Origin of the sequence: Stomatohabitans albus (assembly GCF_036336025.1) — a bacterium.
Lineage (GTDB): Bacteria > Actinomycetota > Nitriliruptoria > Euzebyales > Euzebyaceae > Stomatohabitans > Stomatohabitans albus.
Map to the genome: position 1 here is coordinate 1 of NZ_JAYKKE010000004.1, position 57,671 is coordinate 57,671.

49 protein-coding genes and 2 tRNA genes (1 of these 51 running past the window's edge) are annotated in these 57,671 nt (G+C 52.9%); 18 read left to right on the forward strand and 33 right to left on the reverse strand.

Annotated features, from left to right (window positions below):
• The first annotated feature begins 310 nt into the window (after positions 1-310).
• Positions 311-2,692, forward strand: coding sequence for a penicillin-binding protein (locus tag VCU37_RS08760; RefSeq protein ID WP_336250272.1), 2,382 nt, complete (start codon positions 311-313; stop codon positions 2,690-2,692).
• 186 nt (positions 2,693-2,878) lie between these two features.
• Entirely contained in the window at positions 2,879-3,712 is an 834-nt protein-coding gene (locus tag VCU37_RS08765; protein ID WP_336250273.1) for a DUF4352 domain-containing protein, read from the forward strand.
• A gap of 97 nt (positions 3,713-3,809) precedes the next feature.
• Here VCU37_RS08765 and VCU37_RS08770 read toward each other — a convergent pair whose 3' ends face one another.
• The 8 genes from VCU37_RS08770 to argC all read right to left on the reverse strand — a co-directional run bounded on the left by VCU37_RS08770 (position 3,810) and on the right by argC (position 13,022).
• Entirely contained in the window at positions 3,810-5,489 is a 1,680-nt protein-coding gene (locus VCU37_RS08770; RefSeq protein WP_336250274.1) for a helix-hairpin-helix domain-containing protein, read from the reverse strand.
• 85 nt (positions 5,490-5,574) lie between these two features.
• Positions 5,575-6,996, reverse strand: a complete 1,422-nt coding sequence (gene argH / locus VCU37_RS08775; RefSeq protein ID WP_336250275.1) for an argininosuccinate lyase — start codon at positions 6,994-6,996, stop codon at positions 5,575-5,577.
• A complete protein-coding gene (locus tag VCU37_RS08780) occupies positions 6,993-8,195 on the reverse strand; it encodes an argininosuccinate synthase (protein WP_336250276.1) in 1,203 nt (400 codons plus the stop codon). Before VCU37_RS08780 ends, argH begins: the two co-directional genes overlap by 4 nt.
• Before the next feature lie 11 nt (positions 8,196-8,206).
• Positions 8,207-8,677 carry an arginine repressor gene (locus VCU37_RS08785; RefSeq protein WP_336250277.1) on the reverse strand — a complete coding sequence of 157 codons (471 nt, stop codon included), beginning with the start codon at positions 8,675-8,677 and terminating at the stop codon, positions 8,207-8,209.
• Entirely contained in the window at positions 8,674-9,831 is a 1,158-nt protein-coding gene (locus VCU37_RS08790) for an acetylornithine transaminase (protein ID WP_336250278.1), read from the reverse strand. Before VCU37_RS08790 ends, VCU37_RS08785 begins: the two co-directional genes overlap by 4 nt.
• A gap of 2 nt (positions 9,832-9,833) precedes the next feature.
• Complete coding sequence (argB, locus tag VCU37_RS08795; protein WP_336250279.1) at positions 9,834-10,736, reverse strand: acetylglutamate kinase; 903 nt, start codon at positions 10,734-10,736, stop codon at positions 9,834-9,836.
• Positions 10,737-10,742: 6 nt separating this feature from the next.
• Entirely contained in the window at positions 10,743-11,954 is a 1,212-nt protein-coding gene (gene argJ / locus VCU37_RS08800; RefSeq protein ID WP_336250280.1) for a bifunctional glutamate N-acetyltransferase/amino-acid acetyltransferase ArgJ, read from the reverse strand.
• Between the two features lie 15 nt (positions 11,955-11,969).
• On the reverse strand, positions 11,970-13,022 hold the full coding sequence (gene argC, locus VCU37_RS08805) for an N-acetyl-gamma-glutamyl-phosphate reductase (RefSeq protein WP_336250281.1): 1,053 nt from the start codon (positions 13,020-13,022) through the stop codon (positions 11,970-11,972).
• Positions 13,023-13,227: 205 nt separating this feature from the next.
• Here argC and VCU37_RS08810 point away from each other — a divergent pair, with 205 nt between their 5' ends.
• The gene (locus VCU37_RS08810; protein WP_336250282.1) at positions 13,228-14,328 is read left to right on the forward strand and encodes a YkvI family membrane protein; all 1,101 of its coding nucleotides are present in this window, start codon (positions 13,228-13,230) and stop codon (positions 14,326-14,328) included.
• Between the two features lie 75 nt (positions 14,329-14,403).
• Here VCU37_RS08810 and alr read toward each other — a convergent pair whose 3' ends face one another.
• The 4 genes from alr to pheS all read right to left on the reverse strand — a co-directional run bounded on the left by alr (position 14,404) and on the right by pheS (position 20,572).
• The gene (gene alr / locus VCU37_RS08815) at positions 14,404-15,558 is read right to left on the reverse strand and encodes an alanine racemase (protein WP_336250283.1); all 1,155 of its coding nucleotides are present in this window, start codon (positions 15,556-15,558) and stop codon (positions 14,404-14,406) included.
• A gap of 87 nt (positions 15,559-15,645) precedes the next feature.
• Complete coding sequence (gene ald, locus VCU37_RS08820) at positions 15,646-16,758, reverse strand: alanine dehydrogenase (RefSeq protein WP_336250284.1); 1,113 nt, start codon at positions 16,756-16,758, stop codon at positions 15,646-15,648.
• Positions 16,759-17,060: 302 nt separating this feature from the next.
• A complete protein-coding gene (gene pheT / locus VCU37_RS08825) occupies positions 17,061-19,508 on the reverse strand; it encodes a phenylalanine--tRNA ligase subunit beta (RefSeq protein WP_336250285.1) in 2,448 nt (815 codons plus the stop codon).
• Between the two features lie 8 nt (positions 19,509-19,516).
• The gene (pheS, locus tag VCU37_RS08830; RefSeq protein ID WP_336250286.1) at positions 19,517-20,572 is read right to left on the reverse strand and encodes a phenylalanine--tRNA ligase subunit alpha; all 1,056 of its coding nucleotides are present in this window, start codon (positions 20,570-20,572) and stop codon (positions 19,517-19,519) included.
• A gap of 285 nt (positions 20,573-20,857) precedes the next feature.
• Between pheS and VCU37_RS08835 the strand changes: the two genes are divergently transcribed.
• Positions 20,858-22,369, forward strand: a complete 1,512-nt coding sequence (locus tag VCU37_RS08835; RefSeq protein WP_336250287.1) for an amino acid permease — start codon at positions 20,858-20,860, stop codon at positions 22,367-22,369.
• Positions 22,370-22,466: 97 nt separating this feature from the next.
• Here the strand turns inward: VCU37_RS08835 and VCU37_RS08840 are convergent, their stop codons facing one another.
• From VCU37_RS08840 to VCU37_RS08865, 6 genes are all read right to left on the reverse strand, one after another.
• Positions 22,467-23,288 (reverse strand): TrmH family RNA methyltransferase, encoded by an 822-nt coding sequence (locus tag VCU37_RS08840; protein ID WP_336250288.1) that lies wholly within the window; start codon positions 23,286-23,288, stop codon positions 22,467-22,469.
• 2 nt (positions 23,289-23,290) lie between these two features.
• Positions 23,291-23,644: a 50S ribosomal protein L20 gene (gene rplT, locus VCU37_RS08845; protein ID WP_336250289.1), complete on the reverse strand. Its 354-nt coding sequence runs from the start codon at positions 23,642-23,644 to the stop codon at positions 23,291-23,293.
• Between the two features lie 26 nt (positions 23,645-23,670).
• Positions 23,671-23,868 carry a 50S ribosomal protein L35 gene (rpmI, locus tag VCU37_RS08850; RefSeq protein ID WP_336250290.1) on the reverse strand — a complete coding sequence of 66 codons (198 nt, stop codon included), beginning with the start codon at positions 23,866-23,868 and terminating at the stop codon, positions 23,671-23,673.
• Positions 23,869-24,094: 226 nt separating this feature from the next.
• The gene (locus VCU37_RS08855; RefSeq protein ID WP_336250291.1) at positions 24,095-24,487 is read right to left on the reverse strand and encodes a hypothetical protein; all 393 of its coding nucleotides are present in this window, start codon (positions 24,485-24,487) and stop codon (positions 24,095-24,097) included.
• On the reverse strand, positions 24,484-25,047 hold the full coding sequence (locus tag VCU37_RS08860; RefSeq protein ID WP_336250292.1) for a flavodoxin domain-containing protein: 564 nt from the start codon (positions 25,045-25,047) through the stop codon (positions 24,484-24,486). Before VCU37_RS08860 ends, VCU37_RS08855 begins: the two co-directional genes overlap by 4 nt.
• A gap of 103 nt (positions 25,048-25,150) precedes the next feature.
• Positions 25,151-25,945 carry a prepilin peptidase gene (locus VCU37_RS08865; RefSeq protein ID WP_336250293.1) on the reverse strand — a complete coding sequence of 265 codons (795 nt, stop codon included), beginning with the start codon at positions 25,943-25,945 and terminating at the stop codon, positions 25,151-25,153.
• Positions 25,946-26,008: 63 nt separating this feature from the next.
• Between VCU37_RS08865 and VCU37_RS08870 the strand changes: the two genes are divergently transcribed.
• Positions 26,009-27,493: an aldehyde dehydrogenase family protein gene (locus tag VCU37_RS08870; RefSeq protein ID WP_336250294.1), complete on the forward strand. Its 1,485-nt coding sequence runs from the start codon at positions 26,009-26,011 to the stop codon at positions 27,491-27,493.
• 29 nt (positions 27,494-27,522) lie between these two features.
• Here the strand turns inward: VCU37_RS08870 and VCU37_RS08875 are convergent, their stop codons facing one another.
• The 4 genes from VCU37_RS08875 to VCU37_RS08890 form a co-directional block, all read right to left on the reverse strand.
• Positions 27,523-29,472: a DNA gyrase/topoisomerase IV subunit B gene (locus tag VCU37_RS08875; protein ID WP_336250295.1), complete on the reverse strand. Its 1,950-nt coding sequence runs from the start codon at positions 29,470-29,472 to the stop codon at positions 27,523-27,525.
• Between the two features lie 75 nt (positions 29,473-29,547).
• Positions 29,548-30,684, reverse strand: a complete 1,137-nt coding sequence (gene dapE, locus VCU37_RS08880) for a succinyl-diaminopimelate desuccinylase (protein WP_336250296.1) — start codon at positions 30,682-30,684, stop codon at positions 29,548-29,550.
• On the reverse strand, positions 30,685-31,503 hold the full coding sequence (locus tag VCU37_RS08885) for a 2,3,4,5-tetrahydropyridine-2,6-dicarboxylate N-succinyltransferase (protein WP_336250297.1): 819 nt from the start codon (positions 31,501-31,503) through the stop codon (positions 30,685-30,687). It abuts the gene before it with no gap.
• 115 nt (positions 31,504-31,618) lie between these two features.
• Positions 31,619-32,806: an aminotransferase class I/II-fold pyridoxal phosphate-dependent enzyme gene (locus tag VCU37_RS08890; RefSeq protein WP_336250298.1), complete on the reverse strand. Its 1,188-nt coding sequence runs from the start codon at positions 32,804-32,806 to the stop codon at positions 31,619-31,621.
• Between the two features lie 226 nt (positions 32,807-33,032).
• Here VCU37_RS08890 and VCU37_RS08895 point away from each other — a divergent pair, with 226 nt between their 5' ends.
• The 8 genes from VCU37_RS08895 to VCU37_RS08930 all read left to right on the forward strand — a co-directional run bounded on the left by VCU37_RS08895 (position 33,033) and on the right by VCU37_RS08930 (position 41,519).
• Positions 33,033-33,959: a sigma-70 family RNA polymerase sigma factor gene (locus tag VCU37_RS08895; RefSeq protein WP_336250299.1), complete on the forward strand. Its 927-nt coding sequence runs from the start codon at positions 33,033-33,035 to the stop codon at positions 33,957-33,959.
• A 114-nt stretch (positions 33,960-34,073) separates the two neighbouring features.
• A complete protein-coding gene (locus VCU37_RS08900; protein WP_336250300.1) occupies positions 34,074-34,469 on the forward strand; it encodes a J domain-containing protein in 396 nt (131 codons plus the stop codon).
• Positions 34,470-34,479: 10 nt separating this feature from the next.
• Positions 34,480-35,094, forward strand: coding sequence for a 2,3-bisphosphoglycerate-dependent phosphoglycerate mutase (locus VCU37_RS08905; protein WP_336250301.1), 615 nt, complete (start codon positions 34,480-34,482; stop codon positions 35,092-35,094).
• 178 nt (positions 35,095-35,272) lie between these two features.
• Positions 35,273-36,580, forward strand: a complete 1,308-nt coding sequence (locus tag VCU37_RS08910) for a citrate synthase (protein WP_336250302.1) — start codon at positions 35,273-35,275, stop codon at positions 36,578-36,580.
• Between the two features lie 194 nt (positions 36,581-36,774).
• Positions 36,775-38,265 carry a septal ring lytic transglycosylase RlpA family protein gene (locus VCU37_RS08915; protein ID WP_336250303.1) on the forward strand — a complete coding sequence of 497 codons (1,491 nt, stop codon included), beginning with the start codon at positions 36,775-36,777 and terminating at the stop codon, positions 38,263-38,265.
• Positions 38,266-38,657: 392 nt separating this feature from the next.
• The gene (locus VCU37_RS08920) at positions 38,658-39,527 is read left to right on the forward strand and encodes a sigma-70 family RNA polymerase sigma factor (protein ID WP_336250304.1); all 870 of its coding nucleotides are present in this window, start codon (positions 38,658-38,660) and stop codon (positions 39,525-39,527) included.
• A gap of 20 nt (positions 39,528-39,547) precedes the next feature.
• The gene (locus VCU37_RS08925) at positions 39,548-40,894 is read left to right on the forward strand and encodes a hypothetical protein (RefSeq protein ID WP_336250305.1); all 1,347 of its coding nucleotides are present in this window, start codon (positions 39,548-39,550) and stop codon (positions 40,892-40,894) included.
• 7 nt (positions 40,895-40,901) lie between these two features.
• A complete protein-coding gene (locus VCU37_RS08930) occupies positions 40,902-41,519 on the forward strand; it encodes an exonuclease domain-containing protein (protein WP_336250306.1) in 618 nt (205 codons plus the stop codon).
• A 73-nt stretch (positions 41,520-41,592) separates the two neighbouring features.
• Here VCU37_RS08930 and VCU37_RS08935 read toward each other — a convergent pair.
• Both VCU37_RS08935 and VCU37_RS08940 read right to left on the reverse strand, forming a co-directional pair.
• Positions 41,593-41,667, reverse strand: a tRNA-Ile gene (locus VCU37_RS08935).
• Between the two features lie 39 nt (positions 41,668-41,706).
• A tRNA-Cys gene (locus tag VCU37_RS08940) sits at positions 41,707-41,777 on the reverse strand.
• 92 nt (positions 41,778-41,869) lie between these two features.
• On the opposite strand from VCU37_RS08940, the gene VCU37_RS08945 reads away from it, so the two are divergent.
• From VCU37_RS08945 to VCU37_RS08955, 3 genes are all read left to right on the forward strand, one after another.
• Positions 41,870-42,097 carry a hypothetical protein gene (locus VCU37_RS08945; protein ID WP_336250307.1) on the forward strand — a complete coding sequence of 76 codons (228 nt, stop codon included), beginning with the start codon at positions 41,870-41,872 and terminating at the stop codon, positions 42,095-42,097.
• 80 nt (positions 42,098-42,177) lie between these two features.
• Positions 42,178-42,909 carry a hypothetical protein gene (locus VCU37_RS08950; protein WP_336250308.1) on the forward strand — a complete coding sequence of 244 codons (732 nt, stop codon included), beginning with the start codon at positions 42,178-42,180 and terminating at the stop codon, positions 42,907-42,909.
• Between the two features lie 17 nt (positions 42,910-42,926).
• A complete protein-coding gene (locus VCU37_RS08955; protein ID WP_336250309.1) occupies positions 42,927-44,402 on the forward strand; it encodes a hypothetical protein in 1,476 nt (491 codons plus the stop codon).
• Between the two features lie 26 nt (positions 44,403-44,428).
• Here the strand turns inward: VCU37_RS08955 and dtd are convergent, their stop codons facing one another.
• The 6 genes from dtd to VCU37_RS08985 form a co-directional block, all read right to left on the reverse strand.
• The gene (gene dtd / locus VCU37_RS08960; RefSeq protein WP_336250310.1) at positions 44,429-44,863 is read right to left on the reverse strand and encodes a D-aminoacyl-tRNA deacylase; all 435 of its coding nucleotides are present in this window, start codon (positions 44,861-44,863) and stop codon (positions 44,429-44,431) included.
• A 59-nt stretch (positions 44,864-44,922) separates the two neighbouring features.
• On the reverse strand, positions 44,923-46,539 hold the full coding sequence (locus VCU37_RS08965; protein ID WP_336250311.1) for an amino acid ABC transporter ATP-binding/permease protein: 1,617 nt from the start codon (positions 46,537-46,539) through the stop codon (positions 44,923-44,925).
• Entirely contained in the window at positions 46,539-48,155 is a 1,617-nt protein-coding gene (gene cydD, locus VCU37_RS08970; RefSeq protein WP_336250312.1) for a thiol reductant ABC exporter subunit CydD, read from the reverse strand. Before cydD ends, VCU37_RS08965 begins: the two co-directional genes overlap by 1 nt.
• Entirely contained in the window at positions 48,155-49,231 is a 1,077-nt protein-coding gene (cydB, locus tag VCU37_RS08975) for a cytochrome d ubiquinol oxidase subunit II (RefSeq protein ID WP_336250313.1), read from the reverse strand. The genes cydD and cydB overlap by 1 nt, the downstream gene beginning before the upstream one ends.
• A gap of 9 nt (positions 49,232-49,240) precedes the next feature.
• A complete protein-coding gene (locus tag VCU37_RS08980) occupies positions 49,241-50,713 on the reverse strand; it encodes a cytochrome ubiquinol oxidase subunit I (protein WP_336250314.1) in 1,473 nt (490 codons plus the stop codon).
• A 282-nt stretch (positions 50,714-50,995) separates the two neighbouring features.
• The gene (locus VCU37_RS08985) at positions 50,996-53,749 is read right to left on the reverse strand and encodes a vitamin B12-dependent ribonucleotide reductase (protein ID WP_336250315.1); all 2,754 of its coding nucleotides are present in this window, start codon (positions 53,747-53,749) and stop codon (positions 50,996-50,998) included.
• A 392-nt stretch (positions 53,750-54,141) separates the two neighbouring features.
• Between VCU37_RS08985 and nrdR the strand changes: the two genes are divergently transcribed.
• Positions 54,142-54,624 carry a transcriptional regulator NrdR gene (nrdR, locus tag VCU37_RS08990; RefSeq protein ID WP_336250316.1) on the forward strand — a complete coding sequence of 161 codons (483 nt, stop codon included), beginning with the start codon at positions 54,142-54,144 and terminating at the stop codon, positions 54,622-54,624.
• Positions 54,625-54,644: 20 nt separating this feature from the next.
• Here nrdR and VCU37_RS08995 read toward each other — a convergent pair whose 3' ends face one another.
• A complete protein-coding gene (locus tag VCU37_RS08995) occupies positions 54,645-55,067 on the reverse strand; it encodes a LysM peptidoglycan-binding domain-containing protein (protein WP_336250317.1) in 423 nt (140 codons plus the stop codon).
• Between the two features lie 179 nt (positions 55,068-55,246).
• Between VCU37_RS08995 and lexA the strand changes: the two genes are divergently transcribed.
• Entirely contained in the window at positions 55,247-55,924 is a 678-nt protein-coding gene (lexA, locus tag VCU37_RS09000) for a transcriptional repressor LexA (protein ID WP_336250318.1), read from the forward strand.
• A gap of 22 nt (positions 55,925-55,946) precedes the next feature.
• Here lexA and hflX read toward each other — a convergent pair whose 3' ends face one another.
• Both hflX and VCU37_RS09010 read right to left on the reverse strand, forming a co-directional pair.
• Positions 55,947-57,392 carry a GTPase HflX gene (hflX, locus tag VCU37_RS09005; protein WP_336250319.1) on the reverse strand — a complete coding sequence of 482 codons (1,446 nt, stop codon included), beginning with the start codon at positions 57,390-57,392 and terminating at the stop codon, positions 55,947-55,949.
• 173 nt (positions 57,393-57,565) lie between these two features.
• On the reverse strand, positions 57,566-57,671 hold the 3' end of the coding sequence (locus VCU37_RS09010; protein ID WP_336250320.1) for an ABC transporter ATP-binding protein. It continues 629 nt past the right edge of the window; the window shows 106 of its 735 coding nt (coding positions 630-735); its start codon lies off the right edge, out of view; the stop codon is at positions 57,566-57,568.

Here is a 57,671-nt window from a genome sequence, read left to right on the forward strand (position 1 = left end):
AACCAAACACCACAAACAAAATGCGGTATCCAAGTACAAACATGCTCACAACAAAAAGTGCAAAACAAACACACTGTACAGTTAAGAAACACCGGAAGTCAGTAATAAACGTCGACCAGGCAATCAAAATGATTCGGTATCGGGTTTATGTTGGTTCAAGTCGGTCGATCAGATCGTCAACTTGTCCCGTCCCGCTACGCGGTCTCCCGTGCGGCGGAAGGAATATAGTACCTATGTACAGAGGGTCCGCAACCCCTTTCCAAAGATTATTTTGACTTCCATGATGAATGCGCAAAGGTAAGCTCACGTAATGCCTGAAATCATTGGGTTTTTACCTCATCGGGATAACCCAGACCTGCCCTTTCCGATCGTTGATCGTCGGTTCGTATCCTCTCGACGCGGATACCGTCGTGGACAGTTCATAGTGGTGGGGTTAGGCATGCTTGGGCTGGGGCTATTGGCATGGTCATTATTTCCTGACTCCCACCAGGAAGATGGCTTCAACATTGCCCTTGGCAAGTATGGGGTGGCGGTGGTGCGCTCAACGTCCAATCTGCAAACGATTGCCCCCCAGCCAAAAACCTCTTCATTAGTCGATGCATCGGGGGGCATCGTTACACGACTCCATGGCCCACAAGATCGTGTACCCGTCACCCTTTCACAGATACACCCCTATCTTGTACAAAGTGTGCTGGCGATAGAGGACCGTGGGTTTATGGACCATGATGGGCTTGAACCCAAAGCCATCATCCGTGCGTTTGGTGTGGACCTTGCGGCAGGAAAAATTGTGCAAGGTGGGTCCACTATCACCCAACAGCTCGTCAAAAATGCGATTATTGGCTCAGACCGTACCTGGCAGCGCAAGATTAAAGAAGCATCGTTAAGCCTCCAGCTCGAAAGCCAGTGGTCTAAAGAACAGATATTGGAGGAGTACCTCAATCTCATTTATTTAGGGGCTGGTAATTATGGTGTGGGAGCGGCCAGCAGTTATTGGTTTTCAACCACGCCTGATGCGTTAACGTTGCCCCAATCCGCGCTACTCGCCGGAATGATTGCTGCACCAACCTCGTTTGACCCTCGAGAGAATCCTGACGGGGCCAAAACACGACGCAACCGTGTGCTGGACGCCATGGTGGAGACGAAGGCGATTACTCGGGCAGAGGCCGATCAGGCTAAAGAGGCTGACTTAGGTTTGGCTATCAATGAGCGGGCCAGTGGAATGGATGCCGTGACCGCGTGGATCGTCCATCGCCTTCAACATGACCCAGCCTTTCATACCTTGGGTGATACCCCGGCCGATCGTGCATCAAGAATATTTGGCGGTGGGTTGACCATTCACACCACGATCGACCCTCGTTGGCAACAGTCAGCCGAAGCGGCAGTCAACGCGCAGATTGCCACAGGTTCTCAGGCCCAAGCGGCAGTGGTCGCCATCGACCCAGACACCGGCTACGTGAAGGCCATGGTGAGTGGCTCAAAGGATCCCAATCGGCCTGCAGCCTCCCTGAACTTAGCGGCACAGGCGATTCGTCAGCCTGGTTCAACCTTCAAACCCGTCGTATTAGCGGCTGCTTTGCGGAGTGGAATCAACCTTGACCAAAGCTATCCAGCCCCGGCATCCATTACCCTTCCAGACCGTTCCAATCCCAACGGACCAGCCTGGACAGTCAATAACGCTGGAGGTGCAGCCTATGGAGCGTTGGATTTACGCGCCGCAACGGCATTTAGCGTGAATACCGTCTACGCCCAGGTTATGAATGACATAGGTGTACCTGCCGTGAAACAGATGGCGACCGACCTCGGCATCACCCACCCGTTGCCCGATAGTCCAGCTATCGCACTAGGTGCAGGTGAATTAACTGTAATGGATATGGCTAGTGTCCAAGCGACGTTGGCAACTGGTGGCTTGTATCATGCACCGACCGTTGTGTCGAAGATCACCGATGAACATGGTCAGGTTGTATATGAGGGCGCCACAGGAAAGGGCACCCGCACAGTTGAGCCTGCGGTGGCATGGGCGACAACACGGGCCATGACCGCCGTTGTTGACGAAGGTACCGGCCATGCGGCAGATATCGGTCGCCCCTTTGCCGGAAAAACAGGGACGAGCCAAAACAATAGTGATGCCTGGTTCACAGGGTTTACTCGGGATGTGGCCGTAGCCGTCTGGGTTGGTGACCCCCAAGCCCAAACACCCCTACGGCCTCCAGTTACCCCAATTGAAGTGAGTGGGGCCAATTGGCCTGCCATGATTGCAGGCCAAACCGTGTCTGGCATTGAACGCCAAATCAATCTGCGCCCCTTTACCGTGCCCGAGGGGGAACGAGTTCGCGTACTGATCGATAAGACACGGGGTTGTCTACCGAACCCTAACACCCCACCAGCACTCTTAGCTGAGATTGATTTCCCTGCGGGCCAAGAGCCGACAAGCGTTTGTGTTGAACCCACAGCACCCGACAGGATCACCGTACCCAACGTAGTTGGGCTAAAGGCTGATACAGCGACACAGGCAATGGAGGATGTTGGCCTCCGCGTTACGGTCACAGAACAAGCCAATGACCAGGTACCTCCAGGTGTGGTGTGGGCGCAAACACCAAATCCGGGCACCCAAGGGGCACCTCCTTATAGCCAAGCAACGCTCCTAGTTTCGCCCGAAAAGAAGCCAACACCAGCCCGCACCCCAGGGAATTAGCTTCCTGCTATACAACCCCCCATTCATGACGAATGTGGGGGCACTCTGGTATAGCCATACTCGATTAGCCACTTTTTGACTATCCCAAAATCCATTACCCATTTTCTGATTATTTTTCTTGCATTTTATTACATATTGAAATAATCTTTTGGCAGGTAATCAGTTATATCTTCAAGCGAGGAAGCTATGTCAACAAACTCTCCTTTCTCATCCGATCCGGCAGACTCCACAGCTAACGGTGAAACAACTAACCAAGACGGCACCTCGGGTACCACACCACCTCCACCTACAGGCCGTTGGGGAGCACCACCAAAACCACCCGTTACACCGTCTGGTTCACCCGAACCTGCCGTCAAACGGCGATCAAAACCAGTCATCATCGCAAGTGCAATCGGTCTATTCCTCAGCGGATGTGTAAGTGGTTGTGTATCAGGTGCAGCAATAATCCAATCAAATCGTGATTCAACGCCGCCTACGCCCAGGGCGACTGTGACCGTTACTGCGAGCGCTTCAACAGCACCGTCAACAAGGCCACCCTCCACCCCACCGCTATCAGAACTATCAACCCCGCCCACACCACCAGCGCCAGTCTCACCACCTGAGCCCACACAAGAACCAGCGGCTCAGCCACCTGCACCAGACCCCGGTCCAGCGCCTGATGCAGACCCACTCACCCAGCAAACAGCACGAGGAACGATTACGATCACCGCATTTTCACCGAGCCAAGATGAGTTCACGGGAACAAAACCACTGCTGTGTACAACCGCAACCTTTGCCAGCAGTGGTGACCGGTCCTGGTCGATCAATAGTTATGCCTTCGAATTAGCCGCACCAGATCACAGCCGTACTTCCCCAGCCATCTTTTCATCGGGACGCAATATCCCGCTAACAACGCTAGAACCAGGCGACACGGTGGCCGGTGAAGTTTGTTTTGAGGACAGTGGACAACGTGGTGCGTACACCTTGATTTGGGATGAACCGTTTGTCGGTTCGGTTCGCTGGAATATCACCATTCCCTAGCGCGGTATAGCTGCCGATTACCGTGGTGAACCACTAAGTCGGTAGCCGTCTCGCTATCGGCTACCGACTCGTTTATACGAATTCCTTTGCCGACCTGCTAGCGACGTTTTGCATTCACAAATGCACGGACTGCCTCAATAGGTTGACAGTTCAAAATATGAGCTGGCAGAGCCAAGGCCCGCTGCGCTTGCCAAACCCCAAAACGGGCATAGCCCAGGCTCGCTAGATCGTGAGCATCACAGCTAATCGTGAGAGTGACTCTCGCCTTGATCGCCGCCTCAATGATGGGTGCATCAATATCGAGACGAACGGGGTGGGCATTAATCTCTAAAGCCGTACCCGTCTCACGACATGCCTCCAAAATGGCGGCTAATTCAACCTCAAACCCCGGACGCTGCCCCACCTTTCGCCCGCGAAGATGGCCGATGCAATTGACGAATGGATTTGTAATCGCAGTAAGAATCCGATCAGTCTGTATCCCTGGATCAGCCTCAAGATTGTTGTGCACACTTGCCACCGTCCAGTCAAATGCCGCCAAGATCTCCGGGTTGTAATCAACCTCACCAGACATTCCGATATTTAACTCTGACCCATCAAGAATCGTGATACCGAGGGAATCCCCAATACCAGCTAGCTCCTTTCGTCGCGCAAGGACTTGTTCAGGAGACAGTCCATTGATGGCAAGATCTTCAGCATGATCGGTGGCTGCCCAATACTCCAACCCATTGTCTTTGGCTCGTGTGGCCATCTCAATCAGGCTATTCAATCCATCACCGCTCCACGTTGAATGCCCATGAAGATCCCCAACTAAGTCGGCTACCGTCACAACATCGGGAATAGTCCCTTCAGCCGCGAGGTCAAGGATGTCACTCCGCTCTCGTAAGGTTGGTTTCACCGGTTGGAGCCCCGCTGCTTCGTACACGGCAGCTTCAGTGGGATAGGGGGCGTTAGGGTCAGATAAACGGTCCATCACGGTCGATACATGGGCATCTGGCCCAGTCGTCGTGAGTACGTCAATGCCATACCGCGCAGGTGTCGTCAGCGTGATCGCAACCGGAATGCCTGCGGGTGATTTAAAGAGTAAGAAGTCATCTTCTGCCGTGAGGAGATCGGCACAGGCTCGGTCGAGTACGATGCCTTTAATGAGCGTGGGGATAACGTCTGAGGCGACGGTGAATTCCAGAACCTTGAAATACAATTTCCCACGACGCCAGTCTCCTACTGTGGTGACTTGGGCATCAGGGTCAAGGGCATGGACCACTTGATGTATATGTGCTTCGAGCGTTAACCCATCGAAGGTAGGGAAACCGTTCGCTCGTAGGGCTAGATAGGCCCGCAACCCATCTGCAAGTTTATCTACGCTTTTCTTACCCATTCGGGGTAAGGATGCAATACGACCATCAGTAATGGCATCCGCGAGTGTTTGAAGACTGTCTATACCAAGTTCACGATGGAGGCGAGCCGCAGTTTTAACCCCCAACCCAGGGATATTCGTCAGGATAACCACACCATCGGGGATTTGAGCGCGATAGGTTTCGAGTTCGTCGATAATGCCAGTACGCAACCACTGGTCAATTTTTTCAGCCGTTGCAGCCCCAACTCCTGGAAGGGCAGCAATAGCTTCACGGTCCATAGCCGTGATATCTTCCGACAACAGCCGGATAGTTACTGCGGCTTTCTCATAGGCCCGGGTTCGGAACACTGATTCCCCAGCTATTTGTGCCCGTCGGGCCAAATCTTCAAACGTTCGAGAAAGCTCGTGGTTATACCAAAACATGGCACAAGGCTAGGCCATGAACCGAACATGGACCGCATGGCAATGAGAAAACTCACCCTGCAATCCATGAATCGGTTATGGCGTACTAGCTGATAGCAGCTCTCAACCGCACAACTTGTTCCCGTACTGCACCGGCACCATTTGGTGCATTACGCCGTGCGACACCAGCGTGAGGGTTGACTAAGGCGCTTAATGCCGCAGTGTCAAGCCCCTGTAATGCCGGTACCCGTTCAGCAAGCTGTGCAGGGGATAAGTCAATAATGTCGATACCTTCAGCTTCACAACTGGCGACCAAAGATCCCACGACCTCGTGGGCCTGTCGGAATGGCATTCCTGCACGTACGAGCGCCTCGGCAATATCAGTGGCCATCGCAAACCCACCACCAGCCCCTGCCGCCACATGTGTCGTATTAAAGGTCAGCCCCTCAATCATCCCAGCCACGGCGGGCAACACCACATCAAGCGTGTCGGCGGCATCAAAGAGCACAACTTTGTCTTCTTGTAAGTCTCGGTTATAGGTCAATGGCAGCCCTTTACACATCGTTAATAGCGCTTGGACTGCCCCAAACAACCGCCCGGCCTTGCCGCGAACAAGTTCAGCAATATCGGGATTACGTTTTTGAGGCATGATGCTCGAGCCAGTGGAAAAAGCGTCTGAACAGCGGGCCCAGCCAAACTCCACACTCGACCACAAGATAATGTCCTCACATAACCGACTGAGGTGCATACCGATAATGGCCACCGCAGCAAGGTATTCAACCATGAAGTCGCGGTCAGCAACCGCATCCATCGAATTGGGTGCGATACCCGTATAGCCCAAGGCTTGGGCATACTGCATCGGATCAAGCGGTAAGGTCAACCCTGCCAATGCCCCTGACCCGAGCGGTGACACCGCCATGATTCGGTCCTTGCAATCGTGAAGGCGGTCCAGGTCACGCGCCAGCATCCATCCGTATGCGGCAAGGTGATGCCCAATGGTCACCGGCTGCGCACGTTGGAGATGGGTAAACCCAGGGGCAATGGCCTCGGCATGTAGCGCCGCCTGATCAGCAAGGGTGGTAATGACATGTTTTAATCCAGCGCGTTGGTCATCAATCGCCTGGGCCAGCCATAGCCTCGCATCGTTGATGACTTGGTCATTCCGGCTACGCCCGGCACGTAACCTGCCCCCCGTTTCACCAAGTAATTCCACAAGCCGACGCTCAATTGCCCCATGAATATCTTCATCATCTGGGGTGTATTCAAACTCCCCAAGGGCAAAGGATTCACGAATCGTGTCTAAGGCACCCGTTATGGCCGCATGGTCAGCAGCAGTCAATACCCCAATGCGGAGCAATTCATCAGCATGAGCTGTGGAACTCGCAAGATCGTAGGGCCACATCCGATGGTCTGTCGCAATGGATACACCGAGTTCCCACGCTGCTTGAGCAGGGCCATCACTAAAACGGGCACCCCAAAGTCGCCCCGCACTCGTGGCCCCATATGGTTGGTTTTCTGTGGACATCATTGGTCTCCATTGGTTTCAGCCCAGACCTTGGTCGGTAAGCCCCATAATTTGACAAATCCAAGGGCCATGGAGTGATCGAACTCATCACTGGCGTCATAGGTAGCCAAGCCACGTTGATAGAGGCTTTTCTCTGAACGTCGGCCGGTTGGGGCGACGGTGCCTTTGTACATGCTGAGCCGAACATCACCTTCAATGGAGGTATTAGCTTGCATGAAGAACGCATCAAGAGCTTGTTTATACGGGCCATACCAGAGTCCGTTATACACAAGTTTGGCCCAGACGGCGCTCGCATCCTTCATACCAACGGCAAGTTCCGTTTCAACCGTCAAGTTTTCTAATTCTTCATGGGCCGCCATGATGACGGCCGCCGCTGGAAACTCATAGACCTCACGACTCTTGATCCCTACAAGACGGTCTTCAACCATATCGAGACGACCAATCCCGTGAGCACCAGCACGGGTATTTAATGTAGCGATGATTGAAAAGAGATCCATCACCTGCCCATCAAGTGCCACCGGGATGCCCCCAGCGAAGGTCAACTCAACCTCTTCAGGAGTATCAGGAGCATCAACCGGGTGGGTAGTCATGGCATAAATATCACTGGGTGGCGCCACCCAGGGATCTTCTAGTGCACCACACTCAGCAGCTCGACCCCACAGGTTTTCATCAATGGAGTAAGGGTTCTCCTTTTTGGCAACAACGGGAATCCCATGTTCGGCAGCAAAGTCAAGGGCTGCATCACGGGTGAGCCCCCATTCTCGAATGGGTGCTTCAACAGTTAGATGTGGAGCAAGGGCCATCGCGGCTACATCAAACCGCACTTGGTCGTTGCCTTTACCGGTGCAGCCATGGGCAATGGCATCAGCTCCATGGGCCTTTGCTACCTCTACCAGATGCTTCACGATGAGTGGACGGCTCAACGCACTGACGAGGGGATACTTCCCCATGTATTTCCCGTTTGCCCGAATACAAGCAGCAACAAATTGATCCGCAAACTCGGCGCGTGCGTCAAAAATGACGGCATCGCTGGCGCCACAATCCAGAGCACGCTGGCGGATTCGTTCCATTTCCCCTTCGGCAGCTTGACCAACATCCATCGCACATGCGATGACCTCGTAGCCTTTATGAATCTTGAGCCATTCAATGGCCACGCTGGTATCAAGCCCACCGGAGTACGCGAGCACGAGTTTCTTTGACATGGAGTCTCCTTTTATGCTGACGGGGAAATATGAATATGGGTATTAAGCGCGGCAGCGATGTCATGACCGCTTGCTGGCTCACGTGCAATGATGAGAACCGTATCGTCACCTTGAATAGTCGCGAGTACATCGGGCAGATCAGCACCATCGATGGCTGCGGCGACAGGTGGACCAGACCCAGGTGGGGTACGCACCACACAGAGCTGGCCGCTCCCTTCAATCATCAAGGCGTACATGCGCAGTACACCGGATAGATCTGGACGGCCCGGTGGCCGATAAATCTCATCTCCGTTAGCGAGTCGCACCTTAAACACTCCCAGGGCGTCAAGGTCACGGCTAATGGTGGCTTGACGGACATCTACGCCATCACTCCGCAGATACGTCACCAATTGGGTTTGGCTAGAGATGTCATAGCGAGAGAGATACGACAGAATCAGCCGGTGCCGATCCTCACGAGATACGGGTTGAGAGGCATTACTCACAGGCAAGCTCCTAATCGTTCTAGCAGTTGGGTCACTTCGTGCTCCGTGATCGTTAATGCCGGGGCAATACGAATCGCATTTGGCCGAACGTTATTGACTAACAGTCCGTGGTTGATCGCACGCATCACAACAGATTCAGCGACATCATCACTGAGCACAAGAGCATGCAATAGCCCTCGTCCACGATGACTCATGGCTAAGTCATGGTCGGCCACAATGGCATCAAGTCCTGCACACAAGACGCGCTCCATGTCCAGGACATGGGCGAGCAGCCCCTCTTGTTCAATCGTGGTGATGACCGCGAGCGCAGCGGCACATGCCACAAGATTGCCTCCAAAGGTTGACCCATGGTCACCGTGGTGAAAGGCAGTCGCTGCCTTGCCGTGTGCAACGACTGCACCAATAGGGATACCGCCACCCAATCCTTTGGCTAGCGTTATCACATCTGGTTCTACTGAGGTTGTTTGAAATCCAAACCACGCTCCGGTCCGTCCAATACCCGTTTGAACTTCATCAATGATCAATAACGCATCATAGTGATCGCATTGTTCGCGGGCTGTTTGTAACAAATGTTCGTCAACGGGAACAACCCCACCTTCACCTTGGATGACTTCGAGAATGACTGCGCACGTGCTATCGGTGACCGCTTCACGTAACTCAGCCGCATCACTTACTTGTGTATTCCAATCCCCGAGGGGTTCAAACGCATCTGTTTTTGGCGAATGACTCGTTATCCGCAACGAACCGCGAGTTCGTCCATGAAAGGCATTCTTCAATGAAACGACATGACGTTTTTTGGGGTCACGCATTGTTCCGTATCGGTGCGCAAGTTTCAGTGCTGCCTCATTTGCCTCAGTACCACTATTACAGAAGAATGTTCGCCCATCCTTCCACCCGCTGATGGCATTCAGTTTGGCAGCCAATGCCAGCGCCGGTTCGCTCCCAATCAAGTTTGATACATGGGCCAGGGTTCGGACTTGTTCAGATACGGCAGTGACCATGGCGGGATGGGCATGGCCCAGTGAACTCACTGCAATGCCGGCATACCCGTCAAGGAGTGTTTCACCCGTTTCGGTAGTCAACCAGCAGCCATTACCTGAAATAGCAGTGATTGGTGGTTGCCCATACGTCGGCATCAGTACATCAGAATCCATCATCATTCCTTGGATGCATCATCGGGAAGAACCATCGTGCCGATCCCATCATCGGTAAAAATCTCGAGCAATACGGCGTGGCTTTCTTGCCCATCCAACATATGCCCTTGTGGAACTCCAGCCACAACCGCGTCGTGAAGGGCATTGAGTTTGGGAATCATGCCTTGTTCAACCGTGCCAGATTGAATGAGCGTATGCAGTTCTGACGTTGAAATCGTGTTGACGAGTGAAGCCTTTGGCGTACCAAAATCGGTGTACAACCCCTCAATGTTGGTTAACACAATTACTTTGTCGGCGCGGATGGCTGCCGCAATTGCACCTGCAGCCGCATCAGCATTGACATTGACCAGTCCCCCATCATCACCCCGACTAATAGGTGCGATCACGGGCACTATATTGGCATCAAGTAATGTCGTAATGACGGTTGGGTCTACCGCTGTGATATCCCCAGCCCGTCCAAACCCCGGTCGAGGATGGGCCGTCAAACAGTTTGCGTCCGTTCCAGCTAGCCCTACCGCACGAACACCACGGTCAGCAACCAGGCGAACAATCATCGGATTCACTTGGCCGCACATCGCCGTTTGCACAATGGTCATCATTTCGTCATCAGTTACACGCATACCATCAGCAAACTGAGGTTTGTAATTGAATTGGTCAGCAAGCGCACTGATTTGGGGACCACCGCCATGTACAACAACGAGCCGGATACCTAAGGTGTGCAACATGGCAACATCCTCGGCCATATTGATGGCAACTTGGCTATTGGCATCAGCAATAGCGTTACCACCAATTTTCAACACAACCGTGCGTCCTGCCCAGGTTGTCATCCATGGCAATGCTTCGGCAAGAATATTGGCCTTAAATTGAGCGTGTTCGCGGCGGGTAAGCGATGAGGTCGTATCCATAGATTCCTACGTGGTGTACTCAGCGTTAATAGTGATATAGGCTTTGGTGAGATCATTTACGAGTACCCAACCACTGCCTTGGCCGACCCCAAGATCAACGCTCAGTTCTACGTAGGGTTGGTCCATCTGGGCACTCACCAGATCGCGGTCAATGGGCAACGGCAGGCTGTGTTCACACAGGGTTGTGCCCGCAATCATGACCCGCAGCTCATTAGGGTCCAGGTCAACACCACTTGCACCCGCTGCCGCAACGAGTCTCCCCCAATTTGGGTCACGACCGGCAAAAGCCGTTCGGACGAGAAGATCAGCACCGATATGACGTGCGGCCTGGTCGGCCTGCGCATCAGCAGCTGCCCCGGTCACCATCACTTTCACGACCTGGGTGGCTCCTTCACCGTCAGCAATCACTTGGTACGCAAGATCTGCGCATACATCCGTCAGTGCTTGGGTAAACGGGATGGGATCTACGGGTCCAGCTAGGCCACTTGCTAACAAGATGATTGTGTCATTCGTACTCATTGCCCCATCAACATTGATGCGGTTAAAGGACGCTTGCGTTGCCTGGGTTAAGGCATTGGAGAGGTCATCATGGGAAAGGTTGGCATCCGTTGTAATCACGGTGATCGTGGTCGCCATTCCTGGTGAGATCATGCCACTCCCTTTTGCCATTCCACCTATGACAACGGGATCAGCCCCGTGTTCTTGGAGCGTGACCGACGCCAATTTAGGTACCGTGTCCGTCGTCATAATGGCCTTGGCTACACGATGATCAACTGGCTCTCCTCTACCGAGTTGGTGTACAAGAGCAGGGAGTGCACGAACGATAGGTGCAGCCTCTAGCGGCTCACCGATGATGCCAGTACTCGCGACTAAGACGTGATAGGTCGGTTCATCAAGCAAGTCAGCCAATGCTGTCGCAGTCTGTCGCGCCGTATCCATTCCAGGCGCACCGGTACATGCATTCGCATTTGCGGTGTTAATAACCACGGCACGAGCCTGATGATTAGATTGGGCTAGGTGCTCAAGATTCAGTCGAATCGGAGCTGCTTTGACCTTATTCGATGTGGATACCACTGCACATTGGACGGCTGATTGGGCAACGATCACGGTGAGGTCATCACGTTGACTAGCACGCAGACCCGCATAGGTACTCGCGGCTTGGAAGCCTTGAGCACGGGTGATTCCATGCGCGCGATCTAGAGGAGAAGTGATGAACATGGTGATGCCTTCGCGTTATAAGTACGTGCCGACACGGGGCAATCCCAGTGTTTGATCCAACCCAAGCGCCGCATTGGCCGCTTGGATGCCTTGGCCTGACGCACCCTTAATGGTGTTATCAATCGCGCAACTCACGATCAGACTATTTGCGCGGGTATCCACTTGAGCGTGCACCATCGCACGGTTCGACCCAACAACGGCCCCCGTTTCTGGCCACGATGGTATGACCGTTATAAATGGCTGGTCAGCGTAATAGTCACGTAGTTGTTGGAGCGGATCCACCGGTGCGATGAGGTCTGCCGTGCTCGTGGCAACGAGGCCAGCTGTTTGTGGCACAACATGGGGGGTGAACCGGATTGGGGGTTGTGTTCGTTGGCTGAGCTCACCCAAGATGCGTTCAATCTCTGGGGTATGCCGATGACCAGGCGAACCATACACCCTTGTATTTTCATTCGCGGCGACAAACGAGAATGGCTCAGTGGCCAATCGACCAGCACCACTCAGTCCACTTAAGCCCACCGTTGAAATGGAGGTGAGGTCAATCACATCAAGGAATGGGGCCAACCCCAATACCGTGGCCGTCGGGTAACACCCCGGACCAGCAATTAAACGGGCTTCACGAAGGTCCACTAATTCTGGAAGGCCATATATCGCCGGGAGGAGTTCCGAGTGAGGATGAGTAAGGCCATACCATTCGATCATGCCTGCCCCACTTAATCGATGTCCACCTGAAAGATCAACTACCAAGGCTCCTTGGTTCACGAGCGGACCTGCTAATTGGGCGGCCACATCGTGCGGTGTGGCTAAAAACACCACATCATGCCCTTCCAATACATCACCAGTCGAAGGCTTGACCACCACATTGGTGAGGTCTGCTATGCCAGCCAAATGCGGCCATATGGCGTGGAGCGCTTGACCTGCTTGGCTACCTGCACAAACCGTGGTTACTGAAAAAACTGGGTGATTTTCAAGCAATCGCAGCGCGGTTAACCCTGCAAAACCAGACACACCGACGATTGCGGTACGCAGATACGGGGACCGAACAGGCTGATGGAAGGAAAAAACCATAGCAAAAAATATACCATATTTTGTATACTCATACATCTAGATTTAGGTTCTTGCCTATCAATGGTCATAACATTTGGTGGCAAAATGCCCGAGGACTCAAAAAACCTTGCCAGGCATTTGCCCTGCCTAGTGACGCCGTGTTCATCTTTATTCCAGCAAACCCTTTACCGGGCGTTGCGATCTAACAGGATTAAGGAGGAGAAAGATGAGCGATACCGATACGAGGGTCACCGCCTTTGGTATAGCGGCGACGTTCATTGGAACAATCATCGGCGCGGGTTTTGCATCAGGAAACGAGGTTCTACAGTATTTCGTTGCGATTGGTCCTATGGGGGCCATGTCGATCATTGTGGCAACGGCACTGTTCTTCTTGTTTGGCCTGGTCAGCCTGCAACTAGGTAACGTGCTGAAGACAGATGAGTACGGGGTGGCAATTAATCCAACCACGAACCCTTTTCCCCGTATTTACTGTGACGTGATGATTACGGTCACACTCTTTGGGACCTTCATCATTATGGTGGCTGGCGCTGGTGGGCTAGTCAATAAGCTCTTTGGAGTACCATCAATCGTTGGGTCTATCGGGGTTGGTGTACTCGTTGTCCTCAACTTGCTATGGGGTATTGATGGGCTTGTAAAAGCCCAAGAGTTCATGGTTCCTATCCTCATTGTGGGAGCCATTCTTGTCGGTATTTGGTTTGTGATTAACCCCTTGCCTGGCGGGAGTACGGGCAATGATGAAGTCATTAGCTCAGGCCTCTTACAACACTGGTTTATCAATGGCATCTTGTACGTGGCCTTTAATTTCCAGCTCGCCATCGCCGTGCTAGTTCCCCTGGGGAACCATGCTAGAACCCCCAAGTCAATCATGACAGGGATTCTCGTAGGTGCCATTGGCCTTGGTGCAGGTGCCCTTGTTGTCTATGGTGCGATGAGCCTCAATGCAGCCGTCGTGGGCCAAGAGGCATACCCCATGGTTGAGTTGGCTGGAAATATTCATCCAGCTATGCGGTATGTCTATTCGGTATTGCTGTTCTTTGGACTATATTCCACGGCCATCAGCTGTTTCTTTGGCACGGTTTCCCGTTTGCGTGCCATTCCCCAAATTAATAATCAAAATCACGTCGTCGTGATGATTATTGTCAGTGTGATTGGCGTGCTGTTAAGCCAATTTGGATTCTCCGATCTTGTCGGCCAGGTCTATCCGGTTTTGGGATATGGCGGTCTTCTCGTCATGGTCTTTATGCTCTGGGTTGCCTGGACCAATCTCTGGGGTCCAAACAAGAAACAAGTCAGTACGGTTTCTTAATTCCACCTATACAGGACACCCGCCATATCAAGGCGGGTGTCCTGATTTGTGTCTCTATCTCATGCCAATACCCAGCTAGGTGAGCACACGTTCAAGACGGTTGCCCAATCCCGCAAGAATCTCCCAACTAATGGTGTCTGCCCACTGTGCCCAATCATCTGCATCTGGGGCACCATCCGTACCACCAAGTAGCCACACCTGGTCACCAACCGCGTCTTCTGCGTTGGGACCAAGATCAAGGAGCAGTTGGTCCATACAGACTCGACCAACGATAGGGACACGACGACCGTTCAACCATACTTCACCCGTACTGGACAGGGCACGGCGTACCCCATCGGCATAGCCGATAGGTAAGGAAGCGATCACCGTATCGTTCTTGGCCGTCCACGTATGTCCATACGAGACAGACGTACCTTTTGGTACTGCTTTCACCAGATTGACCAGTCCAGTAATCGCCATGCACGGTTTAATACCGAGGCCATCAATATGTGGTGCAGGAGAATAGCCATAGATACTCAGACCAGGGCGCACCATGTCGTGATGGTATTCGGGGAGCGCTAGCGTGGCTGCCGAGTTGGCAATATGGACAATCTCAGGATCAATACCTGCTTTGCGCAAGGCTGACAAGCTCGACATAAATATTTCATGCTGACGGTGTGTGGAGGTCAAGTCCGCTTCATCTGCACACGCAAAGTGGCTAAATACCCCCTCAAAACGAAGTTCAGGTAAGTGACTGAGGTACTCAGCCGCATCAGCTACTTCTTCAGGCACTAACCCGACACGACCCATCCCTGTTTCTAATTTCAGATGAACAGGATGGGGGTCTTGCATCGTTGCCCGAACAACATTGGCAATAGCATCTGCTAGACCTTGTGTAAAGAGCGCTGGGGTCAGGTCATATTCAACGAGTACGGGGGCAGATGACACCGGAACTTCGCTCAGGACCAATATGGGGGCGGTAATCCCTGACTTACGGAGTTCAACTCCTTCAAGAATCGTCGCAACCCCAAGGCGATCAGCCCCCGCTTCTAGGGCTGCTTTACCGACTGCTGGTGCTCCATGTCCGTAGGCATCAGCTTTCACAATGGCGCAGAGCCGTTTCGCTTTGCTGTGCGCGTCCAAGATGCGTATATTCTCTCGAATTTGTTCAAGGTTCACTGCGGCCCATGCACCTCGAAGATTTGGAGGGGTCACAGGTGCTTCAGGTTTTGTTTTCCATGCTGTCGTCATGTGTATTCCTCCTATGAGCACAAACGCCGACCCTGCTGGATCGGCATTCGTGTTTGGCTGCCAGGGTAGTTACCTGGCACACTATGGTTACAGGGCTTCTTGCGGTGCTACCGCATCAATCCCGAGTGCTTCACCAACAGGTGGGCTGTACAGCTTGCCACCATGGGTTGCAAGGCCATCAATCAAACCAGGAACTGACTTGCAGGCTTCCTTCCAACCCTTATTGGCCAACGCTACGGCATAGCGCATCGTGGCATTGGTCAAGGCATAGGTTGAGGTGTATGGCACCGCACCAGGCATATTCGCAACCGCATAGATCGTTGAGTTATGAACCTTAAACACGGGATCATCATGCGTGGTTGCGTGGCTATCTTCGAAGCAGCCGCCCTGGTCTATGGCAATATCGACCAGTACAGAACCTGGCTTCATATTCTTGACCATCTCATTGGTCACCAATTTCGGAGCTGCAGCACCTGGAATGAGCACAGCACCAACCACAAGATCGGCTTCAGCTACTGCCTCTTCAACGGCAAGCGCAGAGGAGAACAGCGTACGTACCTGGCCGAGGGTGACTTCATCGATGTACTGCATGCGCTTGGGGTTCACGTCAAAGACGGTGACGTCACCGCCCATCCCGTTGGCAACACGAGCAGCGAAGAAACCAGCAACACCGCCACCAAGGACAACCACTTTGCCGCGGCGGACACCTGAACCACCGCCGAGGAGTACCCCTGAACCACCGTTTGCCTTGAGCAAGAAGTGTGACCCAACCTGTGGTGCCAGGCGACCAGCAATTTCAGACATTGGTGCAAGAAGGGGCAGGCTATTGTTCGGACCAAGTACTGTTTCATAGGCGATTGAGGTCACATTATGAGAAAGCAGTGCTTCTGTTTGGGGCTTGTCGGCAGCCAAATGGAGGTAGGTGAAGAGGAGCTGACCATCTTGAAGCAGGTCATATTCCTTAGCAATCGGTTCTTTGACCTTGATGATCATTTCAGAGGATTTCCACACTTCCTCTGCAGTTGGAATCATCTTGGCGCCCTGGGCAATATAGGCTTCATCAGGGATACCGGAGCCAAGACCAGCACCGACTTGCACCTGAACTTCATGGCCATTGGTGACGAGATCCTTCACACCAGCAGGGGTGATCCCTACACGGAACTCGTTGTTCTTAATTTCTGATGGAATACCAACCTTCATGTTTTTCTCCTTCTAAAGGCAGCCCCATTGCTGCATGGTGACTATGGCATAACAAATCTGCTGTACCGATGCACATTACAGCCCGCATGTTTTTTGGATTCCATGCAAAGGACCAACAGACCTCGTCCAAGTGGCCCATAGAGGTAGGGACAGATGCGTAGGTTCCATCCAGCCAATTGGATAGGAACGTGCTAGATGCAGATAGGTGGGCACCGGTTCTTATCGAATTGCCTGGTCATCGTTGGTTGGCACACAAGCTCAGCGGGTGAGCATTCATGCTCACCCGCTGAAGTCTTACAAATCTATCGTCCGCGGAATTCCCAGCCCTGCTCGTTCACTGCGTCACGGATAGCAGCGATGGCAGCCGCTTCTTCGTTGTCGGTTAACTGTGTGGTGGCATCGTCCAGAGCTACGTTGAACGCTAATGAGCGTTTACCTTCGCCCAAGGACGATCCTTCATAGACGTCGAAGAGCCCGATATTGGTGAGACGATCTCCAGCCGCAGCACGGACAACGTCATACACCTTACGGTATGGTTCGTCACGATCAGTGACGACCGCCACATCAAATCGCAACCCAGGGAGAGGACTAGGGATTGTGGCTTGTCGGCGAGGGGCGTCAAGCGCAATGAGTCTGTCCAGACGGATCTCAGCAAAAATACTCCGAGCAGGCAGATTAAACGCCTTAAGCACTCGAGGATGCCACTCCCCTAATGTGCCTAAGTACTCGCCTGCTGGTCCAGTGATCACGGCGGCACGCCCAGGATGGTACGGCATCTCGCTAGTCGGGCTCAAGGTGAGCACATTAGGATCGAACCCTAACCCATCGATCATCGTCGCCAATGCCCCCGTGAGGTCATAGACATCTGCTTGATGCGTAGGCTCTCCGTGACGGGCCGGACCGAATAGCCCACAAGCAGCCAACGCAACCATGTGTGGTTCAGCGGGTAACGTCACTCCTGTTGGCCCACCATCAAAGGCAGGTTCCATCGCAGTCGGACGAATAAAGACATGGCCAATTTCAAAAACGGCAACTTGGGGTGCACCACGATTCACATTTTTAGCAAGTACCTCGGCAAGGCCACAAACCATGGTGGTGCGCAAGACCTCTTCATCACGGCTCAGTGGATTCACCAAACGCACCGGGTCTAAACGTGAATCGTTGGCATCAAGTCCTAGCTGTTCCAAGGCCTTCATGCTCGTAAATGGGTAGGACAATACTTCAGTCCAGCCGGCTCCAGCTAATCGTTCTCGAATAGCGAGTTCAGCTTGATGGTCTGGTCCGCGCCTACCGGGTTTACCCGTGGCTGGCACGCGTGGCTCAATCTGGTCGTACCCGTAAACGCGCGCAATTTCCTCAACGAGATCAGCGGCAATTGTCAAATCGGGTCGCCATGGAGGTGGAACAACGGCGAGAAGCCCTTCGTCACAGGTATCAACTCGGCATTCAAGGGCATGCAAAATCCTGATTTGTTCAGCATTCTCGATGGGGACCCCAATCAATCGTCGGACATATGCCGGGTCAATAGTGATCGTCACTGGTTGATCCGGGATGGGGTAATAATCCGCACCGCCGACCACCGTTCCCCCGCTCCACGCATGCAAGAGGTCGGTCACCCGCTGGGCACCAAGTGGCACCGTCTCAGCAGAAACCCGACGTTCAAACCGCGCCCGTGCCTCACTAAAGAGCTGGTGGCGACGTGCGGTACGTAGAACCCGACGCGGGTCCCATGCCGCGGTCTCAAGGTAGACCGTTGTCGTTTCTTCGGTCACCTCGGTTCGGGCACCACCCATCACCCCCGCGATGGCAATCGCACCAGCATCATCAGCGATTACGACATCATCAGGAACAAGAGTCCGTTCAGTATCGTCCAAGGTAAGCAGGGTTTCGTGTTCATTCGCGTTTCGTACCCGAATATCTCCGTGTACCGTGCTCGCATCAAACGCATGGGTGGGATGACCCGTTTCCAGCATGGCGTAGTTGGTGGCATCGACCACGGCGTTGATTGGCCTGAAACCACTTAATGCCAAGCGCACTTGTACCTGAGGCGGCGATGGCTGCACGGTTAAGTCGGTAATGAGTCGCCCGTCAAACCGTCGGCACTCGCTGGGTTCTTCGATGACAACCTTTGGGAGCCCTTCAATTGGGGTAACTGGTTCTGGTACCTGATGTGATGAAAGGGGGGCCTTGAGCGGTGCACCTGTTTTCGCGGCTAATTCTCGTGCAAGACCCCAAATGGTTGCGGCATGGCCGCTATGGGGTGTGATGTCAATATCTAATACCCACTCATCGAGGCCAAGCCACTGGGCGATATTGGTACCCAGTGCAGGGGCGTGGTCTCCAAGGACCCAAATACCTGCGCTATCGTCACCAATCCCGAGTTCTTTTGCACTCGCTAACATCCCATTGGATACGAGCCCCATCATCTTGCGTCGCCCGATCGTGAACCCGCCCGGAAGTACCGCCCCAGGAAGTGCGCCTGGAACAACCGCACCAACGTCATAGTTCGAGGCACCACAGATAATCATGTGATGGTTTGTACCGTCAAAGACCTTGCACATATTGAGTTTGTTAGACCCCTCTACCGGAGTCTTTTCTTCGACCTGTACGGCCACCACGCCTTCTACTTCTGCGAGGGGCTGCCAGACACGTTCAACTTCAAAGCCAAGAAGCGTAAAGATATCGGCAATGGCATGGGCACTGAGATCCGTATCGACATATTCACGTAACCAAGAAATACATACCTTCATGATCACTCCTAGGCAAAACTGTGTAAGAGTCGCAAATCGTTGTCAGCAAATAGACGGAGGTCAGGAACGCCGTAGCGCACCATGGCCGTGCGTTCAATACCAATCCCGAAGGCAAATCCTTGCCATTGCTCAGGGTCAATACCCCCATTACGCAAGACATTGGGATGCACCATGCCAGCACCAAGCATTTCAACCCATTTGCCACCATCGGGGTGGGAGGGGTCTTCGATCCAGGCATCTAATTCAACACTTGGCTCGGTAAAGGGGAAGTAGTGGGGCCGGAACCGGAATCTTGTTTTGTCGCCAACTTGGGTACGTGCAAATGCAGTCAATGTGCCAAAGAGATCTGCCATTGAGATGTCAGTGCCAATGGTCAGCCCTTCTATTTGGTGAAAGACCGGTACGTGGGTTGCATCGGGGGTGTCCTGGCGGTAAACACGCCCTGGTATGGCTACAGCAAGTGGTGGCTCACGGTCGAGCATTGTTCGAATCTGCATAGGACTGGTCTGTGGGCGCATCAACATCGGAGTAGTACCGTCTTCACGGGTTTGTGCCGTATCGAACTCGTGCACATAAATCGTGTCCGTTAATCCCCGTGAGGGATGATCTTCTGGAGCATTGAGGGCGTCAAAGTTAAACCATTCACTCTCGACTTCAACTCCACGCACAATCTCATACCCAAGACCACAAAGTACGTCAAGGATCTGTTCAAGGGTTTCAGTAAGCGGATGTAAGCTGCCCCGAGCTGGTTTACGTGCAGGTAAAGTCAGGTCAAGACGTTCGGCTGCGAGGACAACATTGTCTCGTTCAATCTCAAGAAACGCTTGTCGTGCTTCCAAGGCTTGACCGATAGCAGCCATATGGTCATTCAACACCTGACCAAATACTTTGCGATCCTCGGGATCGAACTGACCAAGCTGGCGACGCAAACCAATAATCTCGCCTTGTTTGCCAACCAGGCTGGCTTTTAACGCCGCGAGTGCCTCAAGGGTTGGTGCCTGGGCAATGTCGGTTAGCGCGCCATCTACTCGGTCACGAAGTGCGTCAATACTGATACGTTCCATGGGCGCAAAGGGTAGCCGATCCAAGCCATGTGCGGGGCGACACACCGCCCGTAATCGGGTTATGTAGACTAAATAACTCTCCGGCCTTATGGCCTGCCAGATAAGTACCCAAGACCCCAAGAGATAGACATACGCCCTGTACAGCATGGAACACAAATCGTTTATACGAATTACTTTGCTTCGAAAATAGGTAACTCCACCCATGATGTGGTGAACTCTCACCATTCGGATTGCCGAAGTTTCTGAGTCAGCAATGGCGCTGGCCCCGAATTGAGAGGATCTAATGTGAGCGATCACTTACCATCTGGTGAAGCCACAGCTGGAGAACCGCAAGAGCTTAAACGCGCGCTTTCGCAGCGGCACTTACAGCTCATCGCCATTGGCGGTGCCATCGGCACCGGCCTGTTCTTTGGCTCAGGCAAAACCATCAGTACTGCTGGCCCAATGATTTTGGTGCTCTACCTCATCATTGGCAGCTTTTTATTCTTCGTGATGCGGGCAATGGGTGAGCTTTTGCTCTCCAACTTTGCCTATCACACCTTTGCCGATTTTGCGACCGACTTGATTGGTCCCTGGGCAGGCTTTTATGTGGGTTGGACCTATTGGGTCTGCTGGGTGATCATTGGGGTTGCCGATTCCCTTGTCATCGCGGCCTACCTAGAGTTTTGGTTAGGCAAAGATTATCCCCACTACATAGCCGTTATTACCACGATCATCGTATTGATTTCGTTGAATATGGTGGCAGTGAGCGTCTTCGGTGAAATGGAGTTCTGGTTTGCCATCATCAAGGTTGTGACGATCATTGCCCTGATTATTGCGGGTATCTATTTGATTGTTACTGGCTTCACGTCCCCAACGGGTGAGGTTGCGTCAATCAATAACTTATTCAAGTACGGGTTCTGGCCCAAAGCAGGAATTATGGGTGTACTCGCAGCCGTTCAGATCTGCGTGTATTCCTTTCAGGGTATTGAAATGGTCGGGACTGCAGCAGCAGAAACATCCAACCCCGAAAAGAACCTGCCTGATGCCATTAATACAATTCCAGTTCGTATCATCCTGTTCTACGTGCTCAGTCTGGCAGTCATTATGTGTGTAGAACCCTGGATTAACATCGAACCAGGGCGTTCGCCTTTCACGACGATGTTCTCCTTTGCCGGTATCGCCGGTGCCGCCGGCATTATGCAATTTGTGGTAACCACTTCAGCTGCTTCATCGGCCAATGCCGGGGTGTATTCGACAAGCCGCTTAATGTATGGCATGTCCCGTGACCACCTGGCTCCCCAGATATTCGCTAAGTTGAATAGCCGCGGGGTACCAAAGAATGCGCTCATGCTTACCCTTATTTGCTTAAGCCCTGCAGTTGCCTTGTCATTCTCAGAATCAATGGCTAAAGCATTCGATATCGTCGCCGGGGCATCTGCGGTGCTGTATATCACGGTCTGGGTGTTGATCATGATTTGCTACTTGCAATATCGCAAGAAGCACCCTGATCGCCATGCCGAATCCAAATTCCCGATGTTGGGTGGGATACCAGCCACCTATGCGACATTAGTGTTCTTCGCCGTTCTTTTTGCCATCTTGGCGGTGGACCCTGATGCCCGCAAGACGCTCATCGCATTGCCCATTTGGTTCATCTTCATGTGGGTCATGTATAAGTGGATTCATGCCCGGTTCCCTGAAGGGCACGACCTTGACTTTGATATCCTTCGTGAAGAAGCCCACGCGAAAGTTATGGCTGATACCGCTGCCGTAGAAGCTGCAAAGGAAGCAAAGCGTAAAAACGCAGAGAATACTTGAGGCGAGTTATCACCTATCGTCCGTTGGATATACAAATGGACCACCCTTCTGGGTGGTCCATTGCCCTCTCGCTCAACGCGAGTCTTCTGGCTGTTGCCTATTGGGCGCGTGCAATCGCAAAGGTCATAATCGCCGCCGCAGCCGATAAATTCAAGCTTTCTGCGTGACCGTGATAGCCAGGGCGTTGAGTTGAGGGCATCGGGATGCGGACAAGGCGGTTCGCCGAATCCACCGTGGTCTGGCTCAATCCGCTCGCTTCACCACCAAAAACCAGTGCGATAGGTCCATCCACTGATATTGAAAATACATCTTCACCCTCGTGCACTTGTGCTGCGAAGATTGTCATGGATGACGTCGCTAAGGCTGTGTACAGCTCACCTGGATCGGCCCCAATGATGATCGGGAGATGAAAGACCGACCCGACTGAAGAGCGGATTGCTTTTGGACTGAATGGATCGGTAGAACCATTCAGATACACTACGGCATCAGCTCCGGCAGCATCAGCAGTGCGCAGAATCGTTCCTGCATTGCCCGGGTCGGCTACTTGGTCAAGCACAATAATCAGCTTGGGTTCTGTAGCAAGTACATCATCGATAACCGCGGTGTGCATGGGTGCTGCACCAATCATCCCCTGGGGTGTGACGGTATCAGCAATCGTGTGCAATACCTCATCGCTGACGAGACGAATTTGTGCGCCTTTTGCGGCAAGCGATTCAACCAAATGCTCATGTTCACGAGCAGATCGCTCGGTGATGAATAACTCATCAATGTGGTCGATTCCGTCAGTAACCGCTCGCGGTCCTTCAACCAAGAATCGACCTTGATCACGGCGACCCTTGCGAGTCACCAACTTCGCGGCCGCTTTAACCGCAGGATTAGCTACGGATGTAATAAGCGGCGCGCGATCAATGGCGGTCATGATTACAGCTGGGCCTTTGCGGCATCAACCAGGCTGCCAAAGGCGGTTGGGTTATGAACCGCGAGGTCAGCAAGGACTTTACGATCAAGCAAAATCTCTGCCTTCTTCAACCCGTACATGAACTTGGAATAGCTCAATCCGTGGAGACGTGACCCGGCATTGATTCGGGTGATCCACAATTTACGGAAGTCACGCTTACGCGCACGGCGGTCACGGGTTGCGTAGTGATCGGCATGCAAAATCGTTTCATTTGCTACGCGGAACCGGCGGCTGCGGGCGCCGCGGAACCCCTTGGCGCGCTTCATGATTGTGCGGTGGTGTTTACGGGCGTGAACGCCGCGCTTTACTCGTGCCATTTAACTCTCCTCAGTCCTATGCCGACCTACTGGCCCAACATCCGCTTGATGGTCTTTGCTTCAGAACCATTGGCCAACGCTTCGTCAGAGCGGAGACGAAGCTTGCGGCGCTGCGGCTTGTGTTCAGCAAGGTGGTTACGATTTTGCTTACGGTGCATCACCTTGCCGTTGCGTGTAACACGGAACCGGTCCTTTGCACCCGAATGGGTTTTTTGCTTGGGCATGTCGCCTCCTGATCGTTGGGTACAGAATCGAAAAAACGACCCTGCTGCAGCAGCGGTCGTTTGAAGCGACATCGGTTGAGGATGTTCTCACGCTCTGAGCCGGGTCACTTGCGTTACCGGCGGGGACCACTCCCACTTGATAGGCGACACAGCATAGCATGAGGTTGTCGTTTGCACCGCATACACAAACAACCCAGGCAAGCCTGGGTTGTACGGTTCAGTGGCACTACTTACCGGGAATCCACAACTTATCGGTTTGTTTCTTTTCCTTCGCTGGCGGTGTACTGGGTGATGAAACTGACGTGGCTGAGTCATCACCACCTTGTTCACCCGCCTCAGCTAGTTTTGCCTCAGCTTGTACCTGTGCGGTCTTTAATTCGGCGACCATAGTTTCGATCTGACTCTGCACATCACCGAGTTGATCGCCGGCGGTTTCTACAACCGCAGCCACAACATCGATAATGATGCGCGCATCTTGTCGACCCAATTTTGCTTCCGCACCACTCACCATAAGTCCTAGGCCTTGGAGGATGATGTCACGGACGGGGGCCTCACGCAATTGCGCGATCATGGCCATAATTTCTTGTTCAGATGGTTGACGGTTGGGTTGATCACTCATGAGGAGAGCCTACCGGCCCCTCCGGTGTGTACATCAATCCATTCAAGTACGGGATCAATTTCGGCGAGATCTACGAGGTCAATACCACCTTCAGCCGCATTAATAAATCGGCGTTCTTGGTTTGTGAGCACCGGCTTACGTTTCAAATTGGCTGCCAAGAACCGCGTGAGCATCCGGTCAGTAACGCCCAATTCACGCGGTTCGAGTGCCCCAAGTAAATCAAACTCTGTCATTGACCTGGCATGAGACGCCAGTTCAGATCGTGTAATCGCCTCTCGCCGATCATCACTTTCAGGATCTGTCAGCCCAACCGTAACAAGGGCAACATCCTTTTGAGTGATCAGCGAGGCAATCGTTGGTGCTTGACGAATAACTTCAAGTGTGCCTTTGTAGATGCTTGAGACGATAACCACCACTTGTGCTGCAGCGAGTACGTCAAGATCCAATGCGTCCGCATCTATGACTTGTTCTTCTTGGCCATCGTGCACACTCGCGGCAATAGCTCGCGCTACCTTGTGCGCTGACCCATGCCTGGAGGCTGCAACAATAGAGAGCGTCATCTTTTTTCCTTTCATCCAGAGAAAAAGATAGGCGATATTCCTGCGCTATAGCGCCGTCATTAGACCTAATTAGGCACCTAAAAGACCTGATGAATCAGGGCACTTACAGACCGGTGATACTCATATATAATCGGGCGATTTGATTTCCAACGATGATGGCGGCAAAGGCTCCTATGACTAAGCCAGGACCAAACGGCATGGGAACTCGTCGTTTAAATCCGTGTTTTGCCATGGTGGTGATGCCCCAGCCAACCCCGACAAAGAGGGCGAGAAAATAGCCCACGATGACAGGCCCGATACCAAGGTAACCCAAGGTAATACCCATTGGAATCGCATATTTCACGTCCCCCATACCCATGCCAGATGGACGGATTCTGTGAGCAATATAGAGAATGCCGGCTAAGAATACGGGGCCAAACAGCATGGACCAAAACCGACTCGTCTCCCCGTGAAACAACGCAGCAGCGCTGAACAATACCAGTGTGGTACCCATCAACGGGACGGTTATCGCATTAGGTAAGCGGAAGGTGTCAATATCAATAACCAGCAGGCACATGCTGGCAAAGACAAACGCCAATATGCCTGGTAGGGCATAGAGGTCACCAATACTGGCAAACCAATAGCTATACCCCCCAAAGAGAAGCGCCATAACACCTTCAACGATCGGATAACGAGCAGAGATCGCGGTATGACAAGACCGACATTTCCCACCCAGCAAGAGATAACTCAATATGGGGATATTGTCCCGCCATCCGATCTGGTGGCCACAGTGTGGGCAGGCAGAGGGCGGAGATACCACGCTTTCACCCTTGGGAACACGCGCAATCACTACGTTGGCAAAGCTCCCCAGTAGTAGCCCAAACAGGCCTCCGATGAGTGCAATGATGAGCGGTGACATGGGCTTTCCTTTGTGTAGAACATTTAGCGATACAAGGCGGCAGTCCATTGATAGCGTAGGGGCATGACGCCTTTGGAATCATTAGAACCTGGCCAGCGCGTGATCGTCGGAGGTGACCGTGTGGTCACGGTCTCTGATGAGCTCGCGGCAGCTTTTGCACCCGGAGATGCTTTATTTGTGACCTCCCTAGGGGAGTTGGTCCATGTCCCCGCCGGACCGCGTAATGCAGCCGCAACGGCGGTTGATGGTGCCGTTACTGCCTTTAGTCGGATGGCAACCGTGACAGATGAGCAGATTAGTACCTTCTTCCTCGCATTTGCCGATGCGTTAGCCGATGACAGGACCTTCGCACCTATTGCAGCAGCGAATGCAGATGATGTGGCATTGGCCAGATCCTTGGGTCAGTCCACTGTCCGGCTCGTGCTCAGCGAAACTATGCGTGATGACATGATTGCTGGCCTACGCGGGTGGGCACATCTAACAACACACGAAGAGCCACTGAGCACCATTCCTCACGCCCAAGGGTGGGAAGTTACCTTGCATAAAGCACCATTGGGTGTCGTTGGCTTTGTGTTTGAAGGTCGCCCAAACGTATTTGCCGATGCGTGTGGCGTCTTACGTACGGGAAATACTGTTGTATTCCGTATAGGGAGTGCGGCGCTTGGCACGGCGCGGGCTGTCTTGAAATATGCACTTGAACCGGCCATTCAGGCTGCTGGTCTTCCCGCAGGCTGTGTGGGATTGGTTGATTCAGCAACCCGTGAGGCTGGATATGCCCTGGTTAGTGATGACCGGTTGGGGCTTGTCGTGGTGCGCGGGTCAGGACGTGCGGTTCGGATGCTGGGCGATGTAGCGAGGAGCGCGGGGAACCAAGTGTCGTTACATGGGCGCGGTGGTGCGTGGATGTTGATTGCACCTGGAGCAGACCCGGAACGGGTCCGTGGAGCCATTTGGCGAAGCTTAGACCGCAAAGTGTGCAATACCTTAAATACGATTGTGTTGATTGGCCAAACCCATGCCGATGCGGTCCTTGCTGGCCTTGAAGATGCCCAATCGAAGGCCGGGAAAGCCCTGAAGCTACATGTCCACGCCAGTGCTGACCACCTATTTGGCCCACAGTGGCGGGCAGAAGTTCCTATTGCACGTAGTGAAGGCGATGTCATTGAACCCCAACTGGACGCCATTGAAACGGATGCTATCGGGGATGAATGGGAATGGGAACACTCACCTGAGGTGACCGTGGTGATGGCTGAAACAGCTGAGGAAGCGACCACCTGGCTAAATACCTACTCCCCTGCCTTTGTGGTGAGCGTGCTCAGCGATGACAACCAAGAAGCTGAAGCCATCCGTGCCCAAGTGAATGCTCCCTTTGTAGGGAATGATTTTACCCGTTGGGTAGATGGCCAATATGCCCTTAATGAACCCGAACTGGGATTAGGGAACTGGGAATTGGGGCGTCAAATCGGCCGCGGGGCCTTACTGACAGGCGCAGGGGTCTATACAGTCCAAACTCGCGCCCATATGGACGCGAGGGATATTCACCGGTAAGGCTAGGCCCGGCCACTGGACTGCGGTATTTACACATCGAGTGCGGCATAGGCCGCATTTGCCTCAATCCATTCGCGGCGCGATGCGGCGCTTTTACCCATCAGCAGTTCAAATGTCGCATCTGCCCGCTCGGCATCACCTGGCTTGACTTGCAGTAATGTACGCCGAGCCGGGTCCATGGTGGTCGTCCATAGGTGTTCGGGGTCCATTTCACCGAGCCCCTTAAAGCGTGACACTTCAACCCCTTTCGGGTCTTTGGGATCAGTTTTAAAGACGGTTCGCAAGAGTCGATCACGTTCGGCATCACTCATCGCATACGCTACGTCCGTTTTCTTTTTCAACTGATACAACGGTGGCTGGGCTAAGTAGATATAACCGCCTTCGATTAACTGGGGCATCAGTCGATGGAAGAACGTCAGTAAAAGCGTGGTGATATGACCACCATCAACATCAGCATCCGCCATCAAAATGACCTTGTGGTAGCGCAGCCCTGAAAGGTCAAATTCGGGTTCGATACCTGTTCCAATTGCCTTGATAAGGTTTTGAATCTCCTCATTAGCGAGAACCGACCGAACCTGCGCTTTTTGAACATTCAAGACTTTGCCTCGTAGGGGCAAAATGGCCTGGGTATCTCGATTGCGTCCTTGTTTAGATGAACCGCCAGCGGAATCACCTTCGACGATATAAAGCTCACTTACTTCAGGGTCGCGGCTAGAGCAATCGGCTAATTTGCCGGGAAGTCCGGCACTTTGGCTGTCGAGAATACCTTTACGCCGTGTCAGATCTCGAGCAGCTTTGGCCGCTTCACGTGCCTTTGCTGCAATGGTGGCCTTGGTAACGATCGCTCGACCTTCACCATTGTGTTTCTCAAGCCAGGCGGCTAAGTCCTCGTTGACCACACGTTCCATGAACCGTCGGGCTGAAGCTGATCCCAAACGACCTTTCGTCTGGCCTTCAAATTGTGGATTCCCCATCTTCAAGCTGAGGACGCACACCAGCCCTTCACGCAGATCATCACCGGTTACCCGATCTGGTCCACCCTTAGTAAATAGGCCCCGTTTGCGTTCACCCCAGGTATTGATCGTGCGGGTTAATGCTTTGCGGAATCCTTCTTCGTGTGCGCCACCATCAGGCGTGTTGACGATATTGACAAATGAACGGGTTTTCTCACTAACCCCGGCACTCAACCACGTAAAAACGAGTTCGCACGCAAGGTGATCACCCTCAAAGTCAGGCTCTTCACGTTTAATCACAATCGGGGTTTGGGTGATGGTCTCTTCTTCATTCACCAAATCGGCTAAGAATGCCTCCACCCCTCCGGGAAAGGTATAGGTCACCATCCATGGTTCTTCACCTCGGTTATCAGTAAGGTCAATCGTGAGCCCTGCATTCAGCATGGCCGTATCTCGTAGACGGCGTTCAATGCGGGCACGATCCCACGTCAGCGTGTCAAATATCTTGCCATCAGGCCAAAACGTAATGGTTGTGCCTGAAATCCCTCGCTTCGCCTTACCCGTCACAACAAGGGAGCTGGTGGGTACGCCATGGTCAAAGCTCATGTGATAGATCTTTGAAGCCCGGGTCACATCCACACTGAGTTTTGTTGATAGGGCATTCACGACACTGACTCCAACCCCGTGGAGGCCACCACTCACTTTGTACGTGGCATCATCAAATTTGCCTCCAGCGTGGAGTTTAGTCAGCACCATTTCAACGCCAGTCAGCCCGTTCTTTTTATTGACATCAACCGGAATGCCACGACCATCATCAGCAACCGTGATGGACCCATCGGCATTCATCGTGACGGCAATGGTTGAACAATGTCCTGCTAGGTGCTCATCGACACTGTTGTCAACAACTTCCCATATCAGATGGTGAAGACCAGTCGTATCGGTCGATCCGATGTACATCCCCGGACGTTGGCGAACGGGTTCAAGCCCTTCTAACTCATTCAGCGCGTTGGCGTTGTAGGCAGTCATAAGGGAGCCAGTATGACAGGCTTACCTCATCAAGCGAGCCAGCACAGACAAAAGTCGTTCGTTGAAGGGCGCCCCTTACGTGTGGGTAAGGAAGGCTTTGAGCTGGTCAAACCCTGGCCGAATATCGGCAACTGGCATCCACTCACCTGCTTGATGGGCTTGGTCACCGGGTGCTGGAGAAAAGTTCAGGGCAGGAACACCGATTGCATTGAACCGTGCTACATCAGTCCATGCTTGTTTGGGTGCCACATCCACGCCAAATGCATCAATTAATGCACTAACCATGGCATTGTTTCGTCGGGGAGGGCAGGGAAGAGCTCGGTCAACAATGGCGACAGATAACGGCTCATCCCCAGTCCAAAAGGCATTGATACGTTCAATGAACTGTGCTTCGGCTTCTTCGATTGTTTTATCCGGGGCAAAGCGATAGTTCACATTAACCACAAATGAACCTGGCACAATATTGCGGGCATTGTCGGTGTAGGCCTGCGTGGGAGTCATCACTTCTTTCCAGGTCAACCCGTCAATCGTAACCTCAACTAGGTCAACATCCTTCCATTTCGCCAACCACTCCCCCGCATGGGTCAAGGCGTTGTGCCCTTGCCATGGCCGCGCTGAATGAGCTTGGACACCTGGGAAGGTAACCAGTGCATGGAGAGCACCCATACAACCCAATTGCACCTGGCCATCGGTAGGTTCTCCAATAATGGCTAGCGCTGTATCAGCTAACCCTGGAACTGCATTGAGCACTTGAGCCAACTCATTCGCCTCAGCCGGACCCTCTTCACCAGCGTAAGCCACCAACACCATGCGATACGGGCCGTTCCGACAATCCTCGTCAATGAAAGCCTGCATGAGGACCCCAAGGCCAGCTTTCATATCACTGACACCCCGACCAACGATAACGGGCTGGCCATCACGCTCTTCGAGCCGTGCCAGACGATCGTGCTCCGTAGGTGGGACAACATCGGTATGGCCCACTAATGCAACAACCGGTCGGGGGTCGTCAAGGTCACCGGGAGGGCTCATCACAAGAGAATGCCCGACCCGCATTACCATGTCGCCTCGGCTAGCCGCCCATTGGGCGATCCAGTCCGCAATCAGCCCCTCATCACCTGTAACACAGGGCCGGATGAGGAGTTCACCAATTAAATCAATCAGATCATCCCCGGTTGAGGACCATTCGGTTACTGGTGCGGACAAGGATTCCATCTAGACCGAGACTCCAAAGTTACGAAGGGCATCGTTCAGACTTGTTTTTTCATCTGTTGCCGCTGACCGTTTCCCGATAATCAACGCGGCAGGTATACCAAAGTCGCCAGCAGGGTACGTTTTGGTTCGCATCCCTGGTATGACTACAGAACGTTCAGGTACCTCACCTTGGTACTCAACTGGTTCGTCACCCGTCACATCAATAATTTTGGTTGAGCCAGTGATCGTGACCCCAGCACCAAGTACCGCACCTTCACGGACACGCACCCCTTCGACCACGATGCATCGGCTTCCAATAAAGCAGTTGTCTTCAATGATGACTGGACGAGCCCCGGGAGGTTCGAGGACCCCACCGATACCAACGCCACCGGACAAATGCACATTGGATCCTATCTGAGCACAAGACCCCACCGTGGCCCAGGTATCAACCATTGTGCCCGTCCCAACATAGGCCCCGATATTCACGTAGGACGGCATGAGCACCGCCCCGGCTTCTATAAATGCCCCACGACGGACCGTTGCGGGGGGAACAACGCGCACCCCTGCTTGGGCATAGTGACGTTTCAAGGGCACTTTGTCGTGGTATTCAAATGGACCAAGCTCAATCGTTTCCATATCCCAAAACCCGAACGCCATGAGCACGGCTTGTTTAACCCAGGTATTCACCACCCATTGGTCACCGTCGCGTTGGGCGACACGGATTGATCCTGCGTCTAGGAGGTCGATCGTTTCGAGTACAGCCGTTTTAACGTCGTCGGTACGCTCGCCAGATTCCCATGCGGCACTGACGGTGGATTCGATTGCCTTTAAATCAGTCATAGCTCCATCCTGCATGTCTACTAGCGCTTTGCTTGTGGTTTTTAGGATTAACCCCCAGCCCACGGCGACGCATGGCATGAAAGGGCAATGGTCCACCTGACGAGCATAAATGCCTTTACGAGGGAATCTCACCCAATGTGATACCGGCTTCCCAAGTGGCACAGGCTGCTTCACAGCCAGGGACATCGGGAACAAGCGCAAGGCGAATATATCCCGATCCTGCCGACCCAAATGCAGATCCTGGACTCGCAATAATGCGTTTCGCAAGTAGGGCATCTGCATACGCACGATCATCACCGCCGGGCACCTTCACCCACTGGTAGAAGGTGGCCTGAGAGCCGCTGGTTTCTAGGCCAACCCGATCAAAAAATGCGCGCATGACCTGGCGTTTAGCCTCAAAAATCTCACGGCGTGCCGCCACATGGCTTTCATCTCCCCATGCGGTGATAGCTGCAGCTTGAATGAAGTCGGGGCTCGCAGTTCCGATATTGGGGCGCATTATGCCAAGCTTGGCAATAAGGCGTTCGTCACCAATCATCGCTCCTGAGCGGTACCCGGTCATACCTGAGCGCTTGGATAGTGAGAAGCACACAAGGAGTCCGGTCAAGTCACCATCAGCAGCTTGTAATAGGCTCACAGGAGGGGTGTCATGTGGCCGGTAAATATCGACATAGCACTCGTCACTGCCCAATACGAACCCATGGTTGCGAGCCGTCGCAATTTGTGTGCGGTAATAGTCAAGGTCCACCACTGCACCCGTTGGATTATGGGGGTAGTTCAACCACGCAATGAACGCTTGATCAAGACGACTGGGTGTGAGTGTGTCAAGCTCAAGTTTCCAGTCATTGTCTGGCACCAAGTCTACCGGGTCACTCGTGCCCCCAGCGAATAGAGCGCCACGTTCATACGGCTGATAGCCGGGTGCACCCCAAATAGCGGCATGTTTGCGCGCCCCAGGAGCGGTCAAGGCAAGTGGAGTGTGGAAGATACCTTCTTTTAGCCCACTGGTCGGTTGAATCTGGGTATCCGGATTGACCTCGACGCCAAAACGTTGCATTACCCACGTTGCAATGGCGGCGCGCAGGGCAGGCTGTCCAGTTGCGCTGGGGTATTGACTGGTGGGTGTAACGGCATCCTTCAGTGCATCACGAATACGTTGATCGGTTGGTTCAACCGGATCACCGATAGAAAAGTCATGGACAGGGCCATTGCCATCACGACGCAATGATCGTGCCTTATCAGCAAACGCCGTCAGTGGATATACGCCGAGACGGTCAAAGAGTGGATTCGTTGGTAGCTCCATACCTCTAGTCTCTCTGCTCACACCGAAGATGGCCAGATTAGGCTGCAGAAGGAAACCGATAATCGTTATCAGTTTACTGATAGGGCACGAAGACCATTGATTCCTGCCCACCTATACCTTCTCTTTAGTTACTTAGCGGTTTATTCACCAATCTTTTCCGTCTGGCAACTGTTGTTCGCCTTCTGAATCGTGTTTACTCAATGGACCACTGTTTTGGAGGTGCCAATTGAAACGTATATCCCAAGCCGTACCCGATGACCTTTTGGACTTGTATTTCGGCTCGCTGGGGAGCGTTGAATTACTGACCGCTGAGGATGAGTGTGCATTAGCCCAACAGATTGAGGCAGGAATCGAAGCAGCGCAGCGTCTTCAACAAGCAGCAGATGCGGGTGAAGTGTTAGCACCTACTGATATGAGACGGTTGGAACGCCTCGTTGAAAACGGTGATCGAGCATTTGATCACTTCGTTGCGGCAAATCTTCGACTGGTCGTGAGCGTAGCTGCCAAGTTCAGCCGTCGTTCTAGCCTGGATCTCTGCGAACTCATCCAAGAAGGCAATCTTGGTTTGATTCGGGCCGTAGAAAAATTTGATTGGCGTAAAGGCTTCAAGTTTTCTACCTACGCCACTTGGTGGATTCGCCAGGCCATTCAGCGTGGTGTAGCCAGCTCTGAACGTACGATCCGGTTACCCGTTGCCCTGCATGATGCCTTGATCAAGGTGCGTGCAGCACGTGCACGGTTAGAGGCATCAACTGGTGAAGAACCCACGATTGAGGAACTGGCTGAAGCCACCCACCTCACCGCACATCGCATCCGCCGGGCACTTGAAGCCGACAAGCGCATGACAAGCCTTGATCGCAAAGTCGGAACTGATGTTGACTCAAATGAAATGGGCGACTTCGTTGCAATCGCGCCTGATTCTCCGGCTGATACGGTCGTTGAAACAGAGTTCCATCGCACCGTATTGGCCCATGCACGTGAACACCTTGATGAACGGTCGTGGTATGTCATCACACGACGGTATGGACTCTTTGATACCGAGGTCATGACCCTTGATGCGCTTGGACAAGAACTCGGATTGAGTCGAGAGAGTGTACGTAAAATCGAGAGTCAAGCATTAAATCTCTTGCAGCGTGAACTCACCACCGTGTAGGCGCACGTCACCGATCAAGCAAGACAAGTTGTAACTGATTTGCTTACTGATCGTCCCGGTCAGCCTGTGTACCTGTACGGGCAATATTGACGTCCCACTTCTATACTCGCCAAGATGAATTGGTATGAGGTCCTCGGCGTGTCACCCGATGCCAGCCTCGTAGAAATTCGCCAGGCGCATCGCAGTATTGTGCGGGCCAGCCACCCCGATGTACTCGGCCATCGAGAGCATGAAGCCGAACTTCGTTTGGCTAATGCAGCCTGGGCGGTATTGAGCGATCCTCAACGACGGGCGTCCTTTGATTTAGCCCTGCAGCGTGGCATAGCGACCGCTGAGCCAGCGGATCCTAAACGCTTTGTCGTTTCAGATGATGATCTTATCCGAGTGATCACCCGCACTAAAGCCACGCAAGATCAGCGCACTAAAGAAATGGTCCGAATCGGAATCATCGGTGTTGTTATTTGCCTTGTATTGTTAATTTTCCTCAGCGGTATGGGTGCGACACCATAAAATACGCGCAATGAGCACCCTTATATTGATTCGTCATGGCCAGTCCGTTTGGAACCAAGAAAATCTGTTTACCGGTTGGGTAGACGTTGAACTATCCGATCAAGGCCGAGCAGAAGCTACCGCTGCTGGTGAGCGCTTGAAGGCCCTTGGATTACATGTAGATAAAGCCTTTACGTCTGGTCTTCGTCGTGCCCAAAATACCGGGCGACTCGTCCTTGAAGCAATGGGCCAAGGCGACCTTGACCAAGAAGTTGCTTGGCAATTAAACGAACGGTATTACGGTGCCCTGGCTGGCCGGAATAAGAAGCAAACTGCAGAAGAGTTTGGCGAAGAACAGGTCCATATTTGGCGCCGCTCCTTCGATGTTCGTCCTCCGGCTGGCGAGAGCTTAAAAGACACGTTGGACCGTGTTCTCCCGTTCTTCAACGATCACATCATTCCTGCAACGAAAACATTTGATACCGTGCTGGTAAGTGCCCACGGCAACTCACTGCGTGCCATTGTCAAAGAACTTGATGGCATTAGTGACGACGATATTCCGGGTATGGAAATTGCGACTGGCGTTCCCCTCATTTACACGATGGAAGACGGAAAACCAACAAAGAAAGAAATCTGCGAAGCCTAATACCGTCTCGACTCTCCTATGCTGCCGCCTCACTGAAGGCGGCAGTTTGCTATGTTCCCCGTTTTTTGTCATCTCAAAGACGGTTTTATGACAAGCAAAATGGTCTTTTGGCTCCCAAGTTGAGTATCTTACGATGTTCCGGTTAATCAGGTTCTTGTCTCACAGTGAATGGAGTTCTATGACATTGCCGAATTCTCCAGAACACGCGTTTCTAGATCTTGGGTCAGAAACCCTTGAGATTCCTTTCGTCCCCGCAAGTGAGGGTGGTGCTGGCCTCGCGATCAACCATTTGCGCCCAAAAACTGGGTATGTTGTCTATGATCCAGGGTTCTCGTCAGTAGCACCATGTAAGTCCTCAATCACCTACCTCGATGGTGAAAATGGGATTCTTCGTTATCGCGGGTACCCAATTGAGCAAATTGCTGAACATCTGTCGTTCATGGAAGTCAGCTACCTCTTTATCCACGATGCCTTACCGACTAAAGAACAGTTAGATGTGTTCACGAATATGGTTCGTGACAACATGATGCTGCCTGAGAATATGCGAAAGTTCTTTGATGCGATTCCAAAGAACGCACCACCAATGGCTATTCTCTCCTCTGGGATTGAAATGATGACAGCCTATCGGCGCCGTGAGAAAGAGCCGATAGACGATCCTGACTTCATTCCCTCTGCGGTGTATCGGCTCTTAGCCGAGGCCCCCACCATTGCGGCTTGGTCGCATAAGACATCAGTTGATGAGCCTCTCGTTTACCCTGATGGGCGACTTGACTATGCCTCCAATATTTTGCATATGTTGACCTGGACTCCAATTAATAACTATGAAGTAGACCCCGTGATGGCTAGGGCATTAGATGTGCTATTGATTTTGCACGGTGACCATGAACAAAACTGTTCAACATCAACCGTTCGCATGGTCGCAAGTTCTCGTGCTGATTTGCATGCCTGTATTTCTAGTGGAATCAACTCACTCTGGGGCAGTTTGCACGGAGGGGCTAATCAAGCCGTCATTGAGATGCTCCAAACGATTTTGGATAACGATCGCGATATCGGGCGGGTTCTTTCACGTGCACGAGATCGCAACGATCCGTTCCGGTTAATGGGGTTTGGGCACCGGGTCTATAAAACCTATGACCCCCGTGCACGAATCATCAAACAAGCTGCCCATGATGTCTTGGCCACGTATATGCCAAATGATCCATTGTTAGAACTTGCGATGGAGTTAGAAGAAGCAGCACTACAAGACGATTACTTCCAATCACACAACCTCTACCCCAACGTTGATTTCTATTCCGGGCTGATCTATCGCGCGATGGGGCTACCAGCCAAAATGTTTACCGTAATGTTCGCTATTGGTCGTCTCCCTGGGTGGATTGCTCAGTGGCGAGAAGCAAACTTAGACCCGGAATCTCGAATTGTTCGTCCCCGTCAGGTCTATGTTGGACCGGCTAAACGAGACATCATTCCAATTGAGGAGCGCGGATAATTACAAATCGGGGTACTTCCCTGAGAGAAAAACCTGCACTATTTTGAAAATAGTGCAGGTTTCTCTGTATCATCAATCTGTAACGAGTGACAGGTATTCAGCGAACTGAAGCATCAATAACCGTGCTCCCCTTGTCCGTCCGGTCAGGAATAAACGATTGAGCTATCAGGGTGTGTCCCTCATGCTTGTCGACGATGATTGTTCATTCTCTGTCCTCAAAGACGTTTTCAACCGCTGCAGTACTTTCTGCGCTCGCATTGAGCACGGCACCCTTGCACGCAGATGCACAAGAAACGATTTCTCGTGTCTCTGGCCCTGGGCGCATTGATACGGCTGCCGCAGCCGGATTGCACCAACGCGATTCAGCATCAACGGTCATTATTGCAACAGCAAATGATTGGCCAGATGCCATTGCCTCCACGGTTCTTGCAAACGATAAGGATGCACCACTGTTATTAACAGAGCAGCATCAATTGCCGAGTGCAACGGTGAATGCAATCCGCAAGTTAAAGCCGTCTCGGGCCATTGTCCTTGGTGGAAAAGCAGCAGTCAGTGACAAGGTCATCAGTCAGCTCAAAGGCATGAAATTACCAGTTGAGCGTATTTCTGGTGCGAATCGTGTTGAAACTGCTGCCAAGGTTGCCCGTGAAGCCGGACCTGCCGATTCTGGTCAGGTGGTTATTACCGCTGGTTGGGGCGACAATGCCTGGAGCAATGCAATCGCAGCATCTGCATTAGGTGCATCAGATAATGAAGTACCCACACTGCTTGTCAATAAAGATGAGGTACCTGCGGCAAGTGCCGAAGCAATCAAGGCACTCAAGCCAAGCACTGCGGTCGTCGTTGGCAATAAGAACTCAGTCAGTGATGCCGTCATGGACCAGTTGAAGGCGATGGGGTTGCGGACAACCCGCGTGAGTGGCAACAGCCAATATGACATCAGTGCGAAGATTCTTACCCAAAACTGGGATGCCTTTAAGTCCACCACAAAGGTTGTCTTTGCGAGTGGTGAGAGTTTTGCTGATGGCCTCGCCGCTGGTGCATTAGCAGCCCACATTGATGCGCCGATGATGACCGTACCCAAGGACAAACTTGGCTCGGTCAGTGCCGGTCTCTTGCGCAACTGGAACTCCCCAATTCAAAGTGGCGTGATTGTTGGCGGTACGGCGGCCACAAGTGCAACCGTTGAGGCTGATATTAAAGAGATTTTGAATCAGGGCGTCACCACAGGCGAACAATCCCAGGCGACGATTTCTGACGAAGAGTATGAGGCCATGCTCGCCGAGATCGATGTCATTCAAGCTCCCTCAGCCAAGCCAACGGCCAAACCAACACCCACGGAAGCACCTGCGGCAGAGCAGGACAAACCTTCTTCAGACAATGGTCAAGTATTGTCAGTCGAATACGGTAAGGCCAGCTATTACACCGATACCCGTGTCGCTGCACCTGGTGAAAGGTTTGATGGAACGGCGTTAGCCGCTGCCCATAAGACACTGCCATTTGGTTCCCTCGTTCGCGTGATCAACGAGAAGAACGGCAAAGAGGTCATTGTCAAGATCAATGACCGCGGTCCATATATCAAGGGCCGTGTTATTGACTTGACCCACGCTGCCGCCAAGGAAATTGACATGATGAAGGCCGGCGTTGTTCCGGTGAAACTTGAAGTTATTCGATTGGGATACTAAGTAGTACCTACACCGAGTACAAAATGGGAAACAGCCCTTCGGGGCTGTTTCCCATTTTTCCGTTTATCACGGCTCGTCGGGCCGGCATCTATTCGACAACATGTTGATATTGGTCTGATGACATCGGACCATGCTGCGACCGAATGCAATGAGAATTGATCATCACTCAGCATTTCGTCACTGAGATACACCGTTTTCTACAGATTTCTCTATTTATTTTTAGTTGATGACACAACTATTTGAGACTGGCTCATTACTATTCTCCCTGTTCACAGCCATTTCACTCCTACGATATAGGAAGTAATACAGAGAAGATACGTATAGTACGTACTCATTAGGCGGATTGTTCATCCCAATGGTCTATTTGGATTCGTCAGATTTCTGGCGAAGACATGACCATGCACAAGAACAACACCACCACCGTCGAAGAACTCATCACCGCGAACCTGCCATTGGTTCAATACGGTGTCAGCGAAATTGCAGCAAGACTGCCTCGCCACGTCCACCGTGATGACCTCGTAAGCGCCGCGATGTTGGGGCTGACCCAAGCAGCCAAGTCCTGGAATAGTGACAAGGGCGTAGAGTTCCCAAAGTTCGCAATCATCCGCATCCGCGGTGCACTGCTTGATGAACTCCGCTCTCGTGACTGGGCTAGCCGTTCCGTTCGCCGCCAGGCTCGTGAAATGCAGGCCGCAACAGAAGCCTTCACTAGCCGCGAAGGCCGCACACCCTCAATGAGCGAGACGGCCAAAGAAATGGGTACCAGCGTCAAGCAGGTTGAGAACCTCGTTCACGATGTTCACCGCGGTACCGTTTTGAACTACGACGCAATGGTCGGTGAAGGCGATGCTGCGAACTTACTTCCTTCCGCCGAAGCCACTCCAGAAGAAGCCATCTTGAGCAATGAGCGTCGTGCCTACTTGGCTGATGCCGTGATGGCCCTTCCAGAACGTCTACGCCATGTGATCATTGGATACTTCTTTGAAGGTCGACAGATGATCGACATTGCCGAAGAACTTGGGGTAACTGAGAGCCGTATTTCTCAGATGCGCTCAGAAGCATTTGCGCTCATTCGTATGGGTATGGAACGAGCCATGGACGATAGCGAAGATGGCCCCGAACCACTGCCACAAGACCGTCAGTTCAAGAAGAAGAGCGCTTACGTGGCCGCCGTGACCGAAGGCTCCACGGCTCGTGAACGCATGGGTGCAGACCGTGGCCGTGTCCATGCGCGCGCAAAAGCCGCATTTGCCGCCGCATAGTTGGTACATTGGGCACTGTTATGCCCGTCACCTTACCTCAAACCGCACTCGCGCTTAGTTTTTGTGCACTTACCCTCCTTGGGATAGCCACACCCGCCTCTGCTCAGGCGGGTGATTTGGCGTCTCCTCGCGCATATGCGGCCACCGTAACGATGAACGGGCCGGCACTCACGATCGGCCACCAAACCACCGCCTTTGGATCTACGTCCCTGCAGCTTGCCAACGCACCAACTGCCGATTGCGAGACCACAGCTTGTGCGACGTTAATAAATCCAAAGGTATCTACACCGTTTAAAGTATCCGATCAGCCTGTCTCAGGGTCCCTTCCCGCCATCGGGCTAACTGAGGTCCGCTCAGGGCTACGCGGCGAGAGTGCACCACGACAGACAACACTTACCGCAACGACAGGTACAACAACAGCTGAGGCACAATCGGTCGACGTGGTCTTAGATGAACCAACCTTGAATGCTGTGGACCCCGATATACGTGGCCAGCTACCAGATGACCTAATCAAACTTGCCTCAATGTTAGAACCATTGGCGACCGCTTCAGGGCCAGGGAGTTTGACCGATATTCATGCGGCTGTTCAAGACCTTGCACAAGACCCGGCTTCACGCCCCTTTATGCGGATTCGCCAAGGTGAATCGACAAGCTCAGTTGATTCCAAGCCGCAGGCAATGGTAACGCAAGGGCCGGCCCAGGTTGAGCTGTTTCCTACGAATAGCGGTCATGCACTCATACGGGTTGATATTGCGGCAAGTACGCTGGATGCCACATCCCCTATCGGGTCTTCAGCATCTGGCACCATTACACCAGGAACGATGCATGTTGTGCTGTTACCGGGTCTACGTGATGCGATTCCGGCATCAGTGGGGGCTAATACTAATCTTGCAGGTACCCGCGTTGCTGAGATACTCACCCAATTACCCAAGGCAGCCTCAGGCATTCTTGGTCCACGCTTTAATGCGACTGATTCAGCACTCGTGCTTGATGAGGAAACTGGGGGGTTAACGATTGATGTATCACCATCAACCGAACGAGCTTGCTGGTTTGATTCAAGTGTTCTTGAAACATGTGTAGAGTCAGGAGTTGGCCAGCGAACTCTCTCCGCTAATGGCGCCGGTGTGGGCATGGTTGCCCAACCAGCACGGATGGGCTTGCTTCGTCAAAATATTGTGTTGGATATGCACGAAGCGCATATCGGGGTAAACGCCGACCCCACCCCGGATAACCAGCAACCACTAGAAACACAAGATCGCACGAAACCACTTCCAAGAACTGGCTCAAATCTCCCCCCCGCCTGGGTACTTCTGCTGACCGCCCTATCCAGCATTGGGGTTTTAACCGTACTTCGTAAGCGTTCGTAATAGACCAATGTCCTTAGACTTTTGTGCTATCGACTTTGAAACGGCGTCTTGGGACCGCGCCTCGGCAATCCAAGTAGGCATTGTTCGGGTGCGTGATCGTCAAGTTGTCGATCAATTCGCCACACTCCTTCGCCCTCTACCAGGATTTGACGAGTTTTCTGATGCCGCAATTGAAATACACCACATCACCCCGGAAATGGTGGCGCATGCTCCGTATTGGCGCGATTGTTATTCTGCAGTTCGCACCTTTATTGATGAGGATCGGCTGGTTTCCTACAACGCTCGCTTTGATGGTCAAGTATTCGCGTCGACTTCTCTTATTTCAGGAATTGACGACGCCAGTGTTGAGATGGGGTGCGCACTTACGTGGGCACAACGAACCCTCACCGGACTCTCAAACCATCGATTGGCCACCGTTGCCGCCCACTTTGGGATTGAACTCACCAACCACCATGATGCAACCGCCGATGCCGTCGCCTGCGCCCAGGTGGTCATCCATCTCGCCACGATTTATGAAGTAGATTCCATTGACGAATTAGCCAGGCTTGCCAACGGTCAGTTTTCGTTCTACCAGGCAGACAAGAAAACACTGGCAGCCTATCTCGCAGACCAAACGCACCACTAGTCAGCCAAGAACGAAGCAGCCAGCCCCACCTTGTGGGTGCCGCCGTACTGACGCCCACAAGGACCGGTACGAGTGGGTCAGGTGGGGCTCGAACCCACGCATCGCCGGATTATGAGTCCGGAGCCTTAACCAACTTGGCTACTGACCCGTATGTACCCCAGTGAGTTTCCAAACTGGGGTGTTCTAGAGGCCCGAGCCGGAATCGAACCGGCGATAAGCGAGTTGCAGTCGCATGCCTTACCACTTGGCCATCGGGCCTTAGACGCGCCATTGTGCCATGGGAACCGCTCATGCACACAACTGATATGCCGATAGCGTCACCAAACGACCTGTGTTCATGGAGAAGAACGTTGCAACAACACTGGCCGAGGCCCTCATTAGGAGGCCCTCCCACCGAGGCAAGTTTGCTTGCTGCTGAGCTTGCTATTGTCTCCATGCAACGTTCCCTCACGATCAATGAAACGGTCATTGAGGTACTCCATACACTCCACGAGGAAGCGGGGCCAGGTGCGTCACGATTACGACGCCGCGCAACGCCTAACGACGGATTATGGTCCAATCTTGCCCGCCCGCACTAGCGCAGTGTCCATAGCCTATGTACGGACACCGCTAGAATCCACTCGAACCCAAACCATGCCAATAGAAGGAGTGACCGGGTATGTCCACCTTCCCTTCCGGTGACACTGACGACACCACAACTACTCCAGACAAACCTGACACCCCTGCACCCCAAACCCCTGGAGGACCACCGCCCCGTTCACTTGGGGCGACCTTCGCTGCGTTATCAATGCCGGTACGTATTGGTATCGGGATTGCTGTGCTTCTCCTCATCGGTGGTGCCAGTTATATGGTGACACAGCTCAATGGGTCAGCCTCCACCCACAGAGGAACCCAACAATTAGATGCACAAGCCCCCCAATCCACAAACCCGAACCCGAACCCGAATGGTATTCAAGTCCCCGCACCAGATGCGACAGGACGGATTATCGAGCACGAGGGGCTGGCAGTAAATCGTGACCAAGGTGACGTCACCCAACTTGTGCTTGACCCTGGAACCTATATCAAGATCAATGAGTTGTGGAGTCGTGCGGACAACGACGGCAAGGTATTGCTGCCACCGGGGATGACACGAGATCAAGCGGTCTTTTTCAAAAGTGAAGATCAACAAACGCCGTACACCGGTGAAGTGACGGAACAAACGGCCCCGGCAACCAGTATTTCTTTCGAAGGGGAACTCAATGAAGGCTACTCATTAAGTCCTGGCGTTGTTGTCTGGTACACAAATGAGTCCTTCCAAACAGATCCTGCTTGGATTTTGATTCCTAAAGGCAACCCGGGTGAACACACGTTGTTTGTAGATTCAGTGCCAGTTGAACTTGCCATTCCTTAAGATTCGAGCCATCGGCCATGACCGAACACTGGGGATTCGCCCACGACCCTGACACTGATCTCGGTGAACCGGTTAGCACACCATCTGAAGATACGGACGGTCCTGGTAATCAAGCCGAAGACACTGATAATGGCAGCACCACAAAACGATCGCGCTTGGGCTTACCCCAATCACCTCAGCTCCTCCCCACGAGGCGTTTTGCAGCCCGTCCCGGCCTCTGGATTTGCCTCATTACCCTTAGCGTCTGGCTGATCCTTGCGTTCGTCTTAGCCATTGGTGGCCAGCATGCCCTTGGTATTCCCGTTGACTGGCGGTTGGGCCTTGTACTTGCTGCGGTAAGTCCCGGTGGTGGCCTAGATATTCAGACTGAGCATTGGGCCCTCTCACTCACAACCGGCCCCATCCTTCCAGGGATCGTGATCCTCGGCGTATGGGCAATCGGATGGTCTGTAGCGTTTTCAGATGAATACCGCCGGACCAATGCACCAATCCAAACACCCATGATCACCAAAGCGGCACTACTTGGTGCCGGCCTTCATTTAGGTATTGTACTTGTGGCCTTCCTTATCGGGTCAATGATCACCGTATCCGGCCAACCAGTTTGGATCCGACCTACCCTGGTCAGTACCCTTTGGGGGGCGACCGCATTCCCTACAATTACGCTGCTGGTCGGCTTGTATTACAGCCAGGTACTCCCTTCAGCGATTAAGCCCGCAATCAGCCGATGCATCATGTGGCTCACCCTCCTTGGATTAGGGATTGGCGTCTTGATTGTTGCGCAGTCTGCCGTGTACGGGATGCATTGGGTCGTCCTCATCCTTTGTTCACCGCTTGCCTTGCTATTTGGTCTCTCATTGACGACGGGAGCTCCACTGGTCCTTCAATTACTTGACGGCCAACAGCCCCTCCATGCATCCTGGGGACTCGGTGGTGTTCAAGGCACCGTTAGTGTGCCCATCGTGTTACCAATAGCCGCAGGTGGGTTCATTCTTGGGGCAATTATCGTGGCACACGGGGTTCGACAGGCCATTCAGCTCGGAAATAGCCGACGGCAAGGATTGTGGGTGATCGCAGCAACAAGCATTGTTCTCTGTGCAAGTGTGCTATTTGGTCAGGTGAGTATTGCCAATCTGGTTACCGGTACCACACCACCCCCAGTGGTACCCACCGTTGCCCAAGCACTTCACAATGGGATGACAGTCCAAGACGGCGGGTTATGGTCACTTACATTGGCAGTAAGTTGGCCCGTTGCGATGGCAACGATGGCCGGTTTGCTCACGGTGAGTTATGGCATCGGCGTGATCTTGGCCGGAACTCCACAGGCAACACATCAGGACCAAACCCTGGAAACGAGCTTACAAACGGTCTACGCCGCAGGACTCATTGACGAAACCGCATACGCACGCGCTCGTTATGCCCTGCATCAATCTGCAAACCGGCGTATCCAGGCCCCCCTTGGTCGAAAGTCAAACCGGAACCCCACTTCACGCTAGTACATACCTTTGTAGGCAAACGCAGACTATTCGCGTTCAAGCATGATGGTGACCGGCCCATCACATTGGGCATCAATAACCATGTGCGCTCCAAAGACGCCAGTCTCAACGTGGATACTTCGATCACGCAGTGCCGCACAGTACTGCTCATAAAGCGCCTTGCCGTGATCTGGGCTTGCGGCATGAGAAAAGCTTGGACGGGTACCTTTCCGGCAGTCGCCATAGAGCGTAAATTGACTGATCGCAAGCACCGAACCACCCCGATCGGTGACACTCTCTTCCATCCGACCATCACCGAAGATACGAAGTTTGGCCGTTTTCTCAGCTAACCAACAAGCTGAGTCAACGGTGCTGTGTTTACCCACACCAACAAGGACAAGAAGCCCTTCGGTAATGGCGCCAACAACCTGACTGTCCACACTGACTTGGGCGTGATCCACACGCTGGATAACGAGTTTCATCAAACCCCTTTCACGAGGCAGATAACTAGGTAGGGAGGCAACTAACGGTCTAAATGTACCTATGCAGATAGGGTGATAACCGTATCGGCGCGAGCAACAACCGCTTCATCATGCGTAATAATCAACACACCACGATCATTCAATACCGCCAACGCATCGTCTAAAAAGGCGTCTGCCGTTCGCCGGTCAAGTCCTGCGGTCGGTTCGTCAAGGGCAACAAATGGCCGGTTACTCATCAGCGCACGGGCAAGCGCAATACGCCGTTGTTGACCACCAGATACGGTGACACGCCCAATACCAACATGGGTTTGTGCCCCCTCATCGAGGGTTGCTAACCAATGATCAAGTTGGGCCGCATCAGTCGCTCGCGCAAGCCGGATACTCAGGTCATCACCAGGGTCTGGCCCAGCGCCAATAACGATATTCGTCGCAATAGCTGTTGGCATCAGATGAGCATCTTGGCTTGCCACCGCAATAAGGTCACGCAGATGGGCCACCGGTTGACCATCGGCGACCAGCTCTCCCGCCAAAGGGGTAACGAGCCCGCACAGGGTGCGAAGCAAACTGGTTTTCCCTACGCCGCTCGGCCCAACAATGGCCACGACCTCTCCACGATGCACCGTAAACGTACAATCACGAACCTGGGTGTGTCGGATAGCAAGATGCTGGGTTCCAATGCTCATGGTTGCCTGATCTAGAGGCACATCATCCAACCCAACCGGCGGTGTAGCTAGGGTGGCATTTAACTGGTCCATCGCACGTTGTGCGAGGCGAATACGCTGAGCAGCAGGACCCAGGGCTCCAATGACTTCAAAGGCACCTAAGCTCATCAAGACCATGGGGGCTAGAACCAGATGGTCGGTCAATCCGCTGTCAATGCGCACGTACATCATGATGGCGAGGAGAGCGGTTGTTAGGGCACCCACCAAGCTGGCGGTTGCAGTGGCCAACCCCCGGCGCAGGGCTACACGCCGTTCACGTTCAGCAGCCTTTGCGCTGGTTTCACGTACGAGGTCCATAGCCGTGTTCCACGCACCATAGGCACGGAGCTCATCGGCTCCATTGAGCGTATCAACGATTTGGGTGTGCAAGTGGGTGCGGTCAATCGCATCTGTATTTGGTTGGGCTAACGCCGCAATGGTGGTGGCCACCAGGGCGACGATCATTCCTCCCGTTAACAACATGCCAGCTAAGGGATCAACAATCCAGGCAATAATGGCAACACATACCGCACTGACCGGTACAGCAATGGCTGGGATAAGACCGGCCAGGAGTGCATCGCGGATATCGTCAATGTCTCGGCTCACACTCGCAAGGAGTTTGCCGGTATCCGATGGGCCAGGAACGAGTGGAATGAGCCGTGCCCATACCTCTACACGCAATTGCGCTAACAGCCGAAATGCACTGTCATGGGTAAGGACATCCTCTGCATACCCCGCTGCCGCACGTAATAACGCCATTGCTCGCACACTCACAATTTGAACGGTCAATAACATAATGGGAATGCCTGTGCTAGCAAGCACAATGAGAAGACCGCTCAGTGCCAATAGCGCAGGGCTTGCAAGTTCAGCCAACACCATTAAACCAACTGACCCAGCATTGGCCAGATGATGACCTCTGAGCACCGTTGCAATAGTAAACGGCTGTGGTGTTGATGAAGCGGGAGTTGCGGCCATTATCGAATGCCCTCCCCCTGGGAATGTCCTATAGGGGCAAGGGCTACAACATGATCTGCTGCATCAATAATCACCTGATCGTGAGTAGCCACAATCACAGCTGTACCGTTGGCGGTGAGATCATTAAGTGAGCCACGAATGATGGACGCGGTTCCATCATCTACTTCGGTTGTTGGTTCATCGGCCAATAACAGCACTGGTTCGGCAAGTAACGCTCGTGCCAAGCCAACCCGTCGTGCTTCTCCCCCACTCAACCGGCTGCCACCTTGGCCAACAAATTCATCAAGGCGAGGGATAAGCGCTTGCGCCCCACAGGCATGTAAAACCGAGACGATTCGTTCCTCATCTATTGGCTTGCCGAATGTCAGATTGTCACGCAAGGTGGTGGCCAACACCACTGGTGATTGGGGCATCCAAACGATGCCAGGTGTTGCGGGCTGAAGTTCAGTTGGTTGTCCATCAACTCGAATCGTGCCACTGTCGATAGGCACGAGACCAGCTAATACACCCAGTAGTGTTGACTTACCAGACCCCGATTCACCGGCTAAGGCCACAAGCTCCCCGCGTGAAACAGTTAAACAAGCATCGGCCACATTCAAACGGTCTTGGCGAATCACAGTGACATGATCTAGTTCCCAGGTGATAGCCCTCGACTGGGTTGTAGGTGAGGGTGAAACGCTGGGGCTATGTTCAATTGCATCCAATAGCGCCGCACCGGCCGCCGCGCCTTCAGTTGATGCGTGAAAGGTCGCTCCAACACGCCGGATTGGGAGATAGGCCTCGGGAGCCATAATGAGAACGGCAAGGCCTGGCATCAGCTCCATCAGCCCATAGCTCAATCGAATCCCGATGGTCACGGCTATCAGGGCTGTTCCAATCATGGCGACAAGTTCAAGTGCGAGGGCACTGAGAAATGCGATACGGAGTGTGGCCATTGTTTCAGTGCGCAACCCATCAGCAGCATGGCGAACAAGGTTGTCCTGCTGGCGAGCAACACCAAATAGCCGCAAGGTTTCAAGTCCATACAACAGATCTAAAAAATGACCGCTGAGCCGAGTCATTGCCACATACTGCTTATTTGCTTGGTCTCGGGTTTCAACACCTATCAACCACCCAAATACCCCGAGTAAAGGAACCGTGACAATGAGAATGAGGAGGCTGACCCAATCGGTTATCGCAATTGCTGCAATGACAATACCCGGCATTACCACGCCTTCTAAGGCGCTGGGGAGAAAACGGCCGAACCATTCATCCAACGCATCAGCGCCACTGGTCAACATGGCGGTGATTTGACCGCTGGACTGGTCCGTGACAGCTCCTGAATGGGCCAATGCCTGCATACGCAATTCATGTTTCGTGATGGTGGCTTGACGGCGCGAAAGCTGTTCGGCGATGTAGGCCAAACACGGCCGAATAACGAGCCCGACCCCAAGCCCGACAGCGGCCCAGGTGGCGAGTGGAGTGTGATCGCGAGCACCCACAACGAGTAGCGAGATGGTGAATGCGATAAGTACCCACAAAAGGGAACGCACCCCTGCAATCATGCCGAGGCTGATTACAAGAGTGCGGACGTTCCCTGCCCGTTTGAATAGACGAGGGTCAATCGGTTTAGCCATCAGCTATGGTGTTGTTTGCCAAAGACTTGTTCCATCAATTCAACGGGGCCTTTGGTTGCTCCCAAAATGGTGTCTCGGTCAACCCGTTGGCGGAACACCCAGTAGCTCCAGCTTTGGTACCCAATAATGATGGGGACGAAAAGAACCGCAACGATAGTCATGATCGTCAAGGTTGTTTGTGTTGACGAGGCATTCCACACCGTCAGGTGTTCACTTGCCCCGTGGATGGACGGCATCACATTGGGAAAGAGGGCTGCAAAAATCGTCACCGTAACCAGGATAATACTGACGCCACTTGCGATGAATGCTTTGCCATCAGATTGCGCAGCAACGAGCCAGCGGACCGCAATAATGAGGGCAAGCGCAACGGCAACAAGAACCAGCGCAACAATGACATAGCCACCCAAATTGTGATAACCCGCAATCAATGTCCAGGCAAAACAGGCACCCGTAATCACCGCAACAGGAATGGCTAGTTGTATAGCCAACGCGCGTGCACGGTCAGCGATATCTCCTCGAGATTTCAATGCGAGGAAGACTGCGCCATGCAACGTAAAGAGCGATAACGTGACGAGGCCACCAAGCAAGGCGTAGGGATTCAAGAGGTCGAAGAATCCCCCTTGGTATTCAAAATCGACGATATCCAGGCCACGCAAGATATTTGCGAAGGCCACACCCCATAGCAAGGCGGGGACAACAGAGCCAATGAAAATGCCCCAATCCCAGAGTTCACGCCATTTGGGATTATCAATCTTGTGGCGGTAATCAAAGGCTACGCCACGATAAATAAGCGAAATCAGAATGATGAACAGCGGGAAATAAAAGGTGGTGAATAGGGTCGCATACCACTCAGGGAATGCGGCGAAGGTGGCACCACCGGCTGTGAGTAGCCATACCTCGTTGCCGTCCCAGACGGGCCCGATCGTGTTAATCGCAACCCGTCGGTCAATGTCGTCTTTACTGATGAACCGAAAGATAATGCCGACACCGAAATCGAACCCTTCAAGGAAGAAGTAGCCCGTCCAGAGAACCGCAATGAGGATGAACCAGATGACTTGTAGTACTTCTAAACTCATGGCGGTCTCCTAGTAGTGCACGACGGGGGTGATTGGGCGGTCAGTTGCTGATGTTCCCTTTGGCCCGTCAACATCGCTCACGAGTTCGCCACCTTCATGGCCAGGCAATGATTCTGGTTCGTCTGGACCCTTTACGGTGTACTTGTACATCAGGTAGAACTCAGCCACTGCAAGTGCACCGTATACAAGGGTGAAGATTGACAATGTTGTGATGACTTGCCAAGAGGGGACCGCAACAGAAATACCATCAACGGTGAGCAATTTTTTGTACACCAACCAGGGCTGACGTCCAGCCTCGGTAAATAGCCATCCAGCGCCACATGCCAACACCCCAAAGGAAAGGGCTGGAATAGCAAAACGCAACCACAGACGGGTAATCCGAGTATCTCCACCGTCTGCAAAGGCCTTGCGCCGCCATAGGAATAGGCCAACAGCGCTGTAGAGAATCATCAGGGTACCAAGGCCCACCATCACGCGGAAGGACCAGTACACAACAGGGACATCCGGGAGGTAGTTACCTGGGCCAAATTCAGCTTCAAAGTCCTGCTGAAGGTCTTTAAGCCCCTTCATTTCAGAACCAAACTGATCGGTCGCCAAGAAACTGAGCAGCCCTGGGATACCAACTTCGAAATGGTTCTCTTGGGCTTCGGTGTCGATAACACTAAATAGTGTCAGGGGTGGATTGACCATCGTTTCCCATTGAGCTTCCGCTGCAGCTAACTTGACCGGCTGACGCTCTAAGAGCTGCTGGGCCTGAGCATGGCCAATACCTGCGGTAGCAAGTGAAGCAACAAAGGTCACGATGAGCCCAATGGCCATCGCACGTTCGAATAGGCTGGGTTGGGTTTTGCGGAGCAGGTGATATGCGCTCACCCCAACGACGAGGACCCCTGCAGTACATAAAGCTGCCGTAATAACGTGCCCAAACATGAATGGTAACAAGGGGTTTGTCATTACCTCAGCAAAGCTGCCAAGTTCCAGCCGCCCTTTTTCCGCATTTTCGATATACCCGACCGGGTTTTGCATAAAGGAATTTGCAGCCAGAATAAAGAGGGAACTAAACCACGTTCCTGCGGCCACAAGCCAAATGCACATCAGGTGCAATTTTGGTGGAAGGTACTTCCAGCCAAACATCCAGAGTCCCAGGAATGTGGATTCCAGGAAGAAGGCTAAAAGCGCCTCCATAGCCAGTGGTGCACCAAAAATGTCACCCGCATAACGACTGTAGCTACTCCAATTCATACCAAATTGGAACTCTTGGGTGATACCGGTGACGAGACCAAGCGCGAAGTTAATAAGGAATAGCTTCCCGAAGAATATTGTCATCCTGCGGTACTTGTCATTATTGGTGACGTAGTACAACGTATGCATGATGGCCAAAATCGGGGCCAGACCGATGGTGATAGGCACGAAGATAAAGTGATACAACGTGGTGACGGCAAATTGCCACCTTGCCATTAGTACTGCGAGCTCAAGCTCCATGTAACCTCCTGGGCCGATATTGGGAGGATCACTCCGTGGTCGGCAGCCGTCTCTGTCAGATGTCATACCCGTCGGTAATAGCCAACGAATACTTAATGCTTGGTAAAGCCATTACCAAGACCGTGTGCATTCAGAGTACCAACACCTTGTCTAATAGAACTACTATCAGCCAAATTAGGTCAAAAGACTTTATATTTATGACCTAATACCCTATCAAAATATACGCACGGGTCTATCACCACCATGGTAATAGACCCGTGCGTATAGGTGCTGGCAATGGGGTTAGCTACAGCCGCTCGTTGACCCACAGCTCGGGCATACGTGGCAACTACCGGCACGCTGCATTACTTGACCACATCCGGCACACATCGGTGCATCACCATAGATGTCATCAACATGTGAGGGTTCATCAACGGGTAAACGCTGTTGTCCAATGGCATCTTCGATGATTGTGGCTGGCTCAACAGGTAGGGTCAGGCTCCCTTCGTCCAAGGAAGCGGTACGTTCCAACGTGGTGTAGATATTCATGCTCTTGCGTTGTTCTTCTGGCAAGTAATCAATAGCCAGGCGACGGAACATGTAGTCGACCAGACTTGATGAGAACCGAATATCAGGGTCATCCGTCATACCAGAGGGTTCGAAACGCTGATTAATGAACTTGGATACATAGGCCTCTAAGGGCACCCCATATTGCAACCCTAGGCTGACACTAATGGCTAGGGAATCCATAACCCCACTGAGGGTTGACCCTTGCTTACCAAGACGGACAAAGATCTCCCCAAGGGTGTGGTCATCGTATTCACCACTCATCATGTAGCCGTCAGCATCACCCACCCGGAAACTGACCGTTTGGCTTGGGCGTTTGTTGGGCAGCTTACGGCGAATCGGTTTACGGATAGCAGTCGGAGACGCATCAGGTGTGTCATCTTCTTTCTTGGACACACTCATCGGCTGGGCAACCTTGCAACCATCACGGTAAATAGCGATGGCCTTTAAGCCCAGTTCCCACCCACGGGTATACACATCAATGATGTCCTCAATTGAAGCTGAGTTCGGTAAGTTGACGGTCTTAGAGATCGCACCACTCAAGAACGGCTGGCAAGCCGCCATCATATTGATATGCCCGTAGGGACTGATTGGGCGGTCACCCATCGCACAGTCAAATACGCTGATGTGCTCATCTTTGATATGCGGTGCCCCTTCGACGGACGCATGTTCGTCGATATAGGCCAAGATGTCATATACCTCGTTTTCCTTATACCCTAAGTTCACTAAGGCGGGCTTCACGGTCTGGTTTACGATCCGCATGGAGCCACCACCAACGAGATTCTTATGCTTAACCAGCCCAAGGTCAGGCTCAATGCCGGTCGTGTCACAGTCCATCATCAGGCCAATAGTGCCGGTGGGGGCCAGCACGGTGGCTTGTGCATTGCGGATGCCATATTCAGTGCCGATGGCAATCGCCATATCCCACGCATCGGCGGCGGCATCAAGCACATTCTTAGGTGCGAGGTTGGCATCAATTACATCGACAGCGTCACGGTGCTTCTTCAATACCCGCAGCACTCCGTCACGGTCGTCGTGGTACGCCGCAAACGGACCCATGACCTTTGCAACTTCAGCGCTGAGTTCATATGCGGTCCCGGTCATAAGGGCAGTAATAGCACCAGCCCACGCACGACCAGCATCAGAGTCATAGGGCAACCCGAGGCTCATAAGCAGGCCGCCTAGGTTTGCAAATCCAAGCCCTAATTGACGGAAAGCACGGGCATTGTCACCAATGGGCTTTGTTGGGTAAGAGGAATTACCCACGATGATTTCTTGAGCCAAGAACATGACCTTGACGGCATGACGGAAGCTCTCAACATCAAAGACCCCATCTTGCTCGAACTTGCGCAAATTCAATGAGGATAAGTTGCACGCAGAGTTATCCACATGCATGTACTCACTGCACGGGTTGGACCCGTTGATGCGTCCCGCATTGGGTGTCGTGTGCCAGTCATTGATGATGTCGTCGTACTGGATGCCAGGATCGGCACAAGCCCAAGCGGCTTCCGCAATCTCGTGCATTAATTCACGGGCAGGTAGCGTGCGTACCACATTGCCGGTGGTTACCTCACGCAGCGCAAAATCCTTATCATCGCGTACGGCTTCCATGAACTCGGCGTTCACACGCACACTGTTATTGGCATTCTGATATTGCACGCTGGCCGCATCAGCACCGTCAAGGCTCATATCAAAGCCAGCGGCAGCTAAGGCACGACTCTTCTCTTCTTCGCGGTATTTACACCAGATGAACTCTTCAACATCGGGGTGATCGACATTGAGTATCACCATCTTGGCGGCACGACGGGTTTTACCGCCACTCTTGATTGTGCCTGCTGATGCGTCAGCACCTCGCATAAAGCTGACCGGGCCACTGGCTTGGCCACCACCTTTAAGGGTTTCTACAGAACTGCGAATATTGGAAAGGTTGACCCCTGAACCTGAGCCGCCCTTGAAGATCGTGCCTTCTTCGACATACCAGTTCAGGATTGAGCTCATCGTGTCTTCAACGCTGAGAATGAAACAGGCTGAGCATTGCGGTTCGTCTTCAACCCCGCAGTTGAACCAAACCGGAGAATTAAAGGCTGCTTTCTGATTAACCAGGAGGTGTTTTAATTCCTGGTTGAAGTGTTCTGCGGATTCTTCGGTATCAAAGTAGCCATCTTTGAGTCCCCAGTCCGTGATCGTGTCAGCCACACGGTCAATCATCTGACGTACGCTGTATTCACGCTCATCCGTTCCAAGGTGACCACGGAAATACTTCTGGCTAACGATATTGGTCGCATTCATCGACCAAGTTTTGGGGAACTCAACATTGCGCTGTTCGAACGCAATATCACCAGTCTTCCAATCAGTTAATACCGCGTCGCGAGATTCCCATTCGACTTCATCGTAGGGATGAACACCAGGTTTCGTGAAATGACGGTGAAAGGTCAGACCGTGGTTAAACAAAGCGTTGACGGTCGTACTTGTGGGTGCGGGGTGTACCACGATGAGCTCCTGAATTAGGTGGTTCCTTTTCGTACAAGTGGCCGAAATGACCAACCTGTACCAAGACTTAAACAAAGGCGGTGGTGTGAATCACATGCGTGAAATTCCACCGGGGGAATCAATACGTTACTTCATAACTTTTGCGTCGCTACACCACATATTGGGCGATAATTACTCACAACCACTATATGTTGTGGTTGACGTTCGCGTTATCAAGGTCTTACCCGTTGTACCGTAGGGACAGGAAAATTTTTTCTTGTGGATAAAACTGGCCAATAATCGCTACGACAACAGGAAAACTGCACGTTCTTTGCACAACCTGTGGATAAGCTGTTGATGAGCGATAAAAACCTGTGGAGAACCGACAAAACACGTGGAGAAAGGGTGCATACATGCGCTGCCCGTATTGCAATGGCCCGTCCAATCGGGTAATCGATTCTCGAACCCATGCCAACGACACGGCCATTCGCCGCCGCCGTGCCTGTGACGGTTGCGGGCAACGCTTCACCACGAGCGAACGTGTGGAATATGCGAACTTGATCGTCCATAAACGCAATGGCACGACCCAGGCGTTTGACCCCGAACAGATTCGGTCCGGTATGGCCAAAGCATGTACAGAACTTGAACTTGATGATGACCACCTTCGTATGGCCACGGGCAAGGTTGTTGCAAAAGTTCGTAGTGCGCACCGCCAGAGTGTGACTAGCGCTGAAATTGGTGACTATGTCCTGGAAGCGCTGCGAGAAATCAGTCCTGTTGCGTGGCTTCGATTTGCCAGCGTGTACCAAAAGTTCACCTCCACCCAAGACTTTCAACGTGCCCTTGCTGAACTGACACCTGAGCAGCACCTCCAAACAAACGACGTACAGCCGTAAGCGGTGTGGTGCCAGCTACCTCATTTGTACTTGGGTATAGCGATCACTTGACCAGCAAAAATAGCGTCGGAGGGCATGTCGTTATAGCGCACAACCTCGCGGACCCACTGCCCCTGGTCTATCCCATCAGGACGATGGAGTGCACTCACTGCCCATAGGGTGTCACCCCGAGATACGGTGACGAGCACAACCCCTTGTGGCGGGCCAGCGTGGGACACGGCGGCCACTGGGGATGATTGCCTAATGACAAGGGCACTCGAGGGCTGACGGAGTTGCAAGAGATACCACAGCGCACTGACAACAAGTACGCCGGCACATATCCCTGCGATGAGGCGAGGCACCGCGCCTGATGCCCGATGGATACCAGCCCGGTGACGCTGACTCCGTGCACTCTCGGCTTGAACGGGGGCAGGGAAGATGGGCAATGGAGCATGATCAGCCATGGTTTTCGACCTCCTGTCGCGGGGAATACTTGACTGTGCAATCGAACTGTTGTTCACTAGACTCACTATAAAAGAACAGGTGTACGATTGCAGAAAATAAACCAATATTTTCTTAAATTGTTCTATTTATACTGTTTCCAAGCTATTTATCGTTTGCACAACACGGCTCAAGGATTCCTATGTCCCCTCAACCAAACCCCACAGACCACATGCCCGACCTCCTCACTCCTCGGCAGCAGCGCATCATGGAGTGCATCGGGCAGTTTGTGTCTACCCACGGGTTTCCACCCACCGTGCGCGAAATATGTGAACGTGTGGGGTTAAGTAGCCCCTCAAGCGTGCATAGTCAATTGCGCACCCTTGAAGAGATGGGGTACTTAAATCGAAATGCATCACTCCCCCGTGCGATGGAACTCTTACCCAAGGCCTATGATCACCTTGGCATCGTGAACCCAACGCTGACAGGCACATCCGTACCAATTCCGTTAGTTGGTGCGATTGCCGCCGGTGCCCCAATCTTGGCCGAGGAACATATTGATGAATATATTTCCCTCCCCGAATCCATTGTCGGTGATGGCACCCTTTTTGCTCTCACCGTGCGCGGCGAATCCATGATCGAAGCCGGTGTCTTACCTGGTGACACGGTCATCGTTCGCCAGCAGCAACAAGTTGAACAAGGCGAGATGTGTGCTGCACTCATTGAGGATGGGGCAACGGTCAAGTACTTCCGTCGAACTCGGGCAGGAGATGTATTTCTCGACCCCGCAAACGAGTACTACGAACCCATTCCCTTAACTCCTGAGCAGGTGAGTGCAGCGATCATGGGCAAAGTCGTAGCTGTCTTACGAAAGGTATAGCGAGGCGTTTCACACCCTCGGGTCAGGCATCTGGGCTATCGTCGTCTGCCCACGGCCATATCTCGAGATATGGCCGTAATTGATGGCCAACGGACCGCGGAACGTTGGCGATCAGCCACGTACCATCTTCGCGATCATCACGTTCCAGCACTTCCCCTTCCTGGTGTGCAAGCGCGACCAGCTGCGCCTGATCGTAAGGTACGAGGGCACGAATAACGCGACGATAGGGCGGTAAATTATTAGCAATGAGGTTGATCAGTTCATCAATACCTTCACCGGTAATTGCACTGACCACCCGCACTTGGTGACCGCGTGCAACCGCTTCACGACGTAACCGTTCGAGTTCGTCTGCCTCAGCACGATCTGCCTTATTCAACACAAGGACACGGGGTTGTTGATCGGCCCCGATCTCTTCAAGCACATCATCCACGGCGATCATGTGGGCTTCAGCCTCGGGGTGACTGGCATCGACAACATGGAGTAACAAATCACCCGTAATCGTGTCCTCGAGCGTGCTCTTAAATGCCTCCACTAATGGGGTTGGAAGCTTGCGCACAAAGCCAACCGTGTCGGTCAACACCGGTGTACGACCGTCAGGGAGATGTAACTGGCGTGCTGTCGTATCCAAGGTAGCAAAGAGCTGATCGGCGACCAGGACGTCAGCTCCGGTCATCGCGTTCATAAGCGTTGACTTACCGGCATTCGTGTAACCAACTAAGGCAACCGATGGGATACGGTTCTCTCGCCGCTGTTTTGACTTAACTCGACGAATACGCTCAGCGTCCTTTAAATCTCGCTTCAATTTGGTGATACGCCGATTCAATTTACGCCGGTCAACTTCAAGCTGACTTTCTCCAGGACCGCGGGTACCTATCCCACCGGCCTGACGGCTCAATGCATCACCCCAACCACGCAGCCGCGGCAGTAAATACTGCAACTGGGCAAGCTCGACTTGAGCGGCACCTTCTTGACTGGATGCGTGCTGGGCAAAGATATCCAAAATAACAATGGTCCGGTCCAAAACCTTCACGCCGAGGCGCTCTTCAAGGTTGCGCTGTTGGGCCGGTGATAAATCTTGGTCAAAGACCACCGCGTCGGCGCCTTCAGCTTTGACAAGATCACGAAGCTCAGACACTTTCCCGCGCCCGATGAAGGTTGCGACATCGGGGCGTTCACGGCGTTGGATTACGCGGCCAACGCTTTCCCCACCTGCGGTATTGAGCAACAACTCAAGTTCGTCCAGGCTGGCATCCACCATTGCACTGGTTTCCCCGGGTGCATGGAGGGCCACAAGGATTGCCTCGTCAACCTTCCGGAAGATCGCAACACCTTCTCGTGGTGCGTCATCACCGATACGCTCGGCCAGCAACCGACGGCGTTCGGCACGGCGCAGCTCTAAGCGACCTTCTTCTACCTCGCGGCGGAGTTCTTCTACTTCTTGGGCACGCAAGGAAGAAAGATCACTCACACAACATCCTTTCCGGGACTTTCAGTACATCACCAAGTATAGGGAGGTCCGACTGAAGGGGGCAAGGATCACACTGGCACTACCAATTGCACCCTCACCGCGTTCGCAATGGCCTGCACGCATCAGTCCCGGGCCAGATTCAGTTATGAACAGCGCATCAATACGATCCGCTGTCAATCGGTCGTGCCACTCCAAAGCACACGAAGCCGGTCATCTTCTTGTGTATTTGCCTCCACACGGAACACATCGGCCATATGCTGCGAGGTCAGGGTTGAGCGT

Coding starts and splice junctions, on each gene's coding strand:
- VCU37_RS08760 (WP_336250272.1), top strand. CDS start 311: ATGCCTGAAATCATTGGGTTTTTACCTCATCGGGATAACCCAGACCTG.
- VCU37_RS08765 (WP_336250273.1), top strand. CDS start 2,879: ATGTCAACAAACTCTCCTTTCTCATCCGATCCGGCAGACTCCACAGCT.
- VCU37_RS08770 (WP_336250274.1), bottom strand. CDS start 5,489: ATGTTTTGGTATAACCACGAGCTTTCTCGAACGTTTGAAGATTTGGCC.
- argH (WP_336250275.1), bottom strand. CDS start 6,996: ATGATGTCCACAGAAAACCAACCATATGGGGCCACGAGTGCGGGGCGA.
- VCU37_RS08780 (WP_336250276.1), bottom strand. CDS start 8,195: ATGTCAAAGAAACTCGTGCTCGCGTACTCCGGTGGGCTTGATACCAGC.
- VCU37_RS08790 (WP_336250278.1), bottom strand. CDS start 9,831: ATGGATTCTGATGTACTGATGCCGACGTATGGGCAACCACCAATCACT.
- argB (WP_336250279.1), bottom strand. CDS start 10,736: ATGGATACGACCTCATCGCTTACCCGCCGCGAACACGCTCAATTTAAG.
- argJ (WP_336250280.1), bottom strand. CDS start 11,954: ATGTTCATCACTTCTCCTCTAGATCGCGCGCATGGAATCACCCGTGCT.
- argC (WP_336250281.1), bottom strand. CDS start 13,022: ATGGTTTTTTCCTTCCATCAGCCTGTTCGGTCCCCGTATCTGCGTACC.
- VCU37_RS08810 (WP_336250282.1), top strand. CDS start 13,228: ATGAGCGATACCGATACGAGGGTCACCGCCTTTGGTATAGCGGCGACG.
- alr (WP_336250283.1), bottom strand. CDS start 15,558: ATGACGACAGCATGGAAAACAAAACCTGAAGCACCTGTGACCCCTCCA.
- ald (WP_336250284.1), bottom strand. CDS start 16,758: ATGAAGGTTGGTATTCCATCAGAAATTAAGAACAACGAGTTCCGTGTA.
- pheT (WP_336250285.1), bottom strand. CDS start 19,508: ATGAAGGTATGTATTTCTTGGTTACGTGAATATGTCGATACGGATCTC.
- pheS (WP_336250286.1), bottom strand. CDS start 20,572: ATGGAACGTATCAGTATTGACGCACTTCGTGACCGAGTAGATGGCGCG.
- VCU37_RS08840 (WP_336250288.1), bottom strand. CDS start 23,288: ATGACCGCCATTGATCGCGCGCCGCTTATTACATCCGTAGCTAATCCT.
- rplT (WP_336250289.1), bottom strand. CDS start 23,644: ATGGCACGAGTAAAGCGCGGCGTTCACGCCCGTAAACACCACCGCACA.
- rpmI (WP_336250290.1), bottom strand. CDS start 23,868: ATGCCCAAGCAAAAAACCCATTCGGGTGCAAAGGACCGGTTCCGTGTT.
- VCU37_RS08855 (WP_336250291.1), bottom strand. CDS start 24,487: ATGAGTGATCAACCCAACCGTCAACCATCTGAACAAGAAATTATGGCC.
- VCU37_RS08860 (WP_336250292.1), bottom strand. CDS start 25,047: ATGACGCTCTCTATTGTTGCAGCCTCCAGGCATGGGTCAGCGCACAAG.
- VCU37_RS08865 (WP_336250293.1), bottom strand. CDS start 25,945: ATGTCACCGCTCATCATTGCACTCATCGGAGGCCTGTTTGGGCTACTA.
- VCU37_RS08870 (WP_336250294.1), top strand. CDS start 26,009: ATGACGCCTTTGGAATCATTAGAACCTGGCCAGCGCGTGATCGTCGGA.
- VCU37_RS08875 (WP_336250295.1), bottom strand. CDS start 29,472: ATGACTGCCTACAACGCCAACGCGCTGAATGAGTTAGAAGGGCTTGAA.
- dapE (WP_336250296.1), bottom strand. CDS start 30,684: ATGGAATCCTTGTCCGCACCAGTAACCGAATGGTCCTCAACCGGGGAT.
- VCU37_RS08885 (WP_336250297.1), bottom strand. CDS start 31,503: ATGACTGATTTAAAGGCAATCGAATCCACCGTCAGTGCCGCATGGGAA.
- VCU37_RS08890 (WP_336250298.1), bottom strand. CDS start 32,806: ATGGAGCTACCAACGAATCCACTCTTTGACCGTCTCGGCGTATATCCA.
- VCU37_RS08900 (WP_336250300.1), top strand. CDS start 34,074: ATGAATTGGTATGAGGTCCTCGGCGTGTCACCCGATGCCAGCCTCGTA.
- VCU37_RS08905 (WP_336250301.1), top strand. CDS start 34,480: ATGAGCACCCTTATATTGATTCGTCATGGCCAGTCCGTTTGGAACCAA.
- VCU37_RS08910 (WP_336250302.1), top strand. CDS start 35,273: ATGACATTGCCGAATTCTCCAGAACACGCGTTTCTAGATCTTGGGTCA.
- VCU37_RS08915 (WP_336250303.1), top strand. CDS start 36,775: ATGATTGTTCATTCTCTGTCCTCAAAGACGTTTTCAACCGCTGCAGTA.
- VCU37_RS08920 (WP_336250304.1), top strand. CDS start 38,658: ATGACCATGCACAAGAACAACACCACCACCGTCGAAGAACTCATCACC.
- VCU37_RS08925 (WP_336250305.1), top strand. CDS start 39,548: ATGCCCGTCACCTTACCTCAAACCGCACTCGCGCTTAGTTTTTGTGCA.
- VCU37_RS08930 (WP_336250306.1), top strand. CDS start 40,902: ATGTCCTTAGACTTTTGTGCTATCGACTTTGAAACGGCGTCTTGGGAC.
- VCU37_RS08950 (WP_336250308.1), top strand. CDS start 42,178: ATGTCCACCTTCCCTTCCGGTGACACTGACGACACCACAACTACTCCA.
- VCU37_RS08955 (WP_336250309.1), top strand. CDS start 42,927: ATGACCGAACACTGGGGATTCGCCCACGACCCTGACACTGATCTCGGT.
- dtd (WP_336250310.1), bottom strand. CDS start 44,863: ATGAAACTCGTTATCCAGCGTGTGGATCACGCCCAAGTCAGTGTGGAC.
- VCU37_RS08965 (WP_336250311.1), bottom strand. CDS start 46,539: ATGGCCGCAACTCCCGCTTCATCAACACCACAGCCGTTTACTATTGCA.
- cydD (WP_336250312.1), bottom strand. CDS start 48,155: ATGGCTAAACCGATTGACCCTCGTCTATTCAAACGGGCAGGGAACGTC.
- cydB (WP_336250313.1), bottom strand. CDS start 49,231: ATGAGTTTAGAAGTACTACAAGTCATCTGGTTCATCCTCATTGCGGTT.
- VCU37_RS08980 (WP_336250314.1), bottom strand. CDS start 50,713: ATGGAGCTTGAGCTCGCAGTACTAATGGCAAGGTGGCAATTTGCCGTC.
- nrdR (WP_336250316.1), top strand. CDS start 54,142: ATGCGCTGCCCGTATTGCAATGGCCCGTCCAATCGGGTAATCGATTCT.
- VCU37_RS08995 (WP_336250317.1), bottom strand. CDS start 55,067: ATGGCTGATCATGCTCCATTGCCCATCTTCCCTGCCCCCGTTCAAGCC.
- lexA (WP_336250318.1), top strand. CDS start 55,247: ATGTCCCCTCAACCAAACCCCACAGACCACATGCCCGACCTCCTCACT.